Origin of the sequence: Pseudomonas sp. F1_0610 (genome assembly GCF_047470865.1) — a bacterium.
GTDB lineage: Bacteria > Pseudomonadota > Gammaproteobacteria > Pseudomonadales > Pseudomonadaceae > JAZDRH01.
Genome location: NZ_JAZDRH010000009.1, coordinates 57672 through 111516 on the forward strand (window position 1 = coordinate 57672; position 53845 = coordinate 111516).

Sequence of the window (53845 nt, forward strand, 5' to 3'; positions counted from 1 at the left end):
CACTAGTAAAATCAGCATCAGTACCGCCCACCATAAAGGTTAGCGTACCTGCTTGTGCACCCATGGTGCCACCAGAAACAGGAGCATCAAGCATTTTATGCCCGAGTTCAGTGGCAACTTTATTAACTTCACGCGCGCTGTGCGGGTCAATGGTTGAGCAGTCAATAATTAAAGTAGATTTTTGAAGGTGCTTTAATAAGCCATCCTCGCCTAAAAATACGCCTTTAACATGAGGTGCAGCAGGTAGCATGCTAATCACCACATCGACCTGTTGTTGAGCAAACTGGTTAGGTGAAGTGACCGCTGTGGCACCTTGCTCTACGAGTTTGTTAACAGCATCTTTTGATAAATCAAATACGCTTAGGGTAAAACCAGCTTTAATCAGATTGCCCGCCATTGGGCCGCCCATGTTACCTAATCCTAAAAAGCCAATATGCATAATTGCGCTCCGTAATCTTGTTCGTGTTGTGACGGAAAATACGCCTTGCAGGGGAACAAGGCGCATTGGGCTTTACTTGAGGCTAATCGTAGTATTTACGCTGCCTGCTTCCTCTTTATCATCAAACCAGCGGGCCGTAACTGTTTTGGTTTGAGTATAAAATTGCACTACTTGTTTGCCGTATGGACCTAGATCACCTAGTTTTGAAGCACGTGAACCTGTGAAGGAGAAAATAGGTACAGGTACAGGGATAGGTACGTTGATACCCACTTGGCCTACGTCGATATCTTCTTGGAAATGACGCGCGGCTGCGCCAGAACGAGTGAATATGGCGGTGCCATTACCGTTAGGGTTTTCGTTGATGATGTCAATCGCTTGCTCAAGGTTGTCAGCGTTTAGAATAGTTAATACAGGACCAAAAATTTCTTCTTGGTAAATACGCATTGAACGATCTACTTTTGAGAAAATAGTAGGGCCAACAAAGTTGCCTTTTTCATAGCCTTTAACCACTGGGTTACGGCCATCTAAATCCAGCTGCGCACCTTGTTCAACGCCGCTATCAATTAAGCCATTAACCCGTTTTAGCGCGCTTTGTGAAATCACAGGACCTACATCGGTATCGGCTTCACAACCTGCATTGACTTTAAGGGTTTTGGCTTTTGCAATAATGTCAGGTAGCCATTCTTGAGCTTTACCTACCAGAATAATCACAGGCAATGCCATGCAGCGTTGACCAGCAGCGCCAAAAGCAGAACCCACAATGGCGTTTAGGGTTTGTTCTTTATTGGCGTCAGGCATCACAATGCCGTGGTTTTTCGCCCCCATCATGCACTGCACGCGCTTACCGTTTAATGATGAGCGATTGTAAACGTGAGTACCTACGTGGGATGAGCCAACAAAGGACACCGCTTTAATATCTTTATGGTCGCAAATAGCGTTCACTGCGTCTGGACCACCATGGATAACGTTTAGTACACCTTTGGGAATCCCAGCTTCTAGCGCTAACTCAACGAGGCGCATAGTGACCATAGGATCTTGCTCAGAAGGCTTAAGTACGAAAGTGTTGCCCGTCACAATGGCCATTGGGAACATCCACAATGGAATCATAGCGGGGAAGTTAAATGGTGTAATACCTGCACAAACACCTATAGGCTGTAATACGGTATAGGTGTCTACACCGCTGGCTACGTTATTAGCCAATTCGCCTAATTGTAAATTACCAATGCTGGCGGCATGCTCAACTACCTCAAGCCCACGGAATACATCACCTTCGGCATCAGGTAAGGTTTTACCTTGTTCAGCTGTGAGAATGGCTGCCAACTCTTTCATGTTTTCACGAATTAGTTGTTGGTACTTTAAGAAAATGCGTGCGCGCGCTCCAATGGGCGTTTTACGCCATGTTTTAAAGGCATCTTTAGCGCTGGCAACCGCTGCTTGAATTTCATCGGCAGTGGCAAAAGGAACACGGGCTAGCACTTCTTGCGTGGCAGGATTAACCACATCGCGCCACTCTTTGGTTTTAGACTCAACAAACTCACCGTTGATGAGTAATTTGACTGTTGGAATGGTAGAACTCATGGGCACCTCAGCTGTTAATTTTTTTGTGATTGAGATACAAGCTGTGGTTTGATGCTAACAGTGCAAATTTGCAAAGAACAATACGAGTGACTGCAGATTCGCTGTGCATTTTTGCAGATTCTACTTTGGCATAAGGGGACTTTGATGGATTGGGACCACCTAAGATTTTTCTTAGAACTCGCGCGGGCAGGGCGTTTAGTCATAGCCGCAAGACGTTTGGCGGTGGATCACACCACAGTATCGCGACGCATACAGGCATTAGAGAAAAGTCTAGGTCGCGCTTTATTCTTGCGTGAACCTGATGGCTACAAATTAACCGAGGCAGGACGCGAATTATTACCACAAGCCGAAGCAATGGAAAGTGCTTACGTGGCAATTGCCAGTGCAATGCCTAATCGTGAAGAAAAGCTGTCGGGGCAAGTGCGCATTGGTGCTACCGAAGGTTACGGCACTTTGTTACTAGCGCCCCAATTAGCGCAACTAGGGATGCGCTACCCACATTTAAAAATTGATTTGCTAGCTTTGCCGCGGGCAGTTCAGTTGTCTCGTAATGAAGCGGATATTGTTGTCACACTGGAACGACCAGAGCGCGGACCGTTCATAATTACACGTTTAACTAACTATGTATTGCGTTTATATGCAACGCCTGAATACTTAGCGCAACATCGGCCAATTACGAAAAAAGAAGATTTACTGGAGCATCATTTTGTAAGTTATGTAGATGACTTGCTGTTTTCCAAAGAATTGTTTTTTCTAGATGGTTTGGCAAAAAATACCTTGGTTAATTGGCGTTCAACCAGTGTTTTAGCACAGCAAGAAGCGGTTGCAGCTGGGGCAGGTATTGCTATTTTGCCTGCTTTTGCGGCACAAAAGGATCCACGCTTAGTGCAAGTGCTGGCAGGTGAGGTGGAATTTACTCGCACCTTTTGGATGCTGATGCCAACAGAATTAAAAGATATTGCGCGTATGCGCAGTACCTGGAAGTTTTTACGTGAGCAAGCCGAAAAATTACAAGATCAGCTACTTGGTAAAGCCAATTAGGAGAACCTATGGCATGGGATGTAAGGGGCAGCGTACCTTTTGAGTTTGTGCGCCAAGCGTTACAAGAGCCTATAAGGCGACAAATCAACGTAGTGCCTATTCTACAACGCGCCAAGTTACCAGAAAATATTATTCATGGCGCTGATGGTCAGGTGAGTATTCGCCAGTTTGCGGTATTTTGGCGTATTCTCGCGCGGGCGTTAGATGATGAGTTTTGTTGGATGGATGCTCGTACAATGAAACCAGGAAGCTTTGCGTTTATGGCACAGATTGCCATGCAACAACATACGGTGGAGCAAGGCATTGAGCAGGCACTTAAATTTTTATCATTAATTTTTGCCAACAAAACAACCTATTTAATTCAGCAACATAGCGTTGCAGAGATTGTGTTAAATGAAAGCCAAGAGGAGCCATTTCGTCCCTTTTGTTATTTTACTTTTTGGATGTATGTGCATGGCTTAACCTGTTGGTTAGCGAGTCGGCGTGTGCCTATTTTGGCAGTGGAATTACGCTGTGAAAAACCAGAAAACGCAGATGACTATCGCTTAATGTTTTCTGAAAATTTAAGCTTTAGTAAAGCACAAACACGCATTATTTTTGCCGCTGACTGCTTACAGCAGCCCATTCGCCGTAGCGCTGATGAATTAAAGCGATTTATTAATAACGCCCCCCGCAACATCATGGTTAAGTACCGTGACCCTCTTAGTCTTACCAGTAAAACACGGCACTTATTAAACCAGCAAACGCCTAGTTTATGGCCAGATGCGGACCAAGTAGCCGAGCATTTTCATATTTCAGTGGCCACACTGCGTCGACGTTTAGCCGAAGAAGGGCAAAGCTTTCAGCAAATTAAAGACAAACTACGTGCTAACCAAGCAATGCGTGCCTTAGCTGATACTCAAAAAAGCTTTGTCGATATCGCTAATGAGCTGGGGTTTGCCGATGTGAGTGCTTTTTATAAAGCTTTTCGTAAATGGACAGGAACTCAGCCCGGGCACTATAGACAATTGCTGTTAGGTTAATTCTAGCTGCAACTTTAGTCGGCTTCGGTTGTAGTCGACATTTTTAAAAGTGCTTTGATGAGGCACGTATTTAAGGGGTTTCTTCGAATATTGTCCAAATCGCTCAATGAATTTGATGTTTTTAGCTATTGAGCGTGAAAACACAGATAGCGACTATCGAGTCTCAAGTTTCTTGCACCGCCATCACAAAAATAACATCGCAGGGAGGTCGTCATGACCCAATTTGAGCAAGACTATTACACTGCTTATCAGAAATTTGACTTAGCAGAAACGATTCAGCGCACTATCAGCGGTAACTATGATGCCATGAATGCCTGTTACGAATGTTGTGACAGGCACGCTATACCTGGGCGTATCGGGCTATTTGCTGAAACTAAGAATAATGAGTCTTTCCGTTACACCTTTACTCAACTTAAAGAAGAATCTGCACGCTTTGCTAATTTTCTAAAATCACAAGGCATTCGCAAAGGTGATGTGGTGGCAGGTTTGTTGCCGCGTACGCATGAACTATTAATTGTTATTTTAGGTGCGTGGCGTATTGGCGCTGTTTATCAGCCATTGTTTACTGCATTTGGGCCTAAGGCGATTGAGCATAGGCTGAGTATTTCTAAAGCCAAATTGGTAGTGACGGATCGTGATAATCGCTCAAAGCTAGCGCAGATAGAGAATTGTCCAGCTGTTATGACGGTTGCAGAAGATAAAGGCTTAGGTATTTTCCAAGGTGATTTTAGCTTCTGGGAAGAAATGCACCATCAAGAGGACGAGTGTGAAATTGTCATGCTCTATGGCGAAGAACCTTTTTTATTAATGTTTACTTCAGGCACAACAGGCTTGCCAAAACCTATTGAAGTACCTGTAAAAGCAGTTGCTGCATTCCATCGCTATATGGAAGATGCTGTTGGTTTGCATCCAACTGACTCTTTCTGGAACGTGGCAGATCCAGGTTGGGCGTATGGTTTGTATTTTGGGATTACAGGCCCGCTATCAATGGGCGTGCCTATTTTGTTCCTTGATGGCTTGTTCAATATTGATCGCAGTATTGATGTTATCAAAAAATACAAGGTTACTAACTTAGCAGGCGCACCTACGGTTTATCGTATGGTGATTGCAGGCGGTAAAAATATTGCAGATCGTCTACGTGGCCAGTTACGTGTGGTAAGTAGTGCTGGCGAACCATTAAATCCAGAAGTGATTCGTTGGTTTGATGAGAATCTTGGTGTAGTGATTAACGACCATTATGGTCAAACTGAAATGGGCATGGTGTTATGTAACCACCATGGTCTAGCGCACCCTGTACATTTAGGCGCAGCAGGTTATTCATCACCTGGGCATCGTATTGTGGTAGTGGATGAAGAAACGCTCAAAGAATTACCAGCAGGGCAGCCTGGCATGTTGGCTGTAGATCGTGATCACTCACCTATGTTCTGGTTCAATGGTTATAAAGATACCGAAACCAAAGCCTTTAAAGGTAAGTATTACTTTACGGGCGACACGGCAGAGCTTAATGAAGATGGCAGTATCAGCTTTGTGGGACGTTCAGATGATGTGATTACCACTTCAGGTTATCGTGTCGGTCCGTTTGATGTAGAAAGCGCTTTGATTGAGCATCCATCGGTTATTGAGGCGGCTGTAGTCGGGAAGCCTGACCCCGAGCGAACCGAAATCATCAAGGCTTTTGTGATTTTACATAATGACTTTAATCCTAGCCCTGAGTTAGCAGAAGTGTTGCGTAAGCATGTACGCAATCGTCTAGCTGCCCATGCGTATCCACGTGAAATTGAGTTTGTTAAAGAATTACCCAAAACGCCAAGCGGCAAAGTGCAGCGTTTTATGTTGCGCTTACAAGAGATCAACAAGCTTAACGAAGAAAAGAAAGAACAAGCGGTACATGCTTAATTAAAGGAAAACCAAATGCAGATTGCACAAAACGTATTTTTAGTAACGGGGGCCGCGTCTGGATTAGGCGCAGCTACCGCGCAACGGCTAATTGAGCATGGTGCGAAAGTGGCACTGCTCGATATGAATCAACAAGCAGTAGAAGAACAAGCTAAGCAGCTCGGTCAACACGCCTTAGCGCTTTGTGCAGATATCTGTGATGAAGAGCAAGCCAAAGCCGCCATTGCAAAAGCAGTGGCGCACTTTGGTAAGCTTAATGGCTTAGTAAACTGTGCTGGTATTGTAGGTGCCTCTCGCATTTTGGGGCGTAATGGAGCGCATGACTTATCGCTTTTTACTAAAGTGCTACAAGTAAATGTGGTTGGCACCTTTAATATGTTGCGCTTAGCAGCTGAGCAAATGGCACAGCAAACCGCTAATGCCGATGGTGAGCGCGGTATTGTTATTAATACCGCGTCAGTCGCCGCTTATGATGGCCAGCTTGGCCAAGCTGCATATGCTTCCTCGAAAGGCGCTGTAGTTAGCCTTACTTTGCCTGCGGCGCGCGAGTTAGCACGCAGTGGCATTCGTGTTATGACCATTGCCCCAGGGGTATTTGAAACGCCAATGATGGCTGGTATGACAGATGAAGTACGTGCTTCATTATGTGCCGATGTGCCTTTTCCTCCGCGGTTAGGCCGCCCAAGCGAATATGCCGAATTAGCCTGCCATATAATTGAAAATACCATGCTAAACGGTGAGGTTATTCGTTTAGACGGTGCTTTACGTATGGCGGTAAAGTAGGAGTGATTATGCAAAAAGATCCTATAGTAATTGTCTCTGCTGTACGTACTCCTATGGGCGGTTTTCAAGGGGAGCTTAGCAGTCTAACTTCGCCAGAGTTAGGCGCAGCTGCCATTAAAGCTGCGGTTGAGCGCGCTCAGTTAAAAGGGCAAGATATTGACCAAGTACTCTTTGGTTGTGTGCTCTCTGCTGGTTTGGGACAGGCTCCAGCTCGCCAAGCAGCATTAGGGGCGGGGCTACCAGCGTCGGTACCTTGTACTACACTCAATAAAATGTGTGGTTCAGGTATGCAAACTGTAATGAGTGCGCACGATATGATTTTGGCTGACAGTGCCAAAATAGTAGTAGCTGGCGGCATGGAAAGTATGTCCAATGCACCTTATTTACTAGATAAAGCTCGCGCTGGCTATCGTATGGGGCATGGCAAAGTGACTGATCATATGTTCCTTGATGGCTTAGAAGATGCCTATGATAAAGGTCGGCTTATGGGCACTTTTGCAGAAGATTGTGCTAGTGAGTTTTCGTTTACCCGTGAACAGCAAGATGACTTTGCTAAGCAATCGCTTACTCGAGCAAATCAAGCGATTACATCCAAAGCCTTTGCAGCTGAAATCGTGCCTGTTAGCGTAACAAGTCGTAAGGGTAGTATTGAAATCAGTACAGATGAGCAGCCACCTAAAGCCAATTTAGAGAAAATTCCAACACTAAAACCAGCTTTTCGTAAAGATGGAACAGTAACAGCCGCCAACTCTAGTTCTATTTCGGATGGGGCGGCGGCTTTGCTGCTGATGCGTGAAAGTGAAGCACAAAAACGTGGGTTAAAACCCTTAGCTCGTATTCATGGCCATGCTTCTTTTGCGAATGCTCCGCACTTGTTTCCTACAGCGCCTATTGGTGCAATTAATAATCTAATGCATAAATTGCATTGGTCGTTGGATAAGGTAGATCTCTTTGAGATTAACGAAGCTTTCGCAGTAGTAACTATGGCGACGGCTCAGCAGCTTGGTTTATCAACTGATAAAGTAAACGTTAATGGTGGTGCTTGCGCACTAGGGCATCCTATTGGTGCGTCAGGAGCGCGTATTTTAGTCACCCTGATTCACGCCTTGCGTAAGCGTCAGCAGAAAATTGGTGTTGCAGCTATCTGTATTGGTGGCGGTGAAGCAACAGCGATTGCACTTGAGTGCATGGATTAATTGAAGGCGTTTAGCACGCCTATCTTTGTAGATTAAGGGTAATCTTATGAGCCAAGAATTAGAGAAGTACAATCCACAACAACTAACACATGTAACGGATAAGTTAGTGCTAGCCAAACATGGGCATACAGCCTTGCTAACACTAAACAACCCAGCGGCCAATACGTGGGATGCTGAAATGCTGATGGGCATTAAGCAAATTGTAGAGCATCTCAATCAAGATGATGATATTTACGCGCTGGTAGTAACAGGACAAGGCGAAAAGTTCTTTAGTGCTGGCGCTGACCTTAAATTATTTGCAGGTGGCGATAAAGCAAAAGCACGTGAAATGGCGCGTCGCTTTGGCGAGGCGTTTGAATCGTTGGCAAATTATCGCGGTGTTAGTATTGCGGCCATTAACGGTTATGCCATGGGTGGCGGTTTAGAATGTGCATTAGCTTGCGATATTCGTATTGCCGAGGAACAAGCACAAATGGCCTTGCCAGAAGCTACTGTGGGCTTATTGCCTTGCGCTGGTGGTACGCAAAAATTACCTTGGTTGGTGGGCGAAGGTTGGGCAAAACGCATGATGCTATGCGGCGAGCGCATAACTGCTAAAACGGCTGAAAAAATTGGTTTAGTGGAAGAAGTCGTAAGTAAAGGCGAAGCCTTACGCACTGCTTTAGTACTCGCTGAGAAAGTTGCCAACCAAAGCCCAGTAGCGGTACGCAAAATCAAGCCATTGATTCAAGGTGCACGCACTCAAGCACCAGATCATTGGCTACCTTCTGAGCGCGAATTATTTGTCGATCTATTTGACGCTGAAGATACCACTGAAGGTGTTAATGCGTTTTTAGAAAAACGTAAAGCGAATTGGAAGAATCGTTAATATTTTTTATGTATTTTAAAACCGCATGTGTTGGAAAACCATGCGGTTTTTATTTCTCCACTAAAATAGTCCTTGATAAAATCTGCTTAGATACTTGCTTTTCCATATAGAACGCCTCACTTTGCACTATTTAATAGTTCTTAACTGTTGGCTATATAGATCATTAATGTAACGGCTTAATTGTATAAAATATTTTTAAGAGTAAGTATTTTGCTCCGAATTACACTCTAATTTTTGTGGTATTTGATTTAATTTGAGTAATAAGCTAGAAGCAAGTAGTGATGATTTTTAGAAATTACATGGAGGATATTTATGAACAAAACACAATACTTAGCTAACCCAGAGGTTGCTAAATTTGTAGATTGGCTAGCTGAAAATCATGACAAACTAGAAATATCACTTTGCATTAAAAGCTCTAAATTTGTTCCTTCGGGCTTAACCAAGGTTTTAGTAGGTTTAGAACAACTACTTGAAAACTATAAATGGGTATCAAGCTGGGCGCTTAATGGAGAGCAAGTTAAATCTAGCGATTGGCTAACTACACAAGCTAGCCTAGAACAATTAGGTAATAAACTTAAAGTAGCAATTGACACAAAAAAGGATTACTCGTTGATTATCTATTAAGCGTGCAAAAATGTATTGCATTAGAAACAACGGATTTAACCAAGCTTGTTACTGTAGAAATGATGAACTCAATGTTAACTAAAGTGTATTCATTGCAAGCAAAGGACGGATTGCCTATATATGATTCTAGGGTAGCTGCCGCTATAGCGTGTTTAGTTGAGTTATACAGACAACAAAAACAATTGAGCTGGAAGTGTGTTCCAAGTGAGTTAGTTTTTCCTGTGCTTGATCAAAGATCAATACGTACCGTAAAAGGATTAACTGAAAACCTGATAGTTGGATCTCATACTAGAATGGATAGAAAGAATACGCAGCAGTGGGTATCTGCTTCTATTAAATTAGGTTGGATTATGCAGGCTGTTTTAGATAAAGCATCTAATTTATTTGCTGATCAAAAATCTAGATTACATGCGTTTGAGGCAAGTCTATTTATGATGGGATATGATGTTGGTAGTTTAAAAAGTAATTTGCCTAAACACAAATAACCCTCAAAGCCAACAGTATGAATTGACCCCGAAAAGTTGCGCATACTTTTCGGAGTCTGTTAGATCTGGTGTATTATTTCCAGAACGGTAAAGACGTAATACCTGTCAAGATGGCTGCGTTGAGTAAGTCAACGAAGAATGCTCCAACTAACGGCACAATCAAGAAGGCTTTATGTGATGGACCAAAGCGCTGAGTAACCGCCTGCATGTTAGCCACTGCAGTTGGTGTAGCGCCCATACCGAAACCACAATGGCCAGCTGCAAGAACAGCCGCGTCATAGTTAGCGCCCATTACGCGGAAGGTAATATGGTAGGCAAACAGAATCATAACCAGCGTCTGCACGCTTAAGATAATAATTAAAGGAACGCCCAAGCCTTGAATATCCCATAGTTTTAGGCCAACTAATGCCATGGCTAAAAACAGTGATAAGCAAACGTTACCGAAAACATCCACGCAGCGGTCAAAAATAGTCACGCTAAAGATGCTCGACAATACGTTACGTACTACTACACCTGACGCCAATGCCCAAACGAAGGTTGGAATAACGAAGGTTGATTTCGGGTAGTAGGTAGCCTTAACGTAAGCCATCATGCTGTCAAGACCATTTGCCATGGCTAAGCAAAGCGCAAATAAGGCTAAGGTTTCAATGGCCGCGTCTGCTGTAATTAAACGAGTGCGATGAGGGCGCTCGAAAATAACAGAAGGCGAGTTGTCGTCTAGATTATTGGCAAGCGGATCAGGCGTTTGTACTTTTTTGATTAAACGGCGAGCAACAGGGCCACCAATTAATCCACCTGCGACTAAACCAAAGGTGGCGCAAGCAATACCAATGGCTTTAGCGCCCTCAATACCAAAATTGGTTTGTAAGGTATCGCCCCATCCTAAAGCTGTACCATGTCCACCCACTAAGGTAATAGAACCAGCGATAATACCTACTAATGGTTGGTCTGGGGTTAATACAGAAGAAAGCGTTAAGCCTACAAAGTTTTGCAGAACAATAAATCCTGCTACCAGTATGGTAAATATGACTAATGGTTTGCCACCTGATTTTAGGCGTGAAAAATCAGCACTTAAACCAATAGACGCAAAGAACATCAGCATGAATGCTGTTTGCATATCAGTATCAATGTTGATTACAACTTCATTGAACTGGTGAAAAATTAAGATAAAGGTAGCTGCTACTAAGCCACCAGCAACAGGTTCAGGAATGTTGAAGGTAGCTAAAACGCGGATTTTCTTTACTAAAAAACGACCGAATAGCAAGACAATAGTAGCAAGGATAAGTGTGTAGTAACCGTTTAGTGTGATGGCATTTTCTGCCACAGCTTGAGTTACTTCGGCTGCGGTTGCTACTGTTGAGCTTATAGCTTCTGCGGCTGTGCTTGTAACCTCGGTCACAGTGTTAGCAGTAGACATAATTACACCCATTATTTATGAAAAGTGGCTGATTGTACTTCATTAGCTACCTTTTGGATAAAAAAACATTGTTGATCATATAAAAGACTATGTAGTCATTATATATTTATTATGAATTTTTAGTCTTATTATGAATAGCCAGTGACTGATTTTCTGACAAATCGAAAGCTATTTTATTGGTGCGGGTCACTTTTCTTTCTCTTTATATTTGTACTATGAATCTTGTCGTTATCCGCTAAAAAAGGAATCCTTCTATGACTATTGCTATTCAATCTCCTGCTAAGTACGTGCAGGGTGCTGGCGAACTGACAAATTTGCCTATGCACTGCCAGGTGTTAGCCGCTGAAGGCGCCTATGTTTTAATTGATCCTTTTATTTTTGAGCAGTATGGCGCTTCCTTTCAACATAGCTTTCAAGCACAAGCCTATAAAGCGCATTTTAGCCCATTTCAGGGGGAGTGCAGCCGTGCAGAAGTGGAGCGACAACTGGCACTCGTCAAGCAATCTAACTTAAAAGTCATAGTAGGTATTGGTGGCGGTAAAACCTTAGATACGGCTAAAGCCGTTGCGTTTTATGCAGACTTACCCGTGGTAATTATGCCAACGGCAGCCTCTTCAGACGCTCCATGTAGCGCATTGTCTGTGCTCTATACTGAGGAAGGACAATTCTCAGAGTATTTGTTCTTGAAACAAAATCCCAATTTAGTGTTGGTAGACACAGATATAGTAGCTAAAGCGCCTGTGCGCTTGTTAGTGGCGGGTATTGGTGATGCGCTGGCAACCTACTTTGAAGCGAGGGCAAATTTTAGAAGTAATAAAGCGACTATTGCAGGAGGGCAACAGTCATTGACGGCTATGGCATTAGCCGAGCTCTGTTATCACACTTTGCTTGAAGATGGATTAAAAGCGGTCATAGCCGCAGAACAAGGGCTTTCTTCAAGAGCTTTGATGAATATAGTTGAAGCTAATACCTATCTAAGTGGCATAGGGTTTGAAAGTGGTGGTTTAGCGGCTGCGCATTCGATTCATAATGGCTTAACTGTATTGCCTGAAACCCATGAAATGTTGCATGGCGAAAAAGTAGCCTTTGGCGTGCTTTGTCAGCTAATCTTAGAAAATGCCGATGCCCATGAAATTGATACTGTGATTGGCTATTGTCAGCAAATTGGTTTACCAACTTGTTTAGCTGACTTAGGGGTGGATAGTGATGATATCTTTGAGAAGGCAATGCAAGTTGCTAAAGCTACCTGCGTTGAAGGTGAGACAATCCATAATATGCCTTTTGCTGTTATTGAAGATGAAGTAGCCGCAGCTATTTTAGTGGCTGATGAGCTTGGGCGAGGTTAGTTTTATGCTGAGCGCCTGCTATGTTGGCGCTCACAAACTAAAATATAGTAACAATGCGAGTAAGAAAACCAATAAACGAGCCTAAACTTTGGCTTTCATAGAATAAGTAGGCTAAACCTATCACTAAAAAAAGGATAGAAAGTAAATAATAGTGTTTCATTAGGTATTAGATAAGGTGGTAACTCTGGCAAAGGAACGAAATAGGTAAGCAAGCAGTAAGCCAATAAGAGCGCCCGCTAAATGTCCTTGCCATGAAAGATTGCTGGGCACGTTGTCATTAAAAAAGTGCATGGGCAGTATAAAGTAGGCTAGCCCACCATACAAAGATAAAACCAGTATCGATAGTAGAATGCTAACGGGTTCTCGTCGAAATAAACCACTAAAAAACAAATAAGATAAGAGTAAATAAATAATAGTGCTAGCACCAATATGGCAAGCTGTAATATAAGGCTGAGCTATGCCAATGCCGCCAATGGTCCAGAGTAAGGTGCCAGATAACCACCAGCCAAGCACTAATACATAGCTTGCTAAACGTGAGTGGAACTGAAAGAGCAAAAAACAAGAAAAAAATAGGGGTGTTGTGTTACTAATAAGATGGCTTAAATCGCCATGCTGTAAAGGTGACAACAAAATGCCAGGTAAACCTTGTACTGATAAGGGTAGAACACCTATACACTGCCCGCTTAGGAATAGCTTATGGATGCCATAAAACAACCAAATGCTAATTACTAGTAAACTAGCGATAAAAAGTGCCTTAGCGGTTTGTTTTGAGATAAGCATAGGATTGAAAACGGTCTTTTTAAAATGGACGTTAGGTCAGGATACTCTAGTCAATTCGTACAAACTAATAAATGATAAAAATGCATTGCTAAGCCTAAGAGCAGAATTTTAACGCTAAAAAATATTTTTTTAAATTATTTTAAAATATATTTTTTAAGATTGGTAGTTAGCGGCTAACATGCTTAGGCTATTTATTTCCTAATGAAAGGTAAGGGTGATAAAAATGAACGTAATAATAAGGATTGTTATAATTGGTTTTTTTTCATCATTACTAGGATGCGAGTCTCCTAATCTGGTTTTAGGGAGGATGCTTAATAAATCATCTATTGAACAAAAAAAATCATATGAAATTACATCTTGTCAAAATATCGCCAGTAATCCTGAGTTTTTTGGTGAGCGTAGTTCACTAAAAAATGAATCTCCTGAAGGAGGGTTTTTACACTATAAATTTATATGCGACCCATATAATATATTTATAGACCAAGCGCGTTGGAATGCAGGGTATACAAAAGGAAGGAGTAAATATTGTGAGTACGAAGAAGCTTATCGTATCGGCAAACAGGGTGAACATTATAATATGTCTAATTGTAGCTCAGTATCCGAAACTATTCGCAAAAATTTGAAGATAGCACATAGTTTAGGGGTAGAGTGGTATTCTTTAAATCGAAACTTATCAGATGCGATAAATACCCTTTATGAACTCGATAAGAAAACTTATGATCTAGAGAATATAAATAGTGAATTTGAGCGTGGTGATCGAAAGAATGATTATCTTGCAAGAACTAAAAATAAAGAAGAGTTGAATTATAACTATCAAAACAAAAGTCAACAAAATGCTGATATTGCAAAATATACCACTCAGCTTCAATTAAATGAAGAGAAAAATAAAGAAAAAATAGCAAAGATGCCAAGAAAATAGATTGCTAAAGATCATATAAGAGAATGTGCTTAAATGAGGATTTTTTTTAATAGTTTTAAGTTGGTTATCCTATTTTTTTATTAGCATCACTTAATGGTTGTTTAGGGCTTTTTTATGCTATGAGTGATGCTGAAAAAAGTTTGAATGATTTTCTTGAAGGAGACAGTATTGAGTTGAGTTATGAGTCGGCTATTAGTTTATATCCAAATAGTATTATAGTAATACGAAGCCTTGATCAATCAGTTAACTTAAAATATGTAGGTAGTGTTACATATATACATAATTATAATAAAATATTTAGACAAGAAAGGCGTATTTCAGTTAGAATGCCTGATTATGAAAAGTCGGTATTTATTTCTCCTATAGCGGTTAGGCCGGACGAACAGTTTTTAAATTTTTATTTTGATATGAAATTGAAAATATCAACTCTTGGCTATAAAGATATGGACTCAACTTTCTGTTATAATTATAAGCCAGTTATTATGGATATGGGGAGTTTTAAAAATAGTTCCCCTAAAAGTATGCAGAATAGATGGGAGGTCACTGTAAAAATTAAACACCTACCTGTAGGTACTCCCTTTGTTTGTGGCGTTATGAATAAAAATTAAACTTTATTTTTTAAATGGTTTAAGCATCTTTTAAGAGGGTAGTATTAATATTAGTGCATGTAAGGGGATGGATGGTTTTTTGAATGTTATATAGCTTTTAACTAATTATTATGTCTGCTGGTAATGGCTTGCTGTGATAGAGCAGTTTACGCAAATATAGGTATAAAAAGTTCCTTCAACGCCTGAGCTAAATTCATCAGTGGCTAGTTGAGCTGTAAATTGCATAGTTTGTGTGCATTGGGGGCAGTTTGGGTAATAGCAATCTTGCACCCAGTGAGGAAAACCTCCTACTTGGCTGTAATCCTCAGGTAAAAACTGATCACTACGTTCAATTGCTGGGCGTTGTTCTGCAATAACTAAATCAAAGGCTTCCCAAGCGGATTCAGGATCTGCTGTGTTGCTGTGATGAGTAGTAGCGTTATACGACGACCAATGACCACAGCCTTGAGCATCTAGTTCAAAAAAAGTAACTTCCTGAAAAGGTGTACAGTATTGGCAAACAAGAAACTCCCACTGCGCAGCAGTTACCCAGCCTAATTGACTGGGATTGATTCTCGCTAGTGTTTCTAATGGCATTGTGCAACAAGGACAAGCTTCGAGCGTTTTATCTAAATAGCCTATTGCTGTCTGCTCTACCGTACTACGTACACGTATCGCATAGCAGGGCTCAAAAGTTAAAGGCTGGTAGTTACCTAGTGTATCCAGTTGCCAATGAGCATAGGCTGTATACTGGTTAAGAGGAAGGCTAGGTTGTTTTAGCCAAGCGGGTGGCTGAGTTTGCCATTTTAAAAAAGCCTGATGAGCTTGGGGCGTATTGACCCAGGCTAGGGCGATCAAGCAAAGGTTTTGATACTCATCTGCTTGCTCAACACGCTCAATTAATTTTTCTGTAATAGCGTTGTCTGCATAGCGAAAAAGCTGCTCGAAAGAGTAATCATGGTTGTTTAGCAAGTAAGGCAAAACAGGTAGCAAGTTGAGTTGGGTGAAACTCGATAAATAACGCAAAATATTCTCAGCGAAATGTGGATTTTCAATTAAGTTAGCAATAGCCGTATCTCGTAACTCGTCTAATTCATTTGGGTTCAGTCGAGCTAATAGTTGTTGGCGTGTTTTAGGGCAGGCTGTATAGCTAATTAAAGGGTCATGCTTTCTGGGTGTGAGGCTAAGTTTTAGCCAATTTAAAGCACTATCATGTGGATCATATAAATTGACTTCTTTGCGATTGCGCTCTATCTCTGCTAAATAAGCTTTACGTTGCTCGGCATTAACACAGGGCCGGCATTGTCCACCTGTAGCTGCAGCCGTTTCAGGAAGAATCAAATGATTGCAATTAGGGTTAGAACAAGGAATGCGCACAATCATTGATAGCTCCTTTACACTACTTGGCAGTGGCGGATTTTAAAGGTTAAAAGTATTGAGCGTGCTAAATTAAAAGTAAAGTAGCTAGCTATTGATATGCAAAAGCAGCCTGTTATTTAAGCTCATTTACTTGTACCTTTGCCATAGACAGCCTGCTTAAGCTGAGTGAGTGCTCGATTACAAGCAGCTAAATGCTTTTCATAGCGCTTAAAAAGCGCCTGTAGTTTATTTTAAGTTAAACTTGTATTTTTCCTATACAATAAAATTTTAAAAATCTTAACTCGGTGCTTACACTTAACCCGATGCTTTCAAGGTCATCGCTGCTTTATCAATGGTTGAGCGTTTGTGCATTTTTCATTGCAAAGGTTAAAGCTCACACCAGTTCACTGGGGCCGGCACCACAATCAATATAGATGGCATAGTCTATCCCAGTACTCTTGCGTTCAATAGTTGTTAGATTGGTACAAAATAAAAAACCCGAAAAGTATGTCCACTTTTCGGGTTCAGTTCAAAGCGTGCTTTTTTATTAATTCGGCGTTTAGACGTTAAAGCGAAAGTGCATCACATCACCGTCTTTAACAATATATTCTTTGCCTTCTAGGCGCCACTTACCCGCTTCTTTAGCACCAGCTTCACCGTTGTTGGCAATAAAGTCGTCATAGCTAATAACTTCTGCGCGAATAAAGCCTTTTTCAAAGTCAGTGTGAATGACAGCGGCTGCTTGAGGGGCTGTAGCGCCAATTTTTACCGTCCAAGCGCGCACTTCTTTAACGCCAGCAGTGAAGTAGGTTTGTAGATCTAATAGCTCATAGCCTGCACGAATAACGCGATTTAAGCCAGGTTCTTCTAAGCCAAGTGATTCTAAGAACATATCTTTTTCTTCGCCGTCATCAAGTTCTGCAATTTCGGCTTCGATCTTATTGCAAACAGGAACTACCACCGCGCCTTCTTCTTGAGCGATAGCTTGCACTACAGCTAAGTGTGGGTTGTTCTCAAAACCATCTTCGGCTACGTTGGCAATATACATAACAGGTTTGCTGGTTAGTAAATGAAAGCCGCGAACAATACGTTTTTGCTCTGTATCCATATCTTTAACTAGACTGCGCGCGGGTTTACCAGCTGTAAAATGCGCTTGCAGTTGTTCTAGTATGGCTTTTTGTGCGATGGCTTCTTTGTCACCACCTTTGGCGTTACGTGCCACTTTTTGTAACTGCTTTTCAACGCTATCAAGGTCGGCAAAGATAAGCTCTAAATCAATAATTTCGATATCGCGTTTAGGATCAACACTGTTTGAAACGTGAATGACATTATCGTCTTCAAAGCAACGCACAACATGAGCAATAGCATCTGTTTCACGAATGTTGGCAAGGAATTTATTACCTAGGCCTTCCCCTCGCGAAGCACCTGCCACTAAGCCGGCGATATCGACGAACTCCATGGTAGTAGGCAGTACTCGTTCGGGCTTTACAATCTCTGCTAATGCATTTAGACGTGCATCAGGCATAGGTACAATGCCACTGTTGGGTTCAATAGTGCAGAAAGGGAAGTTTTCTGCTGCAATACCAGATTTGGTTAATGCATTAAACAGGGTGGATTTGCCAACGTTAGGTAAACCTACGATGCCGCAGTTAAATCCCATGCTGAATTCCTCAAGGAAAAATATTAAGCCTTTTGGCTATGCAGTTGCTGCATGGCCTGATTTAAATTACCGTCAAAGATATCAGGCAAAACCTTTAAGGCAAAATCAATACTGGTAGATAGTTGTTCCTGTTCTTCACGTGGTGCGCGACCTAGTACATAGTTGCTGACCATACTGCTATGACCTGGGTGGCCAATGCCAAGGCGCAAACGTAAGAACGTATTTTGGTTAGCAAGAGAAGAGATAATATCTTTCAAGCCGTTATGCCCGCCGTGTCCGCCGCCTTTTTTTAGCTTGGCTACACCAGGTGGCATATCTAACTCATCATGAGCAACAAGAATTTCTTCTGGCGTTATGCGAAAGAAATTAGCGAGCGGCGCAACAGCCTGTCCGCTACGATTCATGTAAGTTGTAGGAATCAGTAAACGGATATCTTGACCTTTATAATTAAACTTGCCAGTCAAACCGTTATATTTTTTTTCAAGAGAAAGTGGTGCGTTATAATGGCGAGCGACTTCCTCAACAAAAAGAGCCCCTGCGTTATGCCGAGTTTGGTCGTATTCAGGTCCAGGGTTACCAAGTCCAACGATCAATTTCACGGCAGTCACGCAGAGGCTCCTTTTCAGTAGTTAAGCAAGAGAAAATTATTTCTCTTCTGCTTCACCTTCAGCGGCTTCTTCGCTTGCATCTTCTTCTTGAGCACGAGGTGCTTCGATGTTAGCGATGACAGGGTTTTGTTCGTGAGCTAAGGCTACGAACTCAACGCCTTTAGGTGCAACTAGATCAGCCAAGTGAACCACTTGACCTAGTTCTACGTTAGTTAGATCTAGGTTGATGGCTTCTGGTAGATCTTTAGGTAAGCAAGAAACTTCAACTTCTGGAGTTACGCGGAATAGTTCACCGCCTGCTTTAACACCTGCACAAGTTTCTTCGTTCAAGTAGTGCACAGGAACGATAGTAGTAAGTTTTTGACCTGCAACGACGCGAATGAAGTCGGCGTGCATTACAAAACCTTTAGACGGATGACGTTGTAGATCTTTGATCAAAACGCTTTCAGTCTTACCATCAATATTTAAAGCTAAGATGCTGCTGTATGCAGCGTCGTTTAATAATAAACGTGCTACTTCGCGTTGTTCTAGGCTAACAGATACTGCTTCTTTGTTAGCGCCATAGATAACAGCAGGAACTAGGTTTGCGTTGCGACGTAGGCGGCGGCTCGCACCTTTCCCTAAATCTGTACGCAGTGTTGCGTTTAGCGTAAATTCGCTCATTTTACTCTCCAAATTAACAACAGCGCTTAGTCACTTGCGACCAGTTGGCTAAGTTGTTGTTTATAGACCCTAGTAATTAGGGCGATTAAATTCAGCGTTATGAACGAAACATAGCGCTGATTGATTCCTCATTACTAATACGGCGAACCGCTTCAGCAACGACAGGAGCAATATCAAGTTGGCGAATTTTCGCACAGGCTTGGGCTGCTGCTGAAAGAGGAATGGTGTTGGTTACTACCATTTCATCTAGTACAGAGTTCTCGATATTCTCGATGGCACGACCAGAAAAAATAGGGTGAGTACAGTAGGCCAATACTTTTTTCGCGCCACGGTCTTTTAACGCTTTAGCCGCATTGCATAAAGTACCTGCTGTGTCACACATATCATCAACTAGGATACATGTACGGTCTTGTACATCACCAATAATATGCATGATTTCAGATTGATTTGGTTTAGGACGACGTTTGTCGATAATCGCAAGATCAGTGCCTAAAGATTTAGCCACAGCACGAGCACGTACAACACCACCGATATCAGGAGATACCACGAGCATATTGTCGTAACGTTGATTTTGGATATCGTCAACCAGTACTGGAGAACCGTAAATGTTGTCCACTGGAATATCGAAGAAACCTTGAATTTGGTCAGCGTGTAGGTCAACAGTGAGAACACGGTCAACACCTACGCCAGACAACATATCAGCCACTACTTTAGCGCTAATAGCAACACGCGCAGAGCGAGGGCGACGATCTTGACGAGCATAGCCGAAGTACGGCACAACTGCAGTGATACGTGATGCTGATGAGCGACGTAGCGCATCAATCATGACGATCAACTCCATCAAGTTATCGTTAGTTGGGGCACAGGTAGGCTGAATAAGAAAGACATCCTTACCACGGACATTTTCGTTAATTTCTACGCTGACTTCGCCGTCAGAAAAGCGACCTACAGAAGCATCTCCCAATGGGATATGTAGTTGGCGCGCAACGCGGCGGGCTAGGTTGGGGTTTGCGTTCCCCGTGAATATCATCATCTTGGACACGCGCAGTACCTATTTACTGGTAGTGGGCCTGACGAAAAAAACCTCCGTGGTAAACCACGAAGGCTTCAGGAATATGGCAGGGGCGGCTGGATTCGAACCAACGCATGCCAGGATCAAAACCTGGTGCCTTACCGCTTGGCGACGCCCCTGTAAGGTCTTACAGAATACCTAGGTATCCTTAGCTCCAGAAAGATTTTGTAGTTGTCGGTGTGCTAATGAAACATTGGCACCTTTGGCTACAAAACAGGGTAGTGACTCTGAAAGCAAGTGGGCTACTTTAGCAGCTTTATCTTGATTTGGGAAGCTCCCAAATACACAACTTCCAGTTCCAGTTAATTTTGCTTCACAGTATTTGTTTAGCAAATTCAAAGCGTTACGCACTTGTGGATAACGCTTTTCTACCACCGGCTGGCAATCATTACGACCACCTTGCTCAGGAACGGAGCGCATATTAATGAGGGGGGAGTTCCTTGTCAACTCTTTATCGGAAAATATTTCAGCTGTACTGATACTAACAGGAGGAATTCCAACAACAAACCAAGGTTCTTTTAAATCAATAGGATAGAGAATTTCACCAACACCTTCTGCAAAGCAAGCCTGGCCATGGATAAAAACCGGCACATCGGCACCTAAGGTGAGGCCAAGTTGAGCTAAGTTATTTAAAGGTTGTGCTGTATGCCATAAATGATTTAAAGCTAATAGTGTAGTTGCTGCATTAGAGCTTCCACCACCGATACCACCGCCCATTGGCAGTACTTTATCAATCCAGATATCAGCACCTAGGGTAATTTGTGTCTGCTGTTGCAGCAACTTGGCTGCACGAACGATAAGGTTCTTTTCGTGCTCTACACCCGCCATCAATGTATGGAGTTGAATAACGCCATCATTACGCAATTTAAAATGCAGGGTGTCAGCATAATCTAAAAATTGAAATAAGGTTTGTAGGTTATGGTAACCGTCAGCGCGCTGCCCAGTAATGTGTAGCATTAAGTTGAGCTTAGCGGGTGCGGCTAAACTCACAATAGTGGGGTCTAGCCTGTTTATAACTACCGAACTTGTGCTTGCCATTGCTTTACAACCAAGGTTATCTCAATGCCATTACCTTGTAGCTTGATGCGCTGAGGTAGGTTTTTACTGGATTCTTCTTTATAAGAAAGATAGTGAATATTCCAGCCATCTTGACTTAGCTGTGCTAGACGGCCTTCGCTGTCTAGGCGAACTTGATTTTTACTGGCCGGCGAAGGCAGGCCACGGACCCACCAGAGTAAGCGTTCTACAGGCAAATTCCAGCCAAGGTGCTCATCCATTAAAGCTTCAGCATTAGGTGCATAAAACTCGCCACGATTAGCTATATTTAATTGCGCAAAACCTGGGCTGCCACTCAGGCGTGTCGCCCCTTGGCCGAGTGGGCCAACCAGGGTGATATCAAAGGTTTGCTTATTTTGCTTCCACATCAAATTGGCGCTGCCTGAGTCTTGCTGTGTACGTATCGCAATTTTACCTAAAATATCCCAACTGTTAATGGGTTCTACCGTATCGGCGTGCTGCTTCCATTGTGCGGGTGTTGCTTGGCTTTGTTCACTTATTTGTGAGCGAGGAGAAAACAGGCTACAACCTGTTAGTAGGGCAATCATGCCACACAAGGTAATAAGGCGAATGCTAGGCATTATTTGCTTTCCTTCGTTTCAAGTAAGCGTTGCATGGTATCTTGCAGTAGTTTGTTGTCAGGTTGAGTTTTCAGCGCTTGAGCCCAAATACGTTTAGCTTCACGTTTTTTATTGAGAGCCCAAAGTGCTTCACCTAGGTGTGCAGCAACTTCAGCATCTGGATAGGCCGTAAAGGCTTGGCGTAAATACTCTTCGGCTTTGTTTAACTGATTGGTTTTATAGTAGTACCAGCCTAGGCTATCGAGGGTGGCCGCATCTTCTGGATCTAGCTCATGTGCCTTGATAATAAGTTGTCCCGCTTCTTCAAGGCGACCTTCTATATCCAGTAAACTGTAGCCTAAAGCATTGAGTGCCATGCTGTTTTCAGGTTCTTTTTCAAGAATATGGCGCAAATCAGCCTCTAACTGCTTTAAGTCTTTACGAGCATCGGCCAGCATGGCTCGGGTGTAGTACAGTTTTTGATCTAAGGTTTCATCGATACCTTGGTTAGCAAGCTGCCAAGCACGCTCTGTTTCGCCTTGACGATTGAGACCTTCAATTTCAATCAAGTATAAATCTACAGCATCATTAGGATGGCTACGGCGTTCGCGAGCAAAGTGGCGGCTTACTTGGTCAAACTGTTTTTGTTGCAAAAGAATTTCAGCATAGCGATATTGCGCTGGCAAATAATTAGCACCATCACGTACTAAGTCATAACTAATGAGCGCTTGTTCAAGATCTTGCAGTTCTTCATGGGTGCGTCCTAGGTAATAGTGGGCGCTATCTGTCAAGGATTCACGGTTAATTAAGTCTTCAAGATAGGTTTTGGCTTCTACCCAAGCTTCCATATCCATGTTAATCAACGCTAATGAGAGGCGCAGGTCGTCATCTTCGGGGTTGCGTAAGAGCATTTCCAAAAACTGAGTTCGTGCGCTTTCTAACTGGTTTAACTCAATTAGCACACGGGCATAAAACATGCGTAGCTGATTATCCTCTGGGTTGGCTTCAACCGCTTTACGCAAGATAGGCAGGCTTTCTTCTGTGCGTTCTAGTTTATGTAGTAAACGAGCCAGCATTAGCGCGGTAGCATTTGTGGTCGTACTTTGTGGGTGACGGCGTAATATAGAGTAAGCCGTTTTGTTATCACCTTCTTGTTCAAGTAATAATGCCTTGCCAAAGATAATTTGTAAGTTTTGCGGATGGCGAAGCAATAAAGCATCAAAGTTTTTCAGTAAGTATTGGCGTGTTTTAGAACTGGTTTGAGCCGCAGATAATGCAAGGAAATCAAAATTGGTTTCCCCTTCATTGCGTAAGACAAACTCCATGCGCTCCATAGCATCATCAAGTCGCCCAGTGCGCGCGAGATAAATAGCTGCTGCACGCTGCGCTTTAACATCATTAGGGGCAAGTTGAGCCCAGAGTAACGCGTTATCTAATGCATTTTGTTCTTCGCCTAAACTGTCTGCAATATTAAAAGCGCGTTCAGCGATCTGAGCATTTTGCGTCTTGCTGGCTTCACTAGTGTAATTATCTAAAGCCACATGAAATTGGCTACGTAAGCCTGCAATTTCGGCCGTCAGCAATGAATACAAGGTTTCTGTATCTAAATCTGATGCACTGTTTGGCGCTGGGGTTTGAGTCACAGGCGCGATAACAGGCTCAATGCTAGGTTGTTTAGGCTGTATCCAGCTTGAACAGCCAGTTAGGACAGAGAGCAAGGCTAGAACAAGTAATTTTTTTTTCATAAATAGGCTTCAAGGGCTATTCAGTAAGAGTGCGAATCATGGCATAAAGCTAACAAAGCTGCATGTAGATTACAGTGATAGATTGTGCATGACTTACTTTTTGCGCGTAAAATATTCAGTTAGACTATAGTGATTGGGTACTTGTTCAAAAGAAAAGTGAAAAGTTTTGTTAAGTTCTAGATGGCTTGCCTAAGAATGCACTATCTTTGCTTTTTATCATTAACTTTTCTAGTCTTGCAGCGTTGTTTTCGTTAGGAGGTTGTTCTGAAGGAGAGGAAGTAGGACAATTACCTGCTTTACAAACTTTCAGCGACAGTGCATGGCCTTTATTGCCCTTGGTATAAATCATAAAACAGCTTCGGTAGATGTCCGTGAGCGCGTAGCCTTTAGTCCAGACCAGCTTGTTGCTGCTCTGCAACAACTGTGCAGCGAAGTGGGCAGCCGAGAAGCCGCTATTCTTTCTACGTGTAACCGTAGTGAATTGTATCTTGAGATGGAGAAACTCCAGCCTCAGGAGGTTTTGGCGTGGCTGGCTAACTATCATTCAGTATCGCTAGAGGATTTACAAGCGTGCTATTACAGTCATGAAAATGCCGATGCAGTAAAGCACATGATGCGTGTTGCCTGTGGGCTTGACTCTTTAGTCTTGGGCGAGCCGCAAATTTTGGGACAAATGAAGTCTTCCTATGCCGTAGCCCGTGAAGCAGGCACCTTAGGTCCATTACTTGGACGCCTCTTCCAAGCAACTTTTAGCACAGCTAAAACAGTGCGCACAGATACTGCAATTGGTGAAAACCCTGTTTCTGTTGCCTTTGCTGCTGTGAGTTTGGCAAAGCAGATTTTTAGTAACTTGGGCAAAAGTCAGGCGTTATTAATAGGTGCTGGTGAAACCATCACCTTGGTGGCAAAACACTTGCATGAACAAGGTGTAGAAAAAATTGTAGTGGCTAACCGAACGTTGGAACGCGCTGCTAATGTGGCCCAGGAGTTTGCTGGGCAAGCAGTATTGCTTGCGGATATTCCTGATATTTTACCGCATAGCGATATTGTGATTAGCTCAACGGCAAGCCAGCTGCCTATTTTAGGTAAAGGTGCAGTCGAGCGGGCTCTAAAACTCCGTCGGCATAAGCCTATTTTTATGGTTGATATCGCTGTTCCTCGTGATATAGAAGCCGAAGTTGGCGAGCTTGACGATGTGTATTTGTATACCGTAGATGATTTACATGAAGTCGTTGCAGAAAATCTAAAAAGCCGCCAAGCCGCTGCTAACGCTGCTGAAAGCTTAGTGCAGCAAGGTACACAAGATTTTATGCAGCGCTTACGAGAGTTGGATGCTGTTGATGTTTTGCGTGCGTATCGCCAACAAGCTGAAGTCTTGCGTGATGATGAATTACAAAAGGCACTGCGCTCATTAGGTAATGGCGTAGCTGCAGAAGATGTACTGGCGCAATTGGCGCGAGGTTTAACCAATAAACTATTGCATGCGCCCAGTGTGCAATTAAAACGATTGTCTGCCGATGGCCGTTATGCTGATTTAATGGTTGCGCAGGAAGTACTAGGTCTTAACGTAAGTGAAACACATTAATGAAAGCATCACTGGTTACTAAATTAGAAACATTAGAAGATCGCTATGAGGAACTCACAGCGATGTTGGGTGATGCTCAAGTCATCAGCGATCAAAACCAATTTCGTGATTGTTCACGTGAATATGCTGAAGTTGAACCCGTAGTTATGACGTTTCGTCAATGGAAAGGCGCCCAGGATGATTTAGAAAGCGCGCAACTTTTGCTCAAAGATGATGATCAAGAAATGCGCGAAATGGCGGCTGAAGAAATAAAAACAGCACGTGAGCAAATTGAGCAGTTAGAAGATGAACTACAGCGTTTAATGCTGCCAAAAGATCCCCGTGATGGTAAAAACGTTTACTTGGAAATTCGTGCAGGTACAGGTGGCGATGAAGCAGCTATCTTCTCGGGTGATTTGTTCCGTATGTATTCACGCTTTGCGGATAACCAAGGTTGGCGCGTAGAAGTACTGTCTGAGCATGAAGGTGAACACGGTGGTTATAAAGAAATTATTGCCCGAATTGAAGGCACTAACGTATTTAGCCGCTTGAAGTTTGAGTCAGGCGCGCACCGTGTCCAACGCGTACCTGAGACAGAGTCACAGGGGCGAGTACATACTTCGGCTTGTACTGTAGCCGTTATTGCAGAGCCTGATGAACAAGCCGCAATTGAAATTAATCCAGCTGATTTGCGCGTAGATACTTATCGCTCATCAGGTGCGGGTGGTCAGCACGTTAACAAAACTGACTCTGCTGTGCGTATTACGCATATACCAACAGGTATTGTTGTGGAGTGTCAGGAAGAGCGTTCCCAGCATAAAAACCGCGCTCGTGCTATGTCATGGTTAGCCGCACGCTTGGAAGATATGCAAACCAGTGCCGCACAACAAGAAATGAGTGAAACACGCCGTAACCTAGTAGGCACAGGTGATCGCTCCGACCGTATTCGCACCTACAACTATCCACAGGGCCGCATTACGGATCACCGTATTAACTTAACATTGTATTCTTTAAATGAAGTGCTTAACGGTGCAATGGATCAGGTACTAGGCCCCTTGTTATTAGAGTTCCAAGCTGATCAGCTTGCAGCGTTGGGCGATTAGTTATGCAGCCGCGCATAGACCAACTTTTAGCGCAGGCAAAACAAAAAATACAGTCAGAAACAGCTCAGCTAGATGCTGAGTTGCTTCTGGCTTTTGTTTTAAATAAGCCGCGCAGTTTTTTACGTACTTGGCCAGAAAAACAATTAGAAGCAGAGCAGCTAGAGCGTTTTGAAGCGTTATTAAAAGCACGCCAAGAAGGGCAACCAGTGGCTTATCTTATTGGTCATCAAGGCTTTTGGTCGCTGGATTTAGCGGTAAACTCCAGCACATTAATTCCACGAGCAGATACTGAACTGTTAGTTGAAGCAGCACTAGAGCTGGTTCCTGAGCATTCACTCCAAGTTCTCGATTTAGGCACTGGAACAGGCGCTATAGCGCTAGCCTTAGCGGCAGAGCGCCCGTTGTGGTCAGTTACTGGTGTAGATCGAGTTGCTGAAGCGGTGAGCTTGGCTCAGCAAAATGCAAAGCGTAACCAAATCCATAATGCGCGCTTTATCACAAGCTTTTGGTTTGCTGCGCTTAAACAACAACGTTTTGATTTAATTGTTAGCAATCCGCCTTATATTGCGGCAGATGATCAACATTTAACTCAGGGTGATGTACGTTTTGAGCCCAGCAGTGCCTTAGTTTCAGGAGCTGATGGTTTAGAGGATATTCGCCTAATTATTGCGCACTCAGTAGCTCATTTAAATAACCAAGCCTGGTTAATGCTGGAGCACGGTTATGATCAAGCGCAGAGTGTGCAAAGCTTATTAAGTGCAGCCGGTTTTCAACAGGTGCATAGCCGTCGTGATTTAGCAGGGCATGAGCGTATTAGTTTAGGGCAGTGGATATGTTAACGGATGAAGAACTACTCAGATATAGCCGCCATGTGCTGCTCAAGCAAATTGATATTGAGGGTCAGCAACGCTTAAAAAATAGCCGCGTTTTAATTGTCGGTGCAGGCGGTCTAGGTACGCCTGTTGCCCTGTATTTAGCGGCGGCAGGTATTGGACATTTATGCATTGCAGATTTTGATAGCGTTGACTTAACTAACTTACAACGTCAGGTGTTGTATTCAACTGAAGATATAGGGCGTAGTAAGGCTTATGCGGCTAAGCAGCGCATGTTGCAATTGAACCCAAGCATTCATGTGCGTTCGGTTGAGCAGGCTATTACCGATGAAAACTTACCGAGCTTGCTGGCTGACGTTGATCTTGTTATGGATTGTACAGATAACTTCATCATTCGTGATGTATTAAATCGCCATTGTTTTGCGGCCAAAAAAACCTTGGTCAGTGGTGCTGCAATTCGCACTATGGGACAAGTTAGCGTTTTTGACCCTAATAATGAGCAAAGTCCTTGTTATCATTGTCTATACGGCAGCGGTCAAGATGAAAGTCTAACCTGCAGTGAAGCCGGTGTGCTAGGGCCTTTAGTAGGGCTTGTTGGCAGTATCCAGGCACTAGAAGCACTAAAAATATTAGCCAATTTTGGGCAGCCCTTAATTGGCCGCCTTTTATTAATTGATGCGCTTGACAGTCGCATGCGTGAGTTGAAGATAGCTCGTGATGAACAGTGTAGTGTTTGCCAAAAACGCGATTAACCCTAGCGCGCCAGTAGGCGTATTTGACTCAGGTGTTGGTGGCCTTTCTGTCTTAAAAGAAATTCGCCAACGTTTACCGAGTGAACAGCTTTTTTATATTGCTGATGAAGCCTATGTTCCTTATGGTGAAAAAAGCCCAGATTTTATTATTCAGCGTAGCCTAGCAATCACCCAGTTTTTAATAGAGCAAGGCATCAAAGCCCTAGTTATTGCTTGTAATACGGCAACAGCGGCCGCTGCTGGCGAAATACGAACGCACTGGCCATGGTTGCCCGTCGTTGCAATGGAGCCAGCAGTAAAACCGGCAACGCAAGCAACACGCTCAGGTATTGTAGGTGTTTTAGCAACGACAGGTACCTTAAAAAGCGCCAAGTTTGCCGCATTGTTGGATCGCTTTGCAGGTAATGTTCGAGTCATTACGCAGCCGTGCCCAGGCTTGGTTGAAGAGATTGAACAAGGCAATTTAGCAACGGCTGAAGTTAAGCAGTTGCTGGCGCACTACGCGCTACCTTTAGTAGAGCAGGGTTGTGACACACTTATTCTAGGTTGTACCCATTATCCTTTTTTAAAAAATGCCTTAAGCGAACTCGTAGGTGATCAAATTCAGATAATTGACACTGGCGAGGCTGTTGCTCGGCGTCTAGAGTTTGTTTTAACACAACAGCAATTGTTGAACCAACAATCAGTGAACTTCAAGCATGATAGGTTTTATAGTAGCGGAGATTTGACACGCTTCGCTCAAGTATTACCCATTCTCTGGGGGGAGGTTGAAGCTATTTTTAACTTTACCTCAACTGAGGAGTTAAGTTAGTACTATGGATAAACTAAGTTTATTGGCTGAACGGCTGGGGCAAGCCTTAGTTGCAAAAAAAGCCGTTATTGCTACAGCGGAGTCTTGTACGGGGGGTGGTATTGGGGAAGCTATTACTCGTGTATCAGGTAGTTCAGCTTGGTTTGAAGCAGGCTTTATCACTTATTCAAATAAGCAAAAAATCGCTATGTTAGGCGTAGCAGAAAAGTTATTTTCTCAGGTGGGTGCTGTAAGCCAAGCGGTAGTTGAGGCCATGGCTCTAGGTGCGTTAAAAAAGTCTAAAGCTGACTATGCTATCGCTGTTAGCGGTGTAGCTGGGCCAACAGGTGGCACTGAAGACAAGCCCGTAGGGACAGTATGGCTAGCTTGGGCGTGCAGTGAAAAAAACGTTAGTTTAAAAATGCACTATAGCGGTGATCGTCAGTCTATACGAGCGCAAACAATAGAGACGGCTCTAGCGGGGGTTCTAGCACTGCTAAATGAGCAGTCGGTCGAAAATTGGAAAATTTTTAGCGAAACAATTGCATAGACAGTTATCTTTATGGATAATACTGTTTAATTATACAGTTAACGGCAAAATTGCCTTCGATTATTGATAGGGTTAAGAGTATGGATGAGAACAAGAAAAAAGCACTGGCTGCCGCTTTAGGTCAAATTGAGCGTCAATTTGGTAAGGGGGCTGTAATGCGCATGGGCGACCATGAGCGTCAGGCTATTCCTGCTATTTCAACAGGCTCTTTAGGCTTAGATGTCGCTTTAGGTATTGGTGGCTTACCCAAAGGGCGTATCGTAGAAATCTACGGTCCTGAATCTTCTGGTAAAACCACATTAACCTTGTCTGTTATTGCTGAAGCACAAAAACAAGGTGCTACCTGTGCTTTCGTAGATGCGGAGCATGCATTAGACCCAGAATATGCTGAAAAGCTGGGTGTTACTGTAGATGATCTACTGGTTTCTCAGCCAGATACTGGTGAGCAAGCATTAGAAATTACCGATATGTTAGTACGCTCTAATGCTGTTGATGTGATCGTTGTCGACTCAGTCGCTGCCTTAGTACCTAAAGCTGAAATTGAAGGTGACATGGGCGATGCCCACGTTGGTTTACAAGCGCGTTTAATGAGCCAAGCACTACGTAAAATCACAGGTAATATTAAAACCGCTAATTGCTTAGTTATCTTTATTAACCAAATTCGCATGAAAATTGGCGTAATGTTTGGTAACCCAGAAACTACAACAGGTGGTAATGCACTTAAATTCTACTCATCCGTACGTTTAGATATTCGTCGTATTGGTGCTGTAAAAGAAGGTGATGAAATCGTTGGTAGTGAAACTCGTGTAAAAGTGGTTAAAAACAAAGTAGCTCCGCCATTCCGTCAGGCTGAGTTCCAAATACTCTATGGCAAGGGTATTTATCGTAATGGTGAAATTATTGATTTAGGTACTCAACTAGGGCTGGTTGAGAAAGCAGGTGCTTGGTATAGCCATCAGGGTACTAAAATTGGGCAAGGTAAAGCCAATGCTTCACGTTTCTTGGAAGAGAATCCAGAAATTCGTAATGCTTTGGAAGCTGAAATTCGTCAGCAGTTACTTGTATCTCGCGGTGCCGCTGCTACTGAAGAAGAGGATACGCCTCCATTAGAGGATTAAATTCTTGCAATAATAAAAAGCACGGTTCTAATCAACCGTGCTTTTTTATTTAGAGGATAAAAATGTCTGCTGACTCATTAACAATACGTCGTCTCGCAATGGATTTATTAGCTCGCCGCGAGCATTCCTACCAAGAGCTGGAACAAAAACTAGCACGCAAAAAGCTTGATATTAGATTGATCAGACAACAACTGGATCAGTTAAGAGATGAAGGGTTATTAAGTGATGCACGTTTTTTAGAAAGTTTTATTAGAAGTAAGGCTAACTCGGGAATAGGGCCTATTCGTATTCGTGAAGAGCTTATCTATAAAGGAGTAAATGCAGAAGCCATTAAACTAGCGTTAGAAGAAGCTGATTTTGATTGGGAAGCAATTTTATACAGTGTGTGGCAAAAAAAATTTGTAAACAAGCCAAAATGTAACAAAGAAAAAGCCAAACAGGTACGTTTTTTAACCTATAGAGGCTTTGATATGAACCAAATCATGAGGCTAATCAATTAAAGCATGTAGAGTGTGATCTATTAAGGAGTACTGATATCTATACCTAATAATTAGATTTTAGTTTAGTCATGTAAGGCTTGTAGGAAATCACAATGAGCAAGGATAAAGTAGTCGATCTAGTATTGTTTTTTAATGGTCAAAACGTCGTTAAAGAAATGCTGATTTCAGAATTTGAGGCAGTATTAGATGGTATCGTTTGTTTTCGTGAGTTTGCTAATCAGCATGTAAAAGCGATTTTTATTACTGTAGATTCTGATTTAGACATTCATAGTGCGGTTTATTTTTATCTTGAATTTGATTCCGAAGGTGCGGTTGATATCTCTTGGAATGTACCTTTTGCGCAATTATTAAATGTTGCTGAAAAAGGCCCGGATTTAGGTGCAGGCCCAATACGCTTGGTTTGTGAAAGTCAGTGCCCTGACCCAGACTACGAAGCCTTTTTGTGGGAACCTAATGAAAATGGTAAAAGTAGCGAGCCAGAGGGTATTGCAGAATTAGTGCGGAATAATAAAAATATTGTCCGCTTAATTGAAAGCGTAGCACCAGCCAATGATCCTAAAAATGATACCCTGTATACCAGTTTAACGGATGGTAAAACTTCAGGTGACGATCGTTTAGCGACGTTATTAACGCATAATAAGTTTTTAGAAAAAGAACTTGAGTTAGCCAAGTATCGTTTACAAGAGGCAGATAAGGTTAAACAAAAGCTGGGCGAAAAGTTAGATGCTTTGCAAAGTGTGGCACTGCAAAGAGAGAAAAATCTGACTGAACTATCAGCCTTGTTTCAAGTACAAAAGCAGAACATGGATAAACTGCGTTCGCTTTTACAAAAAGCACAGCAACACATAGATGGCTTAAAACAAGACAATGAAAATAAAATAAAGGCTATGGAAGCGCGTTATAAAGGTTTTGTTGATCAGAAATTCAAAGAAAGCCAGCTTTCAGGGATGCAAATGCTAGATCACCTAACTAGCTTAGGAATGAAGTTTGTTGCGTACCACCAAGGCGTTGGCCACTTGACGGTGCCTAATTCGGATATGCACAAATATATTAGTAATCCTACAGAATATGCTGCAAATAAAGCCGGTTTATCCAGTGTTCAATATACGGCATGGCTGAGTCATGTAAAACAACCCAAGTGCACGGCAAACTTATCCAGTGGCGGCGTTTGCAATGCACAAATTGAGGCCGTTAATGACCCTAAACACTTTACTCAAGGTATGTCAGATCGCTGTGGGTTACACCGCAATCTACCTAAATAAAGTTAAATTTTTACGTGCTGTGTAATATAAGCGCCAACTAAGGAAAATAGCGGCACAAGTAAGGGCTGCTATTAAGCCTTTCCAGAAACCTGCTGGGCCTTCGGCTATTCCAAAAACCTGTGTTAAGCCAAGACTATAACCAAGAGGTAGACCAATTCCCCAGTAGGCAATCAAGGTAATTAACATAACGACATTGGTATCTTGATATCCACGTAATGCACCAGCTGAAATAAGCTGAATCGCATCAGGTAACTGATAGAAAGCTGCAAACACAATCAAAGTGCTGGCGATGGCAATAACTTCAGCTTCCCTTGAGTAAATGCTCGCTAATTGCGTAGTAAAGCAAAGCATTAGTACCATTAATATTAAAGAGAAAAGAATAGCGCAAGCCATAGCTACCTTTGCTGAAAATAACGCAGCTAAGCCATTACCTGCCCCTAAGTTCTGCCCAACCCGAACAGTGACAGACATGGTAATGGCGTAAGGCACCATAAAGGTCACTGAGCTAATACTTAAAGCCACTTGGTGGCCTGATACTGTATCAGCATTTAGCCCTCCATAAAGTAAGAGCAACGTAATAACAGAGAAAATGCTCGCTTCTACGAAAATGGCAATACCAATAGGAAAGCCAAGCTTAATTAACTCTTGCTGAGGTTGTTTTTTAGGGAAGTCAAAGCGTTTAAATGGCATGCTTTTACGATAATAAGGCGCCCATTTAATCCATATAACAAAGCAAATAACATTAAACACACAGACGGCAGCAGTAGCCCAACCACAGCCTACGCCGCCTAATTCGGGAAAACCAAATTTACCATTAATCAAAATGTAATTCAGCGGAATATTCAGTAGCAGCCCTAGAAAGTTAATCACAGTACCTGGACGCGTACGGCCTATGCCTTCGCTATAGCTACGTAGCACGAGTGATAATGCCAAGAAAGGAAAACCAATGGCAATTGCTTGTAGGTAGCCAATGGCAACATCCATTAGTTTATTTTCTACATGCATCAGTTCAAGCAAAGGTCTGGCGTTCCAGAGGACAACACCTAATACGCAACCAATCAGTAGGTTCAACCAGAGGGATTGACGTACTAACACACCAATGTTGCGTTCATCGCCAGAGCCAAATAGGCGAGCAACTTTTGAAGTCGTTGCCATAGCAACGCCTGTCATAAAAAGAAAGATAGGAATCCAAACCGAACTCCCTGAAGAAACACCTGCTAGGTCTTCAGAGGATACGCGTCCAGCCATAATAGTATCTGCAACGCCCATGCCAGTATTAGCAAGCTGGGCAATAAAAATAGGAATAGCTAATCCCATCAAGGTTGAAAATTCTTGGCGCACGCGTGCATAAAATGATGTAGCTACAGCAGCAGTCACTTCTCACCTCAAAAAGGTATATAGTTAATCAATTTTAAAGGGGCTTATCTTAGCCGACTTATCTTATTTAAAGTGGATTTTATTAACTTTATGCGCATATTAGCTGATGAAAACATACCTAAACTCGGTGAGTACTTTTCACCTTATGCTCAGATTAAGCGTAAGGCTGGTCGGCTTATTACAGCTGAAGATGTAAAAAATGTAGATGCCTTGCTCGTGCGCTCTGTTACAGCAGTGAATGCGCAGTTACTGGAGGGCAGTAGTGTTCGCTTTGTAGGTACTTGCACTATAGGCACAGACCATTTGGATATTGATTACTTGAATGCTCAGCAAATAGCTTGGAGTAATGCGCCAGGTTGTAATGCACGTGGAGTAGTGGATTACATACTCAGTAGTTTAAGTGTATTAGCTGAGCGAACAGGTACGGGGTGGCCAGATAAAACCTTTGGCATTGTTGGCGTTGGACAGGTTGGAGGACGTTTGGCTCAGGTTTTAAAAAACTTAGGCTTAAAGGTGCTGCTTTGTGATCCGCCAAGGGCTAGATGTGAAGGTTGGGCTGACTATGTATCATTGCCGCAAATAATTGAGCACTGTGATGTCATTTGTCTCCATACGCCACTCACAAAGATAGGTAAGGATGCCACTTGGCATTTATTAAATGGCAAGAATCTATTACAGCTAAAACCTAACGCATGGCTGCTAAATGCTAGTCGCGGTCCTGTGATAGATAATCAAGCATTGGCTGAGCTAGTACAAAAGCGCTCAGATATTCGGTTAGTGCTAGATGTATGGGAGCATGAACCTTTAGTTGATATGGCATTGTTAGCCTATGCTGACATAGCTACACCACATATTGCAGGCTATAGCTTAGATGGGAAGATTCGAGGTACAGAGCAAATTTGTCATGCATTTGCTAGGCATTTTGCCTTACCTATGCCGGAGCAAAGTTTTTATCCTAAGCAAAGTGTTGAGCGGCTAGTGTTATCTGATGAAGCAAGTTTTCCAGCGGATTTTTATCGTTTTATTCGTCTGGTATACGATGTCCGAACGGATGATTCTGCGATGCGTCTAGCTTTGCGTGCTAATACTACGGAGTCTGCTATGGCGCAAGCCTTTGATGCTTTACGTAAAAATTATCCAATACGTCGCGAAATTCCAGATTTAAAAATAGATTTGTTGCCTTCTGTATTACGCACTCAGCTGCAAGCTTTGGGGATTGTTTTTAGCTCCTAGTGGCGTATAGCCAAAGTCCGTATCCGAGCAGCATAAGCAGCCATGCAAGCAAGGGATGGAATAGTAACTTCCAAATAATATGGCGTGGATGAAAGCCCACGCCATGAATAAAGCCGCCTGAAACCCCCAGCATGACGAACATAAGCAGAGAATGGCTATAGCTGCCAGAAGAGTCGAGCATGGCACTGGGATGAACCAGTAACAGCAAGCACATAGGTGTGGCAAGTAACCATGAGATCACACGGGTCCATGGTTGGGTTAAAAACTCTGGGGTAACAGGAGGCGTCTGCATTTTAGTTTTCTGCGTCAAAATCGTGTGAGCCTTCTAGCCATAAGGCGTTGATAATGGCGATAGAACAAGCGAGTAAAACACCTAAAATCCAAGCAAAGTACCACATAATGAACTCCTAGAAGGGCAAGCCGTAGCTTACCCTTGATAGCTTTAGTAAAGGTTATGAGTGTTTTCTTCAACATGGGTAGAGCTAACTCTGCCCCACATCTTAACGTAGGACCATAGCGAGTAAATCAAGACGATAGGCACGAATAAACAGGCGACAAACATCATAATGCCTAAGGTTTTATGGCTTGATACCGCATCCCACATGGTCAGGCTCGAATTAAAGTCGATGCTTGATGGTAGTAAAAATGGGAATAATGCAAAGCCAGCAGTGCAAATAGTGCCTACAATAGCCAAAGATGAACCTAAAAAGGCGAACCCACTTTTATTGGTTTTGGCACAGATAATCACTAATAAGCTGCCTAAGATACCTAAAGCGGGTGCAAGCATAGTAATAGGATAACTTGTATAGTTATTCAACCAGCCCATGTTGCCTGTGTGTGCTACTGTTTTACTTAATGGTGTACTGTAGCCATTAGGGTCAAGGGTAGAAGTAATGCTGTAACCTTCAACCCAAAAAGAGATAACACAGCCAGCTAGAATAAAGCAAAGCAGGTGCAAGCCAGAAAAAATAAGTGCAGCTTTACGCGAGCGTTGTTGTACTTGGTCTGTGGTACGCATCATTAACCATGTGGCGCCATGACTAATAATCATAAACAAGCTAACAACACCAACCAGCAAACCTACAGGATTTAACAGCCCAAATAGGTTGCCTTCGTAAAAAATACGCATCTCATCATTAAAGCGAAAAGGCACACCAAGGAAGAAGTTACCAAAGGCGACACCAATGACCAAGGCAGGAACAATTCCGCCAATACATAATGCCCAGTCCCAGCTATTTCGCCACTTAGTATTTTCTAGTTTACTGCGATAATCAAAACCGACAGGGCGTACAAATAGTGCAAATAGCACCAGTAGCATGGCCCAGTAAAAGCCAGAAAATGACACCGCATAAACAATAGGCCAGGCCGCAAATAAAGCGCCTGCGCCTGTAATTAACCATACTTGGTTGCCATCCCAGTGAGGGGCTATGGTGTTGAGTACGGCTCTACGCTCGTTATCGGTTTTACCCACAAAAGGCGAAAGAATAGCTGCGCCTAAGTCAAATCCATCAGTAATAGCAAAACCGATAAGCAGTACGCCAACCAGTACCCACCAAATTAGCTTAAGTGTTTCGTAATCAAACATAATGCTACTCCTTAAGCGTTCTCTAGATTTTTTTGTTCATGGTAATAGCGTCCAGTATGCAGGCTACTAGGCCCTAACCGAGCAAAACGAATCATTAAATACATTTCAATAATGAGCAAAATTGTATAGAAGGCAATCAATGCAACTAAGGATCCAGTAATGCTAGAAACCGAAATGGTAGACGTAGAAAGGTGCGTGGGCAGTACTTCAGCAATGGTCCAAGGCTGACGGCCTACTTCAGCGACAATCCAGCCAGTTTGTGCCGCTAACCAAGGCAGAGGAAGGCTTAATACAGCAAAGCGTAGTAGCCATTTTTTTCTATCTTGATTACGTCGCGTTGAAGCCCAGAATGCCCAAGCAAAAAGCACTAACATCAAGAATCCACTACCCACCATCACGCGAAATGACCAGAACACAGTTGCAACGTGCGGAATACTGTCCTGTGCCGCTAGTTTGATTTGCGATTCAGTGGCATCTACAACATTTTCAGTGTATTTCTTTAATAGCAAACCATAGCCTAGGTCGTGTTTAACTTCATTAAAGGCTGTAATATTCTCTGCTGTTTTAGCAGCTCTTAATTTCTCTAAACGATCATAGGCTAGCATGCCATTACGTATGCGACCTTCATGGTATTGCATAAGATCTTTAATACCCATGACTTCCTTATCTAATGAGCGAGTGGTAATAATACCCATTACATAAGGGATTTTTACAGCATAGTCGGTACGCATTTCATCTTGGTTAGGTAGACCCACAAGAGTAAATGCTGCAGGTGCAGGCTCAGTATTCCATTCGGCTTCAATGGCGGCTAGTTTGGTTTTTTGTACATCACCAATTTCATAACCGGCTTCATCACCAAGAACAATAACGGAAAGAATAGAAGCGAGACCAAAAGCTGAGGCAATAGCAAACGAGCGCCGCGCAAAGCCAAGATCGCGTTTTTTGAGTAAGTACCAACTAGAAATAGCTAGTACGAAAATGGCACCAGTTACATAGCCAGCGGCCACAGTATGCACAAATTTTACTTGGGCTACTGGGTTGAAAATCAAGGCCGCAAAGTCTGTAACTTCCATGCGCATGGTTTCAAAATTAAACTCAGCGCCAATAGGATTTTGCATCCAAGCGTTGGCAATCAAAATCCATAATGCGGAAAGGTTTGAGCCTAAGGCAACCAGCCATGTCACTGCTAAGTGCTGAACTTTACTTAAGCGGTCCCAGCCAAAAAAGAATAAACCAATAAAAGTTGATTCAAGAAAGAACGCCATCAAACCTTCAATGGCCAGTGGCGCACCAAACACATCACCCACATAGTGGCTATAGTAAGACCAGTTTGTACCGAACTGGAACTCCATGGTTAAGCCCGTAGTAACGCCAAGGGCAAAGTTAATACCAAACAACTTACCCCAGAACTTAACCATGTCCTTATAGACTTGCTTGCCCGTCATCACATAGACGGATTCCATAATAGCCAGTAAGAACGCCAGCCCTAGCGTAAGAGGTACAAATAGGAAGTGATACATAGCGGTTAGTGCAAACTGCAACCGCGATAGATCAACAACTTCTTCAGGAATCATTATTTTATCTCCTCATCGGAGTTAGCAGGGGATGGGGCAGGAGCACCAAACAAATGCTGATCGAGTTTTTCAGTGCCATTTACAGGAATGGTAGGCTCGTTAAACCAGATCGCTTTAATTGAAAAAAGAATCACCAGTTTAAGCACAAGTATGATGGCTAACTCTTTAACTAAGGGGATTTTCCAAATCGAATGGGGTTGGCTCATACTAGCATCCTGGTAATTTCTTCTAGAGAATTTTTCTCTAGCTATATTATCGGGCTGAGAAAAAACCAAGCGCTAGTGACGTGATGCCGCACTTAACTGGCGGCAGGGGAATTAATCGGCAAGTTCTGCCTTTAATACTCGTCTAAGGTGAAAGCAGTTAAGCAGTAAGTTGGAACATCCATTTCTTGTAATAACTTTGAGCCATTGAGTTCTGGAAGATCAACAATGGCTGCTGCCTCATACACTTGCGCACCTAACCTGCGCACAAGGCGTGCTGCCGCAAGAAAGGTCCCACCTGTAGCAATCAGGTCATCAAGGAGTAACATTTGATCACCAGGCTGCAAACTATCCGCTTGGATTTCAATTGTGCTTTGACCATATTCAGTTTCGTAAGATTCGGCAATAACATTAGCAGGGAGTTTGCCTTTTTTGCGAAACAGTACCAAAGGTTTGTTGAGCTCGTAGGCCAGTGTTGAACCAATTAAAAAGCCGCGAGCATCTAGTGCGCCAATATGTGTGATTGGACTGTCCATGTAACGCTGAACAAAGCAGTCCACTACCATGCGCAGTGCTTTGGGGTTTAAAAAGATGGGGGTGATATCGCGAAATATCACACCTTTTTTAGGAAAATCTTTTACCGGACGAATACAGGATTTAACTGCAAACTCATCAAAAATCATGAGGTAACTCCAATGGTGCGAACGCTATTAGCTTTCTAGGTTACCACCTGCCAACTGGCATAGCTCCATTGCATTTACAATATGAATTTCTTTACCTTCAGCGCTGATCAATTGATTTTGCTGAAAGCGAGTAAATACGCGCGATACAGTTTCTACTGCCAGTCCTAAATAGTTGCCTATTTCATTACGCGACATAGCCAAACGGAATTGTGTTGCTGAATAACCGCGTTGGCGGAAGCGCGCGGATAGGTTAACTAGGAAGGTAGCAATACGTTCGTCAGCCGTTTTTTTGGAGAGCAGCAGCATCATTTGCTGATCATCGCGAATTTCACGACTCATAATGCGCATTAACTGGCGCCGTAGTTGAGGAACTTGAATACTCAGCTCGTCAAGACGGTCAAAAGGAATTTCACAAACAGAAGTGGTTTCTAAAGCAATGGCTGATACAGGATAGGACTCAGTATCCATACCAGATAAGCCTACAAACTCGCTTGGCAAATGGAAACCTGTGATTTGTTCTTCTCCAGCATCAGTAACGCTGAAAGTTTTTAAGCTACCTGAGCGAACAGCGAATACAGATGTGAAGGTGTCTCCTTGGCGGAATAAAAACTCGCCTTTTTTCAGAGGACGTCCGCGTTTAACGATTTCGTCCAAAGATTCGAGATCTTCATTGTCTAGAGATAAAGGTAGACATAGCGTGGCTAAGCTACAGTCGCGGCAATGTGCCTGATGTAAATTACGCACAGCAATAACTTCCGACATGCTCAAGTTACTCTCAGTTAGAAAATAATTGTTGCGTAAGATAACGCAAATAACGTCAAGCTTCCAGAGTATTGATTAAAAGCAATAAAAATATTTAGTTATTTGTGCTTTGGGTCGCGGATTGATAATGATCAAATATCTGACAAATTAACTCAGGTATATGCAGAGCTTTTGAGTTTAAAATTAATAGGTTGCTATTTATGCTTAAAAGATTTTTCTGCTCTAGCAGGTAGAGCGAGGACAGCTCATTTTTAAAATAAATCTCAAAAGCAATGTTGTATTTTTCATTTAATTTCTTTATATCTAGTTTGCCATGGCATTGAATTTGCTCAATTAAATCGCGGCGGATGATGTCATCTGCTGTGTAGGTGAGCGCTTTTTCTAATGGAAAGTGCCCGTTTTCAATTAGGTTATAATAATGACTTAAGTTAGTTGTGTTTTGCCCAATAAACGTTTCTGTTTGAGTGATAGCATTAGGCCCAAAACCTATTAAATCGCAGTGTCCATGGTCAGAATAGCCCAGTGCATTTATTTTTAATCGATCATCTTCTTTGGCGCTACCATAATTATCATCTGAGCGAGCATATAATCCTTGGCCTAAATAGCTGTAATTGGCACTTGTGAGGCGCTCAAATGTATATAGATACATTTCATGACGTAACTGTTCGCTAGGAAGGTCGTCTTTATTAATAAAACGTTGCACTGGAGAATTTTCAATATCGTATAAAAAAGCCTTTGCACCTATTCGATCAGGTTGCAATGCAATAATTTTATCCAGTGATTCTGCATAGGATGTTCGGGTTTGTTTAGGCAGACCATACATTAGGGTTAAACAGATTGAGCGATACTCTAAAGTACGAGCGGCATCAACTAAGGTTTGCACTTGATTTAAAGTGTGTAGTCGATTAATCGCCGTTTGCTCAATAGGATTAAGTGTTTGAATATTGATTAAAATACGATTGAAGCCTAGCTCACGCAAAAGAGCAACTGTAGACCAGTCTGATTCGCGAGGGTCAATTTTTATCTCATAGTCTACTAAATTATCACTATGAATATTAAAATAGTCTTTTAAAAAACTAAGTAAACTTGAAAATTCTTGATGATTAAAAAAAGTTGGATTTCCCCCGCCAATAAATAACTGTTCAATAACTTGGCTTTTGTCTAATAGTTTAGCGGTTGATACAATTTCTTTCTTTAATATATTTAAAAATTGAGTTGAACGACTTCTATCTTTACTAGATATTTTAAATCTATCACAAGTAAAACAGTTGCTTGGACAGAATGGAATATAAATATAAAGTGCCAGTGGTTTCTTTTTAAGTCTACTGTGTTTTAGCGCTCTGGCATACTCTAAATCGTTAGGTTTTAATAGTGTAGGTAGTTTTTCTAAGCGCGGATAAACAGTATAACTAGGCAAGCTCTCAGCCTCCTTAGCTATAAAGTATTTATCATGCTCTATTAGCCTAGACATAGTATAACCTAATTATAAATAATGCTTGAAATTATAGATTTAGGTAACTTTTTAAGTTTGATGTAAATCAAACTTAAATTTTAAAAAAAAGACGCAGATCAATGACCCATGATCCAGCCTTGATGAGGGCCAGGAATAGTCCATATACCAAAAAGAATAATTAGAATACCTGAGGTCATTCGCACTTTTTTTTGCTGTAAAAAGCTGTTTAATGATTGTGCCGCTAAGCCTGAAATGATTAAAGTTGGCCATGTGCCTAGACCAAAAAAAAGCATAGTCAGGGCGCCTAGGCTAGCGTTTCCTTGACTGGCTGAAAGCGGCAAAGCACCATAGACGAGTCCGCAAGGTAACCACCCCCAAAGAAAGCCTAAACACAATGCCTGAGCAATGCTAGTTACAGGAAGAAACTTACTGGCTATGGGTTGTATACGTTTCCACAGTAAGCTGCCTAGGCGCTCGGTATAGGTTAGCCCAGACCACCAACCTGCTAAATAGAGCCCCATAATAATTAACATGGCACCAGCAAGATAACGCAAGCCAGTGGTAAAGCCTGTCTGGTCTAAGCTCCAGCCAATGAGGCCAAATAACAGTCCAGCTAGGCTGTAACTAATAATACGACCTATGTTATAGGTGAATATTAGTGCAAAACGTTTGCCTTTTGCTTGAGGAGGAATGGCCATGGTTAGCGCTGCCATAATGCCACCACACATGCCAATGCAGTGAACGCTACCGAGCAAGCCAGCAGTAAAGGCCACCACTAGGGTCATTAAGCTTTCTGTCATTGTTCAGACTTATCGGTTTGCTCTGAATGATTGGCGCGCTCAACCCCTGCTTTATGCATAGGGTCTTCGTCATCAAAAAGAATGCTGTGAGCTGGGCCTTCCATATCGTCAAATTGCCCAGAGTTGACAGCCCAGTTAAAAATATAAATAGCAATAGCAACAATAATTAGTGCAACTGGAATCATTACGTAAAGTGCAGGCATGCTAGCTCCTAATGTTGTGGCTGTTCGTGTACTTTAACGTATGTTAAGCGTAACGCATTGACGACGACCAATAATGAACTGATTGACATGCCTAATGCTGCCCATCCTGGGGTTACCCAGCCAACCGCTGCAAATGGGATGACCAGACCATTATATAAGGTGGCCCAAGCAAGGTTTTCAATAATGATATGGCGCGTGCGCTTGGCTAATTTAAAGCCTTCCACCAAACTGCTTAAACGATTAGATAATAAGATAGCATCTGCGCTGGTTTTGGCCAGATCAGTAGCACTGCCCATAGCAATACTAATATCCGCTGCGGCTAAAACAGGCACATCATTAACGCCATCGCCCAGCATTAATACTTTATGTCCTTGTTCGCGTAATTGCTGTAGCACAGCTAACTTATCATCAGGTGTTAGACCTGCACGCGCATCTTTAATATTTAGTTCTTTGGCAATGCTTTGCACCATAGGTGAGCTATCACCAGAGAGTAATAGTGTATTCCAGCCTTTGGCGTGGCATGCGTCCAATAAGTCTTTGGCATCACTGCGTAATTTATCGTCCAGTACCAGCCAAGCTACAGCTTGCTGCTCATTGCCTAACAGTAGCCACTGTCCTTGTTGCTGGTCTGATTTAGGTAAAGCGATATTGCTCAGTTGACAGACAAAGTCGGCACGGCCAATACGCCATTTCTTTCCCTCAATGCTGCCTTCTAATCCTAAGCCAGGATAGCTGATTAAATTTTCTGTAGTGTATTTAGAGCGGCCAAAAGCGCGAGCAATAGGGTGTTCTGAAGATTCCTCTAATGCCGCAGCTAGCTGTAGGCATTCATCTGTTGTCATATCAGTTAAGGGGTGGATATGACGTAAGCTTAATTTGCCTTCAGTTAATGTGCCTGTTTTATCGAATATAACAGTATCAATATGCTTTAAGCCTTCTAATACGTGACCTCGTGTTAACAGTAAGCCTAGTTTATGTAAACTGCCTGTTGCGGCTGTTAAGGCTGTTGGTGTGGCAAGAGATAAAGCACAAGGGCAGGTGGCGACTAATAACGATAAAACAATCCAGAAGGCTCGACTGCTATCAATTTCTAGCCATGCAATGCCAACCAGCGCTGCGATAAGTAAAACGCTAACAAGAAACCATTGGGCAACTTTATCGGCAATCTCGGCAAGACGCGGCTTGGTGCTTTGTGCGCGCTCAAGCAGGCGTACAATAGCGGATAAACGCGTATCGTCGCCTAACGCATCGACTTTTACTGTGAGAGGGCCTTCGACATTAAGCGTGCCTGCAGTAACGTGATCGCCTTTACCACGAGGAAGTGGAAGATATTCACCTGTTAATAAGGACTCATCTACACTGGAAGAACCTTCAATAATCACGCCGTCAGCTGGCATTAAGCTGCCTGGAGGGATGCTAATCACGTCATTTAATTGAAGTTCTTTTAATAAAATACGCTGGCTTTGGCCTTGTTCATCCAAACGTAAACACGAAGCAGGAAGTAAATTAACAAGCTGTGCTGTAGCTATAGAAGTGCGCTCTCGAGCGCGGCGTTCTAAATAGCGACCTGAGAGTAAAAACAGGGCAAACATACCGCAGGCATCAAAGTAGAGTTCGCCTTGCCCAGTAATAGTTGACCAAATTCCAGCAATATAAGCGCCACCAATAGCCAGCGAGACAGAAACGTCCATAGTAAGGTGGCGTGTTTTAATGTCCCGCCAAGCACCTAAGAAAAACTCGGAGCTACAGTAAAAAACAATAGGCGTCGTCATCATTAAGCTGACCCAGCGTAAGATAACGTCCATACCTTCAGAAAGGTCAATGTTAAACTCAGGCCAAGTGGCCATGGATGCCATCATCACCTGCATCCAAAGTAGTCCAGCAATGCCTAGTTTGCGTAACGCACGATGGTTTTCTTGTGCCATGCGCTCTGTAGCAACATCGGGTTGCCATGGGTGGGCGGCATAACCAATTTTGCGTAATGAAAAAATAATGTCAGACAAGGCTAGGCTATCTTTCGTCCAGCTTAATTCAAGGCGATGGTTGGAAACATTAATATGAGCTTGCTTGACTTGAGGAATATCTCGAAGATGCTTTTCAATAAGCCAGCCGCAGGCAGCACAAGTAATGCCTTCAATGAGTAACTTAGCATGCGTTTGCTCGCCTTCTGAGGTAACAAACTTGGCTTGTAAATCTTCTCGATCAAGTAGCTTTAGTTCATCAGGAATTAAGCTTGCCAACGATTCAGGGTTGTTAGAGTTTTCACTGCGGTGTTGGTAATAGCTTTCAAGACCACCAGCGACAATAGTTTGCGCTACGGCCAAACAGCCAGGGCAGCAAAATAGGCGAGGTTGATTCAGTACAACAGCAGTGAAGGAAGGGTCTAAAACAGGTAGACCACAGTGATAACAAGGCTGTGGTGTGGACATAATACTCGTTTGCCCTTCTAGTGAAAAGCCGCTATAAAGTTGAATTATAGTGGCTTAAATAAAATTACTCGTCACCCAGTGCAATGGTTTTTCCAGTTGCTACGTCTTCGTCTTCAAATAATCGCCAATCTTTACCTTGTTCTTGGCCTAATAGCTCAATAAAACGACGACCTTTAACCACGTCAGCAATAATACCAGTGTACACATTAGTGCCAGATTTAGGTTGTAAAATAACTTGACGATCTTGCTCTGGAATAGTTGGGGAAATGATATTTAAAACAAGATGCTGTGGTAGTTGAGTGAAACCACCAGCTAGAGTAAGTTCTACTTGGTTGCGTTCAGTATCAATATTCAGTTGAGCAGTAACACCTAGCTTCTGAGCTAGCGCTTCGCGTTCAAGTGATTTATTAATACCAACACCTGCGTCGTAATAGTTATCTACTACAAGTGAGTCACCAAACTTGATCCCTGCAAAAAGCAGGGATAAGCCATGTAAAATTGAAACTAGCAAGATACCTATGATAATCCATGCCCAAGGCTCTTTGTACCAGCGAGAGGAAGTTGCATCGAGTTTGGAGCTCATAAGTATCTGCCTTAACTAAAACAATTAATAAACTGGGCCAATAAAGCGACTAGATGATGTTTTTTGAATATCGGGCTGATCTTTAGAAGTCACAGTGAATTCAATTTCAGTAGCGTCTTGGGTAATAAGTTCAGGCTCAACTGAAACAGCGACTGGAATTTCCTTGATCTCACCTTCTTTTACATCAACAACATGCTTGCCGTCGACCATTGTAACGCTATCACTGCTTAAAGTAATACCTTCAAAGCCCGCTACTTCGATTATATATGTGTGCGGATGTTGATCTTTATTAATTACTTTTACGGTGTAGACGTTTTCAATATTGCCTATAACGCTTTCGCGGTATTGGGTACGGTCTTTAAGAATGCTCACTTCAATCAGTGGGCGTTCATAAACACGCCAAGCTAATAAACACATCATCACAATCAAGGCTGTAGCGTAACCGATTAAACGAGGACGTAACAGCTTGGTTTTGTTACCAGCAAGGTTATGTTCAGTTGTGTAGCCTACTAGGCCTCGTTCATAGCCCATTTTGTCCATAATGGAGTCACAGGCATCGGCGCACGCTGCACAGCCAATACAAGCAATTTGTAAACCATCACGGATATCAATACCAGTAGGGCAGACGTGGACGCACATTTTACAGTCAATACAGTCGCCTAGTCCTTGTGCTTTATAATCACTGCCGCGTTTGCGTGGACCACGGCCTTCACCGCGGGCTTCATTATAAGAAACAATAAGTGTGTCTTTATCAAACATTACACTTTGGAAGCGTGCATAAGGACACATGTAAACACAGACTTGCTCGCGCATCCAGCCCGCATTCAAATAGGTAATAACAGTGAAGAAGGCTAGCCAGAAGTAAGCAGCAGCACCTGCTGTGCCAGAGATTAAATCGCCTGCTAACTCACGAATTGGAATGAAATACCCAAGGAAGGTAAAGCCAGTGACAAAGGCAATAGTCAACCAAAGGACATGCTTAGCACTTATTCTGAAAAACTTATTCGCAGAAAAAGGCGCTTTTTCAAGTTTCATACGTTGGTTGCGGTCACCTTCTGTGACTTTCTCGCACCACATAAAAATCCACGTATAAATACTTTGTGGGCAAGCATATCCGCACCAAACACGCCCAGCGAATACAGTAATAAAGAACAAGCCAAAGGCACAAATAATCAATACCCATGCTAAAAGCACGAAGTCTTGTGGCCAGAAGGTTGAACCAAAAATATAGAATTTACGCTCTGGTAAGTTCCACCAGACAGCTTGGCGTCCTTCATAATTGATCCAGGCAGTGCCTAAAAACAATAGGAAGAGAAAGCCAGTAAATGCAATTCGTAGATTGCGAAATATCCCAGTAAAGGCTTTTGTATAAATCTTTTCGCGGCGCGCGTAAAGATTATCAGCAGCCTTTGGGGTCACATTCTTGACAGGTATTTGTTCGCTCATCAGGGGTACCACTTAGATTATTAGTGCTGACAGTACGAGCTGGCAGACAATAGTACTGCTTTAAATGATACACCTGTCGTTGATGTATATAGCGCGACATTCGGTCGCGTTGGCAATATCATTGCTTATATCGCAAAAGACAGGTTGTACATAAGCAGTTGTTTGGTAAATCTTGCCTTGTGTCAGATTCGTTTTATGACACTTTGGTTGTATACAGGCTACACCAGTTTCGAAATCGCCTTTTGACTTGACGCAAGGTCGTCCAGTTGCTTAAAAAATGACAGTTGTTTTTATCTTTTGCTGTGAAATTCTGCACAAAAGCTATTTATAACTATTAATTATTGTTTTTATTTTAATAGATAAATAATGAATAAAAAAGGTGATTATCGCTAAACAATCACCTTTCTTTTTTATGCGCCAGATTTACTGTGCATTTTTACGATGGCTTAAGCTATAAACATAGCCTGCAAGGATATGTACTTTGCTTTCACCTAATAAAGCACGTTGAGCAGGCATAACGCCATGGCGGCCATTGCGTACTGTAGCCTCAACTGCTTCTTGGCTAGTACCATAAATCCAACCTTCAGGGTGTGTTAGGTTGGGCGCACCTAGTGCAGCCATACCTGTTCCCTGTGGTGTATGACAAGCTGAGCAAATGGTAGCAAAGGTTTGCTTACCTTTTTCTTTGTCATACTCGTTAGTGTTGTTTTTATTGCGTGGGCGTTTAGCTAAGTCTTCACGGACATAAGCCGCGACATCTTTTACGCCTTGGTTACCAAGCGTCTCACCCCAAGCCGCCATGATGCCTTGACGGCCATCCATAATGGTTTGCTTGATAGTTTCAGGCTCTCCCCCCCAGCGCCAGTCGTTATCAGCTAGGTTTGGAAAACCAAGTGATCCGCGACCATCTGAGCCGTGACATACAGCGCAGTTGTTAAGGAATAAACTACGCCCCATAGCTAAAGCTTCTTCGTTCTGAGAAACTTCTACTACGGAGAGTTTATTAAACTGCTCGTATAAGGGGTCGTATAGTTCTTTTGCTTTTTCTAGCTCACGTTCGTACTGTTTGACTTGAGTCCAGCCGTCTTCGTAGCCAGGTAATACACCTTTCCAGTTACCTAGGCCAGGGTATAAAACAAGATAGCCAGTTGCAAAAATAATGGTGCCAACAAAGAGCATAAACCACCAGCGCGGTAGTGGGTTGTCATACTCTTCGATGCCATCATAGCTATGGCCTACAGTGTCATTGGTGGTGTCATTGCGTTGCCCTTTACGGGTCGCAAAAATTAGCACCGCCATGGCAATTAGGGTGAAGATTGTCAGAAAACTGACATATCCACTCCAAAAGGGTGACATTGTCATTGACTATTGCTCCGAGTGTTCTTTGGTGTCGGGCTTGGATACGGAACCTTCATCACCAAAAGGAAGGTTGGCTGCATCTTCAAACTGGGACTTGCGTTTGCTTGAGAACACCCAAAACAATAAGCCACAAAAAGCTACAAAAACCACTAATGTTCCAATGCCGCGAAGCGTTCCAATATCCATAGCATATTACCGTTTGTTCTGGATTGATGTGCCAAGTACTTGTAGGTAAGCGACAACCGCTTCCATTTCAGTCTTGCCTTTTAGCGAGCTTACAGCGCCTTTAATATCTTCGTCAGTGTAAGGTACGCCTAACCATCTCATTACACGCATTTTGGTTTCAGTGTACTGAGTATCAACTTTATTAGCCGCTAGCCAAGGGTAAGCAGGCATTTTGGACTCAGGAACAACATTGCGTGGATTGTATAAATGAGCTTGGTGCCATGAATCAGAATAACGACCGCCAACACGAGCTAAGTCAGGCCCTGTGCGTTTAGAACCCCATAGGAATGGGTGCTCATACACACTTTCGCCAGCTACTGAGTAGTGACCATAGCGCTCAGTTTCTGCACGGAAAGGACGAATCATTTGTGAGTGGCATTGAACGCAGCCTTCACGAATATAAATATCACGACCTTCAAGTTGCAGTGCAGTATAAGGCTTTAAGTCTGTTACAGGCTCGTTCACTGAATCTTGGAAAAATAAAGGAACAATCTGAGTTAAACCGCCAATACTGACAGCAATCACCATGAAAAAGGCGAGTAAGCCAATATTTTTCTCTACAATTTCGTGTTTCATTAGTGCGCACCCTCAACAGTAAAGCGGGCAGCAGCTTCAGCGGCTTCAGGACTAGAAGCACGTACTGTGCGCCAAGTGTTGTATGCCATTAGCAGCATGCCTGTTAAGAAGAAGGCGCCACCAACTGCACGCACGACGTAGCCATAATGGCTTGCAGACAGTGCTTCAACGAAAGAGTAGGTGAGTGATCCGTTAGAATCTACTGCACGCCACATTAGGCCTTGCATAATACCGTTAACCCACATTGAGGCGATGTAAAGTACAGTGCCAATGGTTGCTAGCCAGAAGTGAGCGTTGATTAAACCCACACTGTGCATTTGCTCACGACCAAATACGCGAGGTATTAAGTGGTATAGCGAGCCAATGGAAATCATCGCAACCCAGCCTAGAGCGCCTGCGTGTACGTGACCAATGGTCCAGTCAGTGTAATGTGATAATGCGTTTACGGTTTTGATAGCCATCATCGGGCCTTCGAAGGTAGACATACCGTAGAAAGCTAATGAAACCACAAGGAAACGTAAAATGGGGTCAGTACGCAGCTTATGCCATGCGCCAGATAGCGTCATCATACCGTTGATCATACCGCCCCAAGATGGTGCTAGTAGAATCAAGGACATAGCCATACCTAATGACTGAGCCCAGTCAGGTAGTGCAGTATAGTGCAAGTGGTGAGGACCAGCCCAAATATAAAGAGTGATCAGTGCCCAGAAGTGCACAATAGATAGACGGTAAGAGTAAATTGGACGCTCTGCTTGCTTAGGTACAAAGTAATACATCATGCCTAAGAAGCCAGTAGTCAAGAAGAAACCTACAGCGTTATGGCCGTACCACCATTGCACCATGGCGTCGGTTGCGCCTGCGTACATGGAGTAAGACTTAAACCAGCTTACGGGTACAGATACGTGGTTTACGATGTGCAGCATCGCTGTAACTATGATAAATGCACCATAGAACCAGTTGCCCACATAAATGTGCTTGGTTTTACGTTTAACGATAGTACCGAAGAACACAATGGCATAGCACACCCAAACAATGGCGAGCAGAATAGCAATAGGCCATTCTAATTCGGCGTATTCTTTAGTTGTGGTGTAACCAAGTGGAAGGCTAATGGCGGCTAGAACAATAACAGCTTGCCAGCCCCAGAAGGTGAAGTTTGCAAGGCCATCGGAGAATAGACGCGTTTGCGATGTACGTTGCACTACATAATAAGAGGTTGCAAATAGAGCGCAACCACCAAAGGCGAAAATTACGGCGTTGGTGTGTAGTGGACGCAATCGACCAAAGCTAGTCCACGGAAGGTCAAAGTTGAGTTCTGGCCACACTAGTTGCGCAGCAATCAGAACGCCCATGCCCATACCTACAATGCCCCAGACCACCGTCATAATGGCGAACTGGCGAACTACCTTGTAGTTATAAGCAGTCTGTTCGTTTACTGTACTCATGCTAAGGGTTCCACGGTTAATGGAGTTTTAGGGGTAAAAATCGGCGGGGAGTATGCGCAAATGAGAACAGCATTGCAATAAAAACCCTTTTTTTATTAAGGTTAAGTAAGGCAATGTGCTTGTTTTTGCTCGAATTTTTAAGTGTTTCTTAATAAAAAAAACTTAAAAAACCTACATCCGACAATTTAGGGGCAATATATTAGCCCATAAGCATGAGGATATGTTAGAAAATTGGGAACTATATTCGCTTTTAGTTGTATGTTGGTTTTGCTTTTCGTGTTTACGGTGGCTTTTTACCGGAGTGAAAAGGCGGTATTAAGTCTCTAATACCGCCTTCTTGGGTTGCTGCTTATTTGTTACTTAAGCTGTAAATATAACCTGCTAATACGTGCACTTTATCTTCACCTAAGTAATCTTTTTGTGCAGGCATTACACCATTACGACCATGGCGTATAGTTTGCTCAACATCTTTTTGTGAGCGACCGTACATCCATACTGCTGGGTTAGTTAGATCAGGTGAGCCAAGTAGTTTATTACCTTTGCCATCTGGGTTATGACAAGCTACACAGATGGTTGCAAAGGAATCTCTACCTTTCTGACGTTGTTCAGCACTTACTTTGCCTTCTAGCCCGGCAAGGTCTTGGCGAACATAACCAGCAACTGCTGTAACGCCTTCGTTGCCTAGCATTTCACCCCATGGAGCCATAATACCTTGGCGACCATTGAGAATGGTTTCCTCAATAGTTTTTGGATCTCCACCCCAACGCCAGTGTTGGTCAGTTAGGTTGGGGAAGCCGATAGTGCCTTTAGCGTCTGAACCGTGACAAATAGCACAGTAGTTGTTAAACATGCGTTGACCAACTGCTAATGCATCTTTGTTTTTGGCAATTTCTTCGATCGACATATTGGCATATTTAGAGAAGATAGGACCATACTCAGTATTAGCATCAGCGAGTTCGCGCTCATATTGCTTGATTTGCGTCCAGCCATCTTCATAGCCAGGCATAATTCCTTTCCAGTTACCTAGACCAGGATAAATAACCAAATAAGCCGCGCCAAAGACTAAGGTGCCAACAAATAGTAGGAACCACCAACGAGGTAGAGGATTGTCGTATTCTTCAATACCATCCCACTTATGATTCGTGGTTTCGTCAGTTAAATCTGACTTTTGACCTTGGCGGGTGGCTAGAATCAACCAAACCAACGCTAGCATGGTGCCAATGGTCAGTATGGTGATGTACCAGCTCCAAAATGTGGTCATGGATTAGTACTCCTTGATGAGTGTTCGTCTTGCATCTCTGGTTTTGGCTCTTCATCAGCAAAGGGTAGGGAAGCCGCTTCATCAAAAGTGCTTTTACGCTTATTGCTGTAAGCCCAGAAAACAAGGCATACAAAAGCCACAAAAACTAAAACTGTGCCTATGCCGCGAAGAGTTCCAATATCCATAATGCGTTACCGTTTATTTTTAACAGCTGTGCCGAGAACTTGTAAGTAAGCAACGATGGCATCCATCTCAGTTTTGCCTTCAAGTGCTTTATTGGCACCTTTTAGGTCATCATCTGTGTAAGGAACACCAAGGAAGCGCATTACCTTCATTTTCTTAACGATATTGCTACCGTCAAGTTGGTTCTCGTTTAACCATGGATAACCTGGCATTTTTGACTCAGGCACTACGTTACGTGGGTTTTGTAAGTGAGTGCGGTGCCAGTCATCTGAGTAACGGCCGCCAACGCGGGCAAGGTCAGGACCAGTACGTTTAGAACCCCATAAGAATGGGTGATCATAAACAAACTCGCCAGCTACAGAGTAGTGACCATAACGCTCTGTTTCAGCACGGAACGGACGAATCATTTGAGAGTGACAGCTCACACAGCCTTCGCGAATGTAAATGTCACGCCCTTCAAGTTGCAGTGCAGTGTAAGGTTTTAAGCCTGTTATAGGTTCGTTAACCTCTTTTTGGAAGAACAATGGGACAATCTGGGTTAGACCGCCAAGGCTTACTGCAATAATCATAAATAATGCAAGTAAACCAACGTTCTTCTCGAGTTTCTCATGGCTTCTCATTAGTGTGCCTCCCCTACAGTGTAACGAGGTGCTGCGGCTACTGCGGCTGGATCAGAAGCTTTGATTGTGCGGAAAACGTTGTACGCCATCAGCAACATACCAAAGAAGAAGATACCGCCACCGATTAAGCGAACGATGAAACCAGGGTGACTTACATCTAACACTTCAGAGAATGAATAGAGTAATAAACCGCTATTATCGACTGCGCGCCACATTAATCCTTGCGCTAAACCGTTGATCCATAGTGAAGCGATATAAAGTACAGTACCGATAGTAGATAACCAGAAGTGCAGGTTCACTAATGGCATGCTATACATTTCAGTACGACCGAATAGACGTGGAATCATGTGGTATAGAGAACCCATGGTAACCATTGCAACCCAGCCAAGAGCACCGGCATGCACGTGACCAATTGTCCAGTCGGTATAGTGAGATAAGGCGTTTACTGTTTTGATAGACATCATTGGGCCTTCAAAGGTAGACATACCGTAGAAAGCTAATGACACTACAAGGAAACGTAAGATGGGGTCGCTACGCAATTTGTGCCATGCACCAGAGAGCGTCATCATACCGTTGATCATACCGCCCCATGATGGTGCTAATAAGATCAGAGACATGATCATACCAAGCGACTGAGCCCAGTCAGGAAGGGCAGTGTAGTGCAAGTGGTGAGGACCAGCCCAGATATAAACGCAGATCAGTGCCCAGAAGTGCACGATTGATAGGCGATAAGAATATACAGGACGCTCTGCTTGCTTAGGTACGAAGTAATACATCATGCCTAAGAAGCCTGCTGTTAAGAAGAAGCCTACTGCGTTGTGACCATACCACCACTGAATCAGTGCGTCAGTTGCACCTGAGTAAAGTGAGTATGATTTAGTTAAGGTCACAGGCACTTCAGCGTTGTTTACTAGGTAAAGCATGGCAATTGTTAGAATAAATGAGCCATAGAACCAGTTACCTACATAGATATGCTTAGTTCTACGCTTCATCAATGTTCCAAAGAACACAATCGCATAGCTTACCCATACAACTACAACTAATAAGTCTACAGGCCATTCAAGTTCAGCGTACTCTTTAGAAGTAGTGAAGCCCAAAGGCAGAGTAATAGCTGCACACAGAATCACTAGCTGCCAACCCCAGAAGGTAAAGCCGGCTAGCATTGGTGCAAATAGTGTAGTTTGACACGTGCGCTGTACTGAATAGTACGATGTGGCAAATAAAGCACTTCCGCCGAATGCGAAGATAACTGCGTTAGTATGCAGTGGGCGCAAACGACCATAAGTTAGAAAGGGTATATCAAAGTTTAACTCAGGCCAAACCAGTTGAGCAGCGATCAGGACCCCTACTAGCATCCCGACAATGCCCCATACCACCGTCATGATGGCAAACTGGCGGACCACCCTATAATTATAGGCGGTACTCGTTGTCGTGTTCATAATTGGTTTTCCATCCACTATCTTTGGGCAGATTTTGTTGAGCGCAACTGCAAAATGAGCTCTTTTGTCGCAGTAAAAGCATGGCTAATTGCAACTAAATGCGTATTGATGAGCATCAATGACCGCACTTTTTAAAAGGTTTTGTGAGCATGATCACACTGTTAAAGATTCGTGAATATGTAGGGAAAATAGGTGTAAATACGGGTTTTTTACCTAATTTATAAAATTGAATA

Annotated in this window: 55 protein-coding genes and 1 tRNA gene (1 of these 56 running past the window's edge); 21 read left to right on the top strand and 35 right to left on the bottom strand. The window is 43.0% G+C overall.

The genetic code is table 11. The features are described from left to right. Together mmsB and VQ643_RS07030 are read right to left on the bottom strand one after the other, a co-directional pair. Nucleotides 1-439, bottom strand: the 5' portion of a protein-coding gene (mmsB, locus tag VQ643_RS07025) for a 3-hydroxyisobutyrate dehydrogenase (protein WP_414198749.1). It extends 449 nt beyond the left edge of the window; 439 of the gene's 888 nt are visible here — the first part of the coding sequence; the start codon lies at nucleotides 437-439; its stop codon lies beyond the left edge, outside the window. A gap of 72 nt (nucleotides 440-511) precedes the next feature. Further along, nucleotides 512-2017 carry a CoA-acylating methylmalonate-semialdehyde dehydrogenase gene (locus tag VQ643_RS07030; protein WP_414198750.1) on the bottom strand — a complete coding sequence of 502 codons (1506 nt, stop codon included), beginning with the start codon at nucleotides 2015-2017 and terminating at the stop codon, nucleotides 512-514. Between the two features lie 144 nt (nucleotides 2018-2161). Between VQ643_RS07030 and VQ643_RS07035 the strand changes: the two genes are divergently transcribed. From VQ643_RS07035 to VQ643_RS07070, 8 genes are all read left to right on the top strand, one after another. After that, entirely contained in the window at nucleotides 2162-3058 is an 897-nt protein-coding gene (locus VQ643_RS07035; protein ID WP_414198752.1) for a LysR substrate-binding domain-containing protein, read from the top strand. Nucleotides 3059-3066: 8 nt separating this feature from the next. Then, complete coding sequence (locus VQ643_RS07040; protein WP_414198754.1) at nucleotides 3067-4080, top strand: AraC family transcriptional regulator; 1014 nt, start codon at nucleotides 3067-3069, stop codon at nucleotides 4078-4080. A gap of 213 nt (nucleotides 4081-4293) precedes the next feature. Next, the gene (locus tag VQ643_RS07045; protein WP_414198756.1) at nucleotides 4294-5976 is read left to right on the top strand and encodes an AMP-binding protein; all 1683 of its coding nucleotides are present in this window, start codon (nucleotides 4294-4296) and stop codon (nucleotides 5974-5976) included. A 15-nt stretch (nucleotides 5977-5991) separates the two neighbouring features. Beyond that, nucleotides 5992-6759 carry an SDR family NAD(P)-dependent oxidoreductase gene (locus VQ643_RS07050; RefSeq protein WP_414198758.1) on the top strand — a complete coding sequence of 256 codons (768 nt, stop codon included), beginning with the start codon at nucleotides 5992-5994 and terminating at the stop codon, nucleotides 6757-6759. A gap of 8 nt (nucleotides 6760-6767) precedes the next feature. Continuing rightward, nucleotides 6768-7955: an acetyl-CoA C-acyltransferase gene (locus tag VQ643_RS07055; RefSeq protein ID WP_414198760.1), complete on the top strand. Its 1188-nt coding sequence runs from the start codon at nucleotides 6768-6770 to the stop codon at nucleotides 7953-7955. Between the two features lie 46 nt (nucleotides 7956-8001). Then, nucleotides 8002-8823 (top strand): enoyl-CoA hydratase, encoded by an 822-nt coding sequence (locus tag VQ643_RS07060; protein WP_414198762.1) that lies wholly within the window; start codon nucleotides 8002-8004, stop codon nucleotides 8821-8823. A 312-nt stretch (nucleotides 8824-9135) separates the two neighbouring features. Beyond that, nucleotides 9136-9447, top strand: a complete 312-nt coding sequence (locus tag VQ643_RS07065; RefSeq protein ID WP_414198764.1) for a hypothetical protein — start codon at nucleotides 9136-9138, stop codon at nucleotides 9445-9447. Between the two features lie 71 nt (nucleotides 9448-9518). Beyond that, nucleotides 9519-9932 carry a hypothetical protein gene (locus VQ643_RS07070; protein WP_414198766.1) on the top strand — a complete coding sequence of 138 codons (414 nt, stop codon included), beginning with the start codon at nucleotides 9519-9521 and terminating at the stop codon, nucleotides 9930-9932. A 73-nt stretch (nucleotides 9933-10005) separates the two neighbouring features. Here VQ643_RS07070 and gltS read toward each other — a convergent pair whose 3' ends face one another. Next, nucleotides 10006-11349 carry a sodium/glutamate symporter gene (gene gltS, locus VQ643_RS07075; protein WP_414198767.1) on the bottom strand — a complete coding sequence of 448 codons (1344 nt, stop codon included), beginning with the start codon at nucleotides 11347-11349 and terminating at the stop codon, nucleotides 10006-10008. Nucleotides 11350-11603: 254 nt separating this feature from the next. Here gltS and VQ643_RS07080 point away from each other — a divergent pair, with 254 nt between their 5' ends. Beyond that, entirely contained in the window at nucleotides 11604-12695 is a 1092-nt protein-coding gene (locus VQ643_RS07080; protein WP_414198769.1) for a glycerol dehydrogenase, read from the top strand. A 159-nt stretch (nucleotides 12696-12854) separates the two neighbouring features. On the opposite strand, the gene VQ643_RS07085 is transcribed toward VQ643_RS07080, so the two are convergent. Further along, a complete protein-coding gene (locus VQ643_RS07085) occupies nucleotides 12855-13475 on the bottom strand; it encodes a rhomboid family intramembrane serine protease (protein WP_414198770.1) in 621 nt (206 codons plus the stop codon). Nucleotides 13476-13698: 223 nt separating this feature from the next. Between VQ643_RS07085 and VQ643_RS07090 the strand changes: the two genes are divergently transcribed. Then, nucleotides 13699-14394 carry a DUF2799 domain-containing protein gene (locus VQ643_RS07090; protein WP_414198771.1) on the top strand — a complete coding sequence of 232 codons (696 nt, stop codon included), beginning with the start codon at nucleotides 13699-13701 and terminating at the stop codon, nucleotides 14392-14394. Between the two features lie 119 nt (nucleotides 14395-14513). Beyond that, nucleotides 14514-15002, top strand: coding sequence for a hypothetical protein (locus VQ643_RS07095; protein WP_414198772.1), 489 nt, complete (start codon nucleotides 14514-14516; stop codon nucleotides 15000-15002). 108 nt (nucleotides 15003-15110) lie between these two features. On the opposite strand, the gene VQ643_RS07100 is transcribed toward VQ643_RS07095, so the two are convergent. The 9 genes from VQ643_RS07100 to VQ643_RS07140 all read right to left on the bottom strand — a co-directional run bounded on the left by VQ643_RS07100 (nucleotide 15111) and on the right by VQ643_RS07140 (nucleotide 23704). Next, on the bottom strand, nucleotides 15111-16364 hold the full coding sequence (locus tag VQ643_RS07100) for a hypothetical protein (RefSeq protein ID WP_414198774.1): 1254 nt from the start codon (nucleotides 16362-16364) through the stop codon (nucleotides 15111-15113). Between the two features lie 535 nt (nucleotides 16365-16899). Next, entirely contained in the window at nucleotides 16900-18000 is a 1101-nt protein-coding gene (gene ychF, locus VQ643_RS07105; protein WP_414198776.1) for a redox-regulated ATPase YchF, read from the bottom strand. Between the two features lie 23 nt (nucleotides 18001-18023). Further along, nucleotides 18024-18608 carry an aminoacyl-tRNA hydrolase gene (gene pth / locus VQ643_RS07110; RefSeq protein WP_414198778.1) on the bottom strand — a complete coding sequence of 195 codons (585 nt, stop codon included), beginning with the start codon at nucleotides 18606-18608 and terminating at the stop codon, nucleotides 18024-18026. Nucleotides 18609-18644: 36 nt separating this feature from the next. Continuing rightward, nucleotides 18645-19271, bottom strand: coding sequence for a 50S ribosomal protein L25/general stress protein Ctc (locus VQ643_RS07115; RefSeq protein WP_414198779.1), 627 nt, complete (start codon nucleotides 19269-19271; stop codon nucleotides 18645-18647). 97 nt (nucleotides 19272-19368) lie between these two features. Beyond that, entirely contained in the window at nucleotides 19369-20313 is a 945-nt protein-coding gene (locus VQ643_RS07120) for a ribose-phosphate pyrophosphokinase (RefSeq protein ID WP_414198780.1), read from the bottom strand. A 74-nt stretch (nucleotides 20314-20387) separates the two neighbouring features. Then, nucleotides 20388-20462, bottom strand: a tRNA-Gln gene (locus VQ643_RS07125). Between the two features lie 19 nt (nucleotides 20463-20481). After that, complete coding sequence (ispE, locus tag VQ643_RS07130) at nucleotides 20482-21381, bottom strand: 4-(cytidine 5'-diphospho)-2-C-methyl-D-erythritol kinase (protein WP_414198782.1); 900 nt, start codon at nucleotides 21379-21381, stop codon at nucleotides 20482-20484. Then, nucleotides 21360-21980, bottom strand: coding sequence for a lipoprotein insertase outer membrane protein LolB (gene lolB / locus VQ643_RS07135; protein WP_414198784.1), 621 nt, complete (start codon nucleotides 21978-21980; stop codon nucleotides 21360-21362). The genes ispE and lolB overlap by 22 nt, the downstream gene beginning before the upstream one ends. Further along, nucleotides 21980-23704 carry a tetratricopeptide repeat protein gene (locus VQ643_RS07140; RefSeq protein ID WP_414198786.1) on the bottom strand — a complete coding sequence of 575 codons (1725 nt, stop codon included), beginning with the start codon at nucleotides 23702-23704 and terminating at the stop codon, nucleotides 21980-21982. The genes lolB and VQ643_RS07140 overlap by 1 nt, the downstream gene beginning before the upstream one ends. Before the next feature lie 319 nt (nucleotides 23705-24023). Between VQ643_RS07140 and hemA the strand changes: the two genes are divergently transcribed. The 9 genes from hemA (at nucleotide 24024) to VQ643_RS07185 (ending at nucleotide 32176) form a co-directional block, all read left to right on the top strand. Then, complete coding sequence (gene hemA, locus VQ643_RS07145) at nucleotides 24024-25289, top strand: glutamyl-tRNA reductase (protein ID WP_414198788.1); 1266 nt, start codon at nucleotides 24024-24026, stop codon at nucleotides 25287-25289. Then, entirely contained in the window at nucleotides 25289-26371 is a 1083-nt protein-coding gene (prfA, locus tag VQ643_RS07150; protein ID WP_414198789.1) for a peptide chain release factor 1, read from the top strand. Before hemA ends, prfA begins: the two co-directional genes overlap by 1 nt. A gap of 2 nt (nucleotides 26372-26373) precedes the next feature. Then, nucleotides 26374-27210: a peptide chain release factor N(5)-glutamine methyltransferase gene (prmC, locus tag VQ643_RS07155; protein WP_414198790.1), complete on the top strand. Its 837-nt coding sequence runs from the start codon at nucleotides 26374-26376 to the stop codon at nucleotides 27208-27210. Next, nucleotides 27204-27956, top strand: a complete 753-nt coding sequence (locus VQ643_RS07160) for a HesA/MoeB/ThiF family protein (RefSeq protein ID WP_414198792.1) — start codon at nucleotides 27204-27206, stop codon at nucleotides 27954-27956. The genes prmC and VQ643_RS07160 overlap by 7 nt, the downstream gene beginning before the upstream one ends. Further along, nucleotides 27922-28767: a glutamate racemase gene (murI, locus tag VQ643_RS07165; protein WP_414198793.1), complete on the top strand. Its 846-nt coding sequence runs from the start codon at nucleotides 27922-27924 to the stop codon at nucleotides 28765-28767. Before VQ643_RS07160 ends, murI begins: the two co-directional genes overlap by 35 nt. 4 nt (nucleotides 28768-28771) lie before the next feature. Further along, nucleotides 28772-29296: a CinA family protein gene (locus VQ643_RS07170; RefSeq protein WP_414198794.1), complete on the top strand. Its 525-nt coding sequence runs from the start codon at nucleotides 28772-28774 to the stop codon at nucleotides 29294-29296. 80 nt (nucleotides 29297-29376) lie between these two features. Continuing rightward, nucleotides 29377-30414, top strand: coding sequence for a recombinase RecA (recA, locus tag VQ643_RS07175; protein WP_414198796.1), 1038 nt, complete (start codon nucleotides 29377-29379; stop codon nucleotides 30412-30414). Between the two features lie 98 nt (nucleotides 30415-30512). Continuing rightward, nucleotides 30513-30914, top strand: coding sequence for a regulatory protein RecX (locus VQ643_RS07180; protein ID WP_414198798.1), 402 nt, complete (start codon nucleotides 30513-30515; stop codon nucleotides 30912-30914). Nucleotides 30915-31006: 92 nt separating this feature from the next. Beyond that, the gene (locus VQ643_RS07185) at nucleotides 31007-32176 is read left to right on the top strand and encodes a PspA/IM30 family protein (protein ID WP_414198800.1); all 1170 of its coding nucleotides are present in this window, start codon (nucleotides 31007-31009) and stop codon (nucleotides 32174-32176) included. Here the strand turns inward: VQ643_RS07185 and VQ643_RS07190 are convergent. Further along, nucleotides 32165-33493, bottom strand: a complete 1329-nt coding sequence (locus VQ643_RS07190; RefSeq protein WP_414198839.1) for an MATE family efflux transporter — start codon at nucleotides 33491-33493, stop codon at nucleotides 32165-32167. The two genes, VQ643_RS07185 and VQ643_RS07190, sit on opposite strands and share 12 nt — an antisense overlap. A gap of 150 nt (nucleotides 33494-33643) precedes the next feature. Between VQ643_RS07190 and pdxB the strand changes: the two genes are divergently transcribed. Further along, nucleotides 33644-34786 (top strand): 4-phosphoerythronate dehydrogenase PdxB, encoded by a 1143-nt coding sequence (gene pdxB, locus VQ643_RS07195; RefSeq protein WP_414198802.1) that lies wholly within the window; start codon nucleotides 33644-33646, stop codon nucleotides 34784-34786. Here the strand turns inward: pdxB and VQ643_RS07200 are convergent. From VQ643_RS07200 to ccoN (VQ643_RS07300), 21 genes are all read right to left on the bottom strand, one after another. Then, a complete protein-coding gene (locus VQ643_RS07200) occupies nucleotides 34776-35078 on the bottom strand; it encodes a cyd operon YbgE family protein (RefSeq protein WP_414198803.1) in 303 nt (100 codons plus the stop codon). The two genes, pdxB and VQ643_RS07200, sit on opposite strands and share 11 nt — an antisense overlap. Nucleotide 35079: 1 nt before the next feature. Further along, nucleotides 35080-35184, bottom strand: a complete 105-nt coding sequence (gene cydX, locus VQ643_RS07205; RefSeq protein ID WP_414198804.1) for a cytochrome bd-I oxidase subunit CydX — start codon at nucleotides 35182-35184, stop codon at nucleotides 35080-35082. Nucleotides 35185-35228: 44 nt separating this feature from the next. Beyond that, nucleotides 35229-36371, bottom strand: a complete 1143-nt coding sequence (gene cydB, locus VQ643_RS07210; protein ID WP_414198806.1) for a cytochrome d ubiquinol oxidase subunit II — start codon at nucleotides 36369-36371, stop codon at nucleotides 35229-35231. An 11-nt stretch (nucleotides 36372-36382) separates the two neighbouring features. Continuing rightward, nucleotides 36383-37945: a cytochrome ubiquinol oxidase subunit I gene (locus tag VQ643_RS07215; protein WP_414198807.1), complete on the bottom strand. Its 1563-nt coding sequence runs from the start codon at nucleotides 37943-37945 to the stop codon at nucleotides 36383-36385. Then, nucleotides 37945-38151 carry a cytochrome oxidase putative small subunit CydP gene (gene cydP, locus VQ643_RS07220; RefSeq protein ID WP_414198808.1) on the bottom strand — a complete coding sequence of 69 codons (207 nt, stop codon included), beginning with the start codon at nucleotides 38149-38151 and terminating at the stop codon, nucleotides 37945-37947. The genes VQ643_RS07215 and cydP overlap by 1 nt, the downstream gene beginning before the upstream one ends. 131 nt (nucleotides 38152-38282) lie before the next feature. Then, a complete protein-coding gene (locus VQ643_RS07225) occupies nucleotides 38283-38831 on the bottom strand; it encodes an adenine phosphoribosyltransferase (RefSeq protein ID WP_414198810.1) in 549 nt (182 codons plus the stop codon). Between the two features lie 27 nt (nucleotides 38832-38858). Beyond that, complete coding sequence (gene fnr / locus VQ643_RS07230; protein WP_414198811.1) at nucleotides 38859-39593, bottom strand: fumarate/nitrate reduction transcriptional regulator Fnr; 735 nt, start codon at nucleotides 39591-39593, stop codon at nucleotides 38859-38861. A gap of 94 nt (nucleotides 39594-39687) precedes the next feature. Continuing rightward, nucleotides 39688-41064 (bottom strand): radical SAM protein, encoded by a 1377-nt coding sequence (locus tag VQ643_RS07235; RefSeq protein ID WP_414198812.1) that lies wholly within the window; start codon nucleotides 41062-41064, stop codon nucleotides 39688-39690. A 98-nt stretch (nucleotides 41065-41162) separates the two neighbouring features. Then, entirely contained in the window at nucleotides 41163-41846 is a 684-nt protein-coding gene (locus tag VQ643_RS07240) for a sulfite exporter TauE/SafE family protein (protein ID WP_414198813.1), read from the bottom strand. Continuing rightward, nucleotides 41843-42049: a cbb3-type cytochrome oxidase assembly protein CcoS gene (gene ccoS / locus VQ643_RS07245; protein ID WP_414198815.1), complete on the bottom strand. Its 207-nt coding sequence runs from the start codon at nucleotides 42047-42049 to the stop codon at nucleotides 41843-41845. The genes VQ643_RS07240 and ccoS overlap by 4 nt, the downstream gene beginning before the upstream one ends. An 8-nt stretch (nucleotides 42050-42057) precedes the next feature. After that, on the bottom strand, nucleotides 42058-44478 hold the full coding sequence (locus VQ643_RS07250) for a heavy metal translocating P-type ATPase (RefSeq protein ID WP_414198816.1): 2421 nt from the start codon (nucleotides 44476-44478) through the stop codon (nucleotides 42058-42060). A gap of 64 nt (nucleotides 44479-44542) precedes the next feature. Then, complete coding sequence (locus VQ643_RS07255) at nucleotides 44543-45061, bottom strand: FixH family protein (RefSeq protein ID WP_414198819.1); 519 nt, start codon at nucleotides 45059-45061, stop codon at nucleotides 44543-44545. A 24-nt stretch (nucleotides 45062-45085) separates the two neighbouring features. Beyond that, nucleotides 45086-46507: a cytochrome c oxidase accessory protein CcoG gene (ccoG, locus tag VQ643_RS07260; RefSeq protein ID WP_414198820.1), complete on the bottom strand. Its 1422-nt coding sequence runs from the start codon at nucleotides 46505-46507 to the stop codon at nucleotides 45086-45088. A gap of 423 nt (nucleotides 46508-46930) precedes the next feature. Next, nucleotides 46931-47863 (bottom strand): cytochrome-c oxidase, cbb3-type subunit III, encoded by a 933-nt coding sequence (ccoP, locus tag VQ643_RS07265; protein ID WP_414198841.1) that lies wholly within the window; start codon nucleotides 47861-47863, stop codon nucleotides 46931-46933. A gap of 9 nt (nucleotides 47864-47872) precedes the next feature. After that, nucleotides 47873-48052 carry a cbb3-type cytochrome oxidase subunit 3 gene (locus VQ643_RS07270; RefSeq protein ID WP_414198821.1) on the bottom strand — a complete coding sequence of 60 codons (180 nt, stop codon included), beginning with the start codon at nucleotides 48050-48052 and terminating at the stop codon, nucleotides 47873-47875. 6 nt (nucleotides 48053-48058) lie between these two features. Then, entirely contained in the window at nucleotides 48059-48667 is a 609-nt protein-coding gene (ccoO, locus tag VQ643_RS07275; protein ID WP_414198823.1) for a cytochrome-c oxidase, cbb3-type subunit II, read from the bottom strand. Beyond that, the gene (gene ccoN / locus VQ643_RS07280) at nucleotides 48667-50109 is read right to left on the bottom strand and encodes a cytochrome-c oxidase, cbb3-type subunit I (protein ID WP_414198824.1); all 1443 of its coding nucleotides are present in this window, start codon (nucleotides 50107-50109) and stop codon (nucleotides 48667-48669) included. Before ccoN (VQ643_RS07280) ends, ccoO (VQ643_RS07275) begins: the two co-directional genes overlap by 1 nt. Before the next feature lie 349 nt (nucleotides 50110-50458). Further along, nucleotides 50459-51370 (bottom strand): cytochrome-c oxidase, cbb3-type subunit III, encoded by a 912-nt coding sequence (gene ccoP, locus VQ643_RS07285; RefSeq protein WP_414198826.1) that lies wholly within the window; start codon nucleotides 51368-51370, stop codon nucleotides 50459-50461. Then, complete coding sequence (locus tag VQ643_RS07290; protein WP_414198828.1) at nucleotides 51367-51555, bottom strand: cbb3-type cytochrome oxidase subunit 3; 189 nt, start codon at nucleotides 51553-51555, stop codon at nucleotides 51367-51369. Before VQ643_RS07290 ends, ccoP (VQ643_RS07285) begins: the two co-directional genes overlap by 4 nt. Nucleotides 51556-51561: 6 nt before the next feature. After that, on the bottom strand, nucleotides 51562-52173 hold the full coding sequence (ccoO, locus tag VQ643_RS07295) for a cytochrome-c oxidase, cbb3-type subunit II (protein WP_414198830.1): 612 nt from the start codon (nucleotides 52171-52173) through the stop codon (nucleotides 51562-51564). Continuing rightward, entirely contained in the window at nucleotides 52173-53612 is a 1440-nt protein-coding gene (ccoN, locus tag VQ643_RS07300; RefSeq protein WP_414198831.1) for a cytochrome-c oxidase, cbb3-type subunit I, read from the bottom strand. The genes ccoO (VQ643_RS07295) and ccoN (VQ643_RS07300) overlap by 1 nt, the downstream gene beginning before the upstream one ends. Nucleotides 53613-53845 lie beyond the last annotated feature (233 nt).

What these genes read in the sequence shown, in the direction of transcription:
- gltS (WP_414198767.1), bottom strand. Translation starts at nt 11,349, where the DNA reads ATGTCTACTGCTAACACTGTGACCGAGGTTACAAGCACAGCCGCAGAA.
- VQ643_RS07200 (WP_414198803.1), bottom strand. Translation starts at nt 35,078, where the DNA reads ATGCAGACGCCTCCTGTTACCCCAGAGTTTTTAACCCAACCATGGACC.
- lolB (WP_414198784.1), bottom strand. Translation starts at nt 21,980, where the DNA reads ATGCCTAGCATTCGCCTTATTACCTTGTGTGGCATGATTGCCCTACTA.
- VQ643_RS07225 (WP_414198810.1), bottom strand. Translation starts at nt 38,831, where the DNA reads ATGATTTTTGATGAGTTTGCAGTTAAATCCTGTATTCGTCCGGTAAAA.
- VQ643_RS07030 (WP_414198750.1), bottom strand. Translation starts at nt 2,017, where the DNA reads ATGAGTTCTACCATTCCAACAGTCAAATTACTCATCAACGGTGAGTTT.
- prmC (WP_414198790.1), top strand. Translation starts at nt 26,374, where the DNA reads ATGCAGCCGCGCATAGACCAACTTTTAGCGCAGGCAAAACAAAAAATA.
- VQ643_RS07100 (WP_414198774.1), bottom strand. Translation starts at nt 16,364, where the DNA reads ATGATTGTGCGCATTCCTTGTTCTAACCCTAATTGCAATCATTTGATT.
- VQ643_RS07160 (WP_414198792.1), top strand. Translation starts at nt 27,204, where the DNA reads ATGTTAACGGATGAAGAACTACTCAGATATAGCCGCCATGTGCTGCTC.
- VQ643_RS07080 (WP_414198769.1), top strand. Translation starts at nt 11,604, where the DNA reads ATGACTATTGCTATTCAATCTCCTGCTAAGTACGTGCAGGGTGCTGGC.
- VQ643_RS07060 (WP_414198762.1), top strand. Translation starts at nt 8,002, where the DNA reads ATGAGCCAAGAATTAGAGAAGTACAATCCACAACAACTAACACATGTA.
- ccoP (WP_414198826.1), bottom strand. Translation starts at nt 51,370, where the DNA reads ATGACCACATTTTGGAGCTGGTACATCACCATACTGACCATTGGCACC.
- ccoO (WP_414198823.1), bottom strand. Translation starts at nt 48,667, where the DNA reads ATGAAACACGAAATTGTAGAGAAAAATATTGGCTTACTCGCCTTTTTC.
- ccoG (WP_414198820.1), bottom strand. Translation starts at nt 46,507, where the DNA reads ATGAGCGAACAAATACCTGTCAAGAATGTGACCCCAAAGGCTGCTGAT.
- VQ643_RS07185 (WP_414198800.1), top strand. Translation starts at nt 31,007, where the DNA reads ATGAGCAAGGATAAAGTAGTCGATCTAGTATTGTTTTTTAATGGTCAA.
- VQ643_RS07170 (WP_414198794.1), top strand. Translation starts at nt 28,772, where the DNA reads ATGGATAAACTAAGTTTATTGGCTGAACGGCTGGGGCAAGCCTTAGTT.
- ychF (WP_414198776.1), bottom strand. Translation starts at nt 18,000, where the DNA reads ATGGGATTTAACTGCGGCATCGTAGGTTTACCTAACGTTGGCAAATCC.
- cydB (WP_414198806.1), bottom strand. Translation starts at nt 36,371, where the DNA reads ATGTTTGATTACGAAACACTTAAGCTAATTTGGTGGGTACTGGTTGGC.
- VQ643_RS07255 (WP_414198819.1), bottom strand. Translation starts at nt 45,061, where the DNA reads ATGAGCTCCAAACTCGATGCAACTTCCTCTCGCTGGTACAAAGAGCCT.
- cydX (WP_414198804.1), bottom strand. Translation starts at nt 35,184, where the DNA reads ATGTGGTACTTTGCTTGGATTTTAGGTGTTTTACTCGCTTGTTCTATC.
- VQ643_RS07270 (WP_414198821.1), bottom strand. Translation starts at nt 48,052, where the DNA reads ATGGATATTGGAACGCTTCGCGGCATTGGAACATTAGTGGTTTTTGTA.
- VQ643_RS07190 (WP_414198839.1), bottom strand. Translation starts at nt 33,493, where the DNA reads ATGGGATTAGCTATTCCTATTTTTATTGCCCAGCTTGCTAATACTGGC.
- ispE (WP_414198782.1), bottom strand. Translation starts at nt 21,381, where the DNA reads ATGGCAAGCACAAGTTCGGTAGTTATAAACAGGCTAGACCCCACTATT.
- VQ643_RS07290 (WP_414198828.1), bottom strand. Translation starts at nt 51,555, where the DNA reads ATGGATATTGGAACTCTTCGCGGCATAGGCACAGTTTTAGTTTTTGTG.
- hemA (WP_414198788.1), top strand. Translation starts at nt 24,024, where the DNA reads ATGGCCTTTATTGCCCTTGGTATAAATCATAAAACAGCTTCGGTAGAT.
- VQ643_RS07035 (WP_414198752.1), top strand. Translation starts at nt 2,162, where the DNA reads ATGGATTGGGACCACCTAAGATTTTTCTTAGAACTCGCGCGGGCAGGG.
- pdxB (WP_414198802.1), top strand. Translation starts at nt 33,644, where the DNA reads ATGCGCATATTAGCTGATGAAAACATACCTAAACTCGGTGAGTACTTT.
- ccoN (WP_414198831.1), bottom strand. Translation starts at nt 53,612, where the DNA reads ATGAACACGACAACGAGTACCGCCTATAATTATAGGGTGGTCCGCCAG.
- VQ643_RS07240 (WP_414198813.1), bottom strand. Translation starts at nt 41,846, where the DNA reads ATGACAGAAAGCTTAATGACCCTAGTGGTGGCCTTTACTGCTGGCTTG.
- cydP (WP_414198808.1), bottom strand. Translation starts at nt 38,151, where the DNA reads ATGAGCCAACCCCATTCGATTTGGAAAATCCCCTTAGTTAAAGAGTTA.
- ccoO (WP_414198830.1), bottom strand. Translation starts at nt 52,173, where the DNA reads ATGAGAAGCCATGAGAAACTCGAGAAGAACGTTGGTTTACTTGCATTA.
- VQ643_RS07055 (WP_414198760.1), top strand. Translation starts at nt 6,768, where the DNA reads ATGCAAAAAGATCCTATAGTAATTGTCTCTGCTGTACGTACTCCTATG.
- VQ643_RS07180 (WP_414198798.1), top strand. Translation starts at nt 30,513, where the DNA reads ATGGATTTATTAGCTCGCCGCGAGCATTCCTACCAAGAGCTGGAACAA.
- VQ643_RS07095 (WP_414198772.1), top strand. Translation starts at nt 14,514, where the DNA reads ATGAGTGATGCTGAAAAAAGTTTGAATGATTTTCTTGAAGGAGACAGT.
- VQ643_RS07045 (WP_414198756.1), top strand. Translation starts at nt 4,294, where the DNA reads ATGACCCAATTTGAGCAAGACTATTACACTGCTTATCAGAAATTTGAC.
- VQ643_RS07250 (WP_414198816.1), bottom strand. Translation starts at nt 44,478, where the DNA reads ATGTCCACACCACAGCCTTGTTATCACTGTGGTCTACCTGTTTTAGAC.
- VQ643_RS07085 (WP_414198770.1), bottom strand. Translation starts at nt 13,475, where the DNA reads ATGCTTATCTCAAAACAAACCGCTAAGGCACTTTTTATCGCTAGTTTA.
- VQ643_RS07090 (WP_414198771.1), top strand. Translation starts at nt 13,699, where the DNA reads ATGAACGTAATAATAAGGATTGTTATAATTGGTTTTTTTTCATCATTA.
- VQ643_RS07040 (WP_414198754.1), top strand. Translation starts at nt 3,067, where the DNA reads ATGGCATGGGATGTAAGGGGCAGCGTACCTTTTGAGTTTGTGCGCCAA.
- recA (WP_414198796.1), top strand. Translation starts at nt 29,377, where the DNA reads ATGGATGAGAACAAGAAAAAAGCACTGGCTGCCGCTTTAGGTCAAATT.
- prfA (WP_414198789.1), top strand. Translation starts at nt 25,289, where the DNA reads ATGAAAGCATCACTGGTTACTAAATTAGAAACATTAGAAGATCGCTAT.
- murI (WP_414198793.1), top strand. Translation starts at nt 27,922, where the DNA reads ATGAACAGTGTAGTGTTTGCCAAAAACGCGATTAACCCTAGCGCGCCA.
- VQ643_RS07140 (WP_414198786.1), bottom strand. Translation starts at nt 23,704, where the DNA reads ATGAAAAAAAAATTACTTGTTCTAGCCTTGCTCTCTGTCCTAACTGGC.
- fnr (WP_414198811.1), bottom strand. Translation starts at nt 39,593, where the DNA reads ATGTCGGAAGTTATTGCTGTGCGTAATTTACATCAGGCACATTGCCGC.
- VQ643_RS07115 (WP_414198779.1), bottom strand. Translation starts at nt 19,271, where the DNA reads ATGAGCGAATTTACGCTAAACGCAACACTGCGTACAGATTTAGGGAAA.
- ccoS (WP_414198815.1), bottom strand. Translation starts at nt 42,049, where the DNA reads ATGCCTGCACTTTACGTAATGATTCCAGTTGCACTAATTATTGTTGCT.
- ccoN (WP_414198824.1), bottom strand. Translation starts at nt 50,109, where the DNA reads ATGAGTACAGTAAACGAACAGACTGCTTATAACTACAAGGTAGTTCGC.
- VQ643_RS07050 (WP_414198758.1), top strand. Translation starts at nt 5,992, where the DNA reads ATGCAGATTGCACAAAACGTATTTTTAGTAACGGGGGCCGCGTCTGGA.
- VQ643_RS07215 (WP_414198807.1), bottom strand. Translation starts at nt 37,945, where the DNA reads ATGATTCCTGAAGAAGTTGTTGATCTATCGCGGTTGCAGTTTGCACTA.
- ccoP (WP_414198841.1), bottom strand. Translation starts at nt 47,863, where the DNA reads ATGTCACCCTTTTGGAGTGGATATGTCAGTTTTCTGACAATCTTCACC.
- VQ643_RS07235 (WP_414198812.1), bottom strand. Translation starts at nt 41,064, where the DNA reads ATGTCTAGGCTAATAGAGCATGATAAATACTTTATAGCTAAGGAGGCT.
- VQ643_RS07065 (WP_414198764.1), top strand. Translation starts at nt 9,136, where the DNA reads ATGAACAAAACACAATACTTAGCTAACCCAGAGGTTGCTAAATTTGTA.
- VQ643_RS07070 (WP_414198766.1), top strand. Translation starts at nt 9,519, where the DNA reads ATGTTAACTAAAGTGTATTCATTGCAAGCAAAGGACGGATTGCCTATA.